A 56,357-nucleotide genomic window follows, 5' to 3' on the forward strand; every position below is an offset into this window, starting at 1 on the left:
CGGAACCAGGGGCTCCGCCGGCCCGCCGACCGGTCGGGCCGACCCCGGCCAACCCGGCCCTGAGCTGCGACGATGCCCCTCCGTCCGGGGTGTTCCCAGCCCTGCGACCACCCCTCGGGACACCCCTGGAGCGGACCCGGACATCAGCTGCCGCGAACAAGTGCGAAGATGTATTTCCGGCACGACTGGGCGCCCCACAAAGGCTTCCGACCCACCGGACCGCGACCGGCCCGGCGATCCACACCCCATTGCATGGAGGACGTGACGTGGCGAACGACGCCAGCACCGTTTTCGACGTAGTCATTCTCGGAGGCGGAAGCGGCGGTTACGCCGCGGCGCTCCGCGGCGCCCAGCTGGGCCTGAGCGTCGCCCTGGTCGAGAAGGGTGAGCTTGGCGGTACCTGCCTGCACCGCGGCTGCATCCCGACCAAGGCCCTGCTGCACGCGGCCGAGATCGCCGACGAGACGAAGGAGGCCGCCGAGTTCGGCGTGCTGGCCACCTTCCAGGGCATCGACATCAACGGCGTCCACAAGTACAAGGACGACGTCATCGCCGGCCTGTACAAGGGTCTGCAGGGCCTGGTGGCGTCCCGCAAGGTCACCTTCGTCCAGGGCGAGGGCAAGCTCTCCTCGCCGACCTCGGTGGACGTCAACGGCCAGCGCATCGAGGGCCGCCACATCGTCCTGGCCACCGGTTCCGTGCCGCGCTCGATCCCGGGCCTGGAGATCGACGGCAACCGCGTCATCTCCTCGGACCACGCCCTCAAGCTCGACCGCATCCCGAAGTCGGCCGTCATCCTCGGCGGCGGCGTGATCGGCGTCGAGTTCGCCTCGGTCTGGAAGTCGTTCGGCGTCGACGTCACCATCGTCGAGGCCCTGCCGCACCTGGTCCCGCTGGAGGACGAGAACTCCTCCAAGCTGCTGGAGCGCGCCTTCCGCAAGCGCGGCATCAAGTTCGAGCTGAAGGCCCGCTTCTCGGGCGTCGAGTACACCGAGACCGGTGTGCGCGTCTCCACCGAGAACGGCAAGCAGATCGACGCCGACCTGCTGCTCGTCGCCATCGGCCGCGGCCCGGTCTCGGCCGGCCTCGGCTACGAGGAGAACGGCGTCGCGATGGACCGCGGCTACGTCCTCGTCGACGAGTACATGCGCACCAACGTGCCGACCATCTCGGCCGTCGGTGACCTCGCCCCGACCCTGCAGCTGGCGCACGTCGGCTTCGCCGAGGGCATCCTGGTCGCCGAGCGCCTGGCCGGCCTCAAGCCGGTGCCGATCGACTACGACGGCGTCCCGCGCGTGACCTACTCCAACCCCGAGGTGGCCTCCGTCGGCATCTCCGAGGCCAAGGCCGTCGAGCTGTACGGCAAGGAGAAGGTCGTCACCCTCAAGTACAACCTGGCCGGCAACGGCAAGAGCAAGATCCTGAAGACCGCCGGCGAGATCAAGCTCGTCCAGGTCAAGGACGGCGCCGTGGTCGGTGTCCACATGGTCGGCGCCCGCATGGGCGAGCAGGTCGGCGAGGCCCAGCTGATCTACAACTGGGAGGCCCTGCCGGCCGAGGTCGCGCAGCTCATCCACGCCCACCCGACCCAGTCCGAGGCCCTCGGCGAGGCGCACCTGGCGCTGGCCGGCAAGCCGCTGCACGCGCACGACTGATCGCGCCCCCCACCCCCCATTCCAGTTCGCAAGACTTGATAGGAGTCGCTGAAACCATGGCGGTCTCAGTAACACTGCCCGCGCTGGGCGAGAGCGTTTCCGAGGGCACCGTCACCCGTTGGCTGAAGGCCGAGGGTGAGCGCGTGGAGGTCGACGAGCCGCTGCTCGAAGTCTCCACCGACAAGGTCGACACCGAGATCCCGGCCCCGGCCTCCGGCATTCTGGCCTCGATCAAGGTCGGCGAGGACGAGACCGTCGAGGTCGGCGCCGAGCTGGCGATCATCGACGACGGCTCGGGCGCCCCGGTCGCCGCGCCGGCCCCGGCCGCCGAGGCCGCCCCGGCCGCCCCGGCCCCGGTCGCGGAGGCTCCGGCCGCCGCCCCGGCCCCGGTCGCCGAGGCCCCGGCGGCCCCCGCCGCCGCTCCGGCCGCCCCGGCCGGCGACGCCACCCCGGTGCTGCTGCCCGCGCTGGGCGAGTCGGTCACCGAGGGCACCGTCACCCGCTGGCTGAAGGCCGAGGGCGACACCGTCGAGGTCGACGAGCCGCTGCTGGAGGTCTCCACCGACAAGGTCGACACCGAGATCCCGTCGCCGGTCGCCGGCACGCTGGTGAAGATCCTGGTCGGCGAGGACGAGACGGCCGAGGTCGGCGCCCAGCTCGCGCTGATCGGTGCCGCCGGTGCCGTCGCCGCCGCCCCGGCCGCGCAGGCCCCGGCCGCCCCGGTCGCGCAGGCTCCGGCCGCCGCGCCGGCTCCGGTCGCCCCGGCCCCGGCTCCGGCTCCGGCTCCGGCCCCGGCCCCCGCCGCTCCGGCCGCCCCGGTGGCCGCCCCGGCTCCGGTGGCCGCCCCCGCTCCGGCTGCCCCGGCTGCTCCGGCTCCGGCGGCCGCTCCGGCCGCCCCGGCCCCGGCCGCTCCGGTGGCCGACGCCGGTGACGCCTACGTCACCCCGCTGGTGCGCAAGCTCGCCTCCGAGCACAACGTCGAGCTGTCCTCCGTCGCCGGCACCGGCGTCGGCGGCCGCATCCGCAAGCAGGACGTCCTGGCCGCCGCCGAGGCCGCCAAGGCCGCCGCCCAGGCCCCGGCCCCGGCCGCCGCCGCTCCGGCCGCCGCCGCGCCGAAGGCCACCGCCGCGCCGTCCGCCCTGCGCGGCCAGACGGTCAAGATGACCCGCATGCGCAAGGTCATCGGCGACAACATGATGAAGGCCCTGCACGAGCAGGCGCAGCTCACCAGCGTGGTCGAGGTGGACGTCACCCGGATCATGTCGCTGCGCGCCAAGGCCAAGGACGGCTTCCTCGCCCGCGAGGGCGTCAAGCTCTCCCCGATGCCGTTCTTCGTCAAGGCCGCCGCCCAGGCGCTGAAGGCCCACGCGGTCATCAACGCCCGGATCAACGACGCCGAGGGCACCATCACCTACTTCGACACCGAGAACATCGGTATCGCGGTGGACTCGGAGAAGGGTCTGATGACCCCGGTCATCAAGGGGGCGGGCGACCTCAACATCGCCGGCATCTCCAAGAAGACCGCCGAGCTGGCCGGCAAGGTGCGCGACAGCAAGATCACCCCGGACGAGCTGTCCGGCGCCACCTTCACCATCAGCAACACCGGTTCGCGCGGCGCGCTGTTCGACACCGTCATCGTGCCGCCGAACCAGGCCGCGATCCTGGGCATCGGCGCCACCGTCAAGCGCCCGGTGGTCATCGAGTCCGACGGCGGCACCGCCATCGGCATCCGTGACATGACCTACCTGTCGCTCTCCTACGACCACCGCCTGGTGGACGGCGCCGACGCCGCCCGCTACCTGGTGGCGGTCAAGGAGATCCTGGAGGCCGGCGAGTTCGAGGTCGAGCTCGGCCTGTAAGGCCCCGGGAGTCCGCTCCGCAGCACCGGAACCCCGCACCGTCCCCGGACGGCGCGGGGTTCCGCGCGTCCGGGACCGGTCACGGGCGCCGGGGCCGGGGCAGGGGCTTCGCGCCGGTGCGGGTTTTTCGCGCGGTTCCGGGTGATTCACCCGTTCTTCGCATGCGCGCATGCGGCCGAACAGGGATGCTGGAGCGGTGATGGACGAGACCGACTTCTGGCTGATCATCGACGAGACCCGGGAGGCCGCCGAGGGCGACCCCGACGAGCAGGCGGACCGCCTGGTGGAGCGGCTCGGCGAGCTGGCCCCGGACGATGTGATCGACTTCGCCCGGCTCTTCGAGGCCCGCTTCCAGCGCGCCTACCGCTACGACCTGTGGGGCGCGGCGTACCTGCTGCTGGGCGGGGCCTCCGAGGACTCCTTCGACTACTTCCGGTGCTGGCTGATCGGCCAGGGCCGGGAGGTCTTCGAGGGCGGCCTGCACGAGCCGGACGACCTGGCCGACCTGCTGCCGGAGTTCGACGAGGAGGAGGACGGCGAGGCCGAGGACCTCGGCTACGCCGCCGACGAGGCGTACGAGCAGCTGACCGGGCTGCCGCTGCCCGAGGTGGGCGGGCGGCAGCCCGCGCGGCCGTCCGGAGCCGCCTTCGACTTCGACGACCCGGACGTCATGGCGAAACGGTTCCCCAAGCTCTGGGAGCGGTACGGGGATTGACGGCGCCCGGCGCGCCGGGCCGCTCAGGTGGTGGAGCCGCCCGCCGCGCCGGTGTCCTGCTTGATGCCCTTGAGGATCTGGTCCAGGGCGGTGGGGTCGGGCGCTCCGGCGGCGTCGTCCACCCCTCCCTCGAAGGCCACGTAGCCGCCGCCCTTGGCCGGGACGGCCGCCATCAGGATGTAGCCCTTGCTGCCGTCCGCCGTCACGATGTGCCAGCGCACCGCGTAGCCGGAGATGCCGGCCACCGTGGTGCTGGACGAGCCGGCGTCGGTGTGCGAGGTGATGTTGGTGAAGATCGCCGCCGCGTAGGCCGGCATCGCCGCCTCGGCCGCCGCGCGGGCGGTGCTGCCGGAGATGGTGTCCTTCTCGATCGAGAACTGGCCGCGGATGCAGTTGCCGCCGCCGGGGCAGGTGTACTGGCCGGTGCCGAGGAAGACCGTCGAGTGCGAGCCCTCGGTGCTCGCCTCCCAGCCCTCGAAGACCGGCACCGTGATGGCGTGCTGCGGGTCCGCCACGGTGTCCTTGACCACCGGGGACGGGCGCGGCGGCGTGGTGGGCGGCGGCGAGACCGGTTTGGTGGTGGTCGGGGCCGGAGTCGTGGCGGTCGGGCTCGGGGTGTCGGTGACGGTGACGGTGGTCACCGGCTTCGGGTCGGCGGACGGGCCGTCGCCGCCGCTGTTGAGCGCGATGGCGGCGACGATGCCGACCACGGCCAGGACCCCGACCCCGATGCCGACGGCCGTGCCGGTCTTGATCCGGTTCGGCCGGGAGGGCGGCGGGTAGGCGGCCGGCGGGTAGCCGTAGCCCGGCGGGTTCTGCGCCGGGTAGCCGTAGCCGGGCTGTCCCTGCTGCGGAGCGCCGTACCCGTAGGAGGGCGGCGCGGACGCGGCGGGCTGGCCGCCGGGGCTCTGCCAGGAGACCTGTGTCGGGGCGTCGGCAATCGGGCCGCCGCCCGCCTGGACGGGGCGCACGTCACTGGTCCAGGCCGTGCCGTCCCACCAGCGCTCATGACCGGCCGTGCCGTCCGCACCCGGAACCGGGTACCACCCGGGAGGCGTCGAGTTGCTCACGGCAAGACCGTACCCGTCCGGGTGACGCTCCAGACAGACCGGGTTTGTCACGACTCTGCACCACCCGTGTACCGGCCCTGACGCCCCGTCAATTCTCGGCCCCGGGTCCGCGGGCCCCGCCGGGATTCAGCCGGCCAGCGGGCGGGCCATCCAGATGTCGTCGACGTACGCACCGTCGATGAGGAACTCCTCGGCGAGCGAGCCCTCCTCCACGAAGCCGCAGCGCGCGTAGAGCGCGCGGGCCGGGGCGTTGTGGCCGAGCACCCGCAGGCTGATCTTCCGGGCGCCCTGGGCCCGGGCCACCCGGCAGGCCTCCTCGACCAGCGCGACGCCGATGCCGCGGCCGCGGGCGGAGGCGTCGACGGCCAGGCCCTGGATCTGGCGCACGTGCTGGTTGCTGAGCAGCGGGGTCGCCGGGACGACCCGGACGTAACCGACGATCCGGCCGTCGAGCAGGGCGAGGTGGAACTGGTCCGGGGTGTGGCGCTCGTCGAACACCCCCGCGTCCTCGGCGGGCCGCTGGCCGACGTCGGCCAGCGGGGTCCAGGTGGCACGGTTGAGGACGGCGAGCTCCTGCTCGTCCTCGGCTCGGGCAGGTCGGATGATCAGATGGTCCGTTTCGCGCATGCGGGGCATGCTAACGAGCGGCGGCGCGGACGCGCACGGAATTACCGCCCCGCCCCGGGACCCGGCGGAGCGGGCGTTCCCGCCCGGACCGGCGTGCGGCTGCGAGGATGGGCGCATGAGAATCGCGGTCACAGGATCCACGGGACTGATCGGCTCGGCCCTCGTCGACTCGCTGCTGGCGGACGGGCACCAGGTGGTGCGGCTGGTCCGGCACCGCTCGAAGACCGGACCGCGGCCGGACGGCACCACCGCCATCGGCTGGAACCCGCTGCTGGGCCAGGTCGACCGGGCCGGGCTGGCCGGCGTCGACGCGGTGGTGCACCTCGCGGGCGCCGGTGTCGGCGACCGCCGCTGGAGCGAGTCCTACAAGCGGGAGATCCGGGAGAGCCGGGTGCTCGGCACCGAGACCCTGGCCGCCGCGCTGGCCGGGCTGGACGAGCCGCCGAAGGTCTTCGTCAGCGCCTCGGCGGTCGGCTACTACGGCCAGACCGGGGACCGGGTGATCGACGAGTCCTCGCCCGCCGGGGACGACTTCCTGGCCGGGGTCTGCACGGAGTGGGAGGCCGCCGCCGGACCGGCCGAACGGGCCGGGATCCGGGTGATCCACCCGCGCACCGGGCTGGTGCTCTCCGCGGCCGGCGGCGCGGGCGCGCGGCTCTTCCCGCTGTTCCGGCTCGGCCTCGGCGGGCGGCTCGGCGACGGCCGGCAGTACTGGAGCTTCATCTCGCTCGCCGACGAGGTCGCCGCGCTGCGCTTCCTGATCGACCGGGAGGACCTCGTCGGTCCGGTCAACCTGACCGCGCCGGAGCCGGTGACCAACGCCGAGCTGACGACCGCGCTCGGGCGGGCGCTGCACCGGCCGACGCCGTTCCCGGTGCCGAGGGCCGTGCTGGAGGCCGTCCTGGGCGAGCTGGCGGTCGAGGTGGTCGGCAGCCACCGGGTGGTGCCGCGCCGGCTGCTGGACGCGGGCTTCCGGTTCGCGCACCCGGACGTCGACTCGGCGGTGCGGGCGGCGCTCTGAGGAGGGGTCGGCGGGGCCGGGCGCGCGGTCGCGCCCGGCCCTTCGCGTAGCCGCGCTACTAGCCGCGCTACGACGTTCACCCTGGCCAGGGGCATATGCCGGGCGGAGGCCGGGCAACCGCCGCGAGGGGCTCCGGCAGGGGGCGCACGGGAGCACGGGACAGGCGCGTTGCACGCCCCCGGTGACCGTGCGCGCCCGCCGGGCGGCATCGCGGCCGGATCGGCGCACAGTCCGTGACGGCGCCCCCACTGGATGCGAGCCCTCCCCTTCCCCGCCCCCGATCCGGCCCGGTGGGACTGTCTGACCGCCGCACTGACGGGGCATCACACCGGTCGGACCGTGTCCCAGCACCCCGCTGCCTGCGCCGGCCCGAAACATCCGGGACCAGGGAGGGAGCCCCCCGTGCCCACGTACGACTTCATCCGCCGCACCCGCCGACAGTCCGATCCGGACGTCGTCGTGGTGGGAGCCGGCCTCGCGGGCCTCGCCGCCGCCCGCGTGCTCACCGGCCGCGGCCTCGCCGTCCAGGTCCTGGAGGCCGCGGACCGCATCGGCGGCCGCGCCGCCTCCCACGAACTGGACGGCTTCCGCCTCGACCACGGCAGCCACCTGCTGAACACCGCCTTCCCCGAGCCGCGCCGCGTGCTCGACCTCGACCGCCTCGACCTGCGCCCGCTCACCCCGGGCGTCCTGGTGCACCACGGCGGGCGCCGGTACCGGGTCGGGGACCCGCAGCTGACCACCGCCCGGCAGGCCGCCGCCCGGGCGCCGCTGGGCAGCCCGCTGGACAAGGCGCGCCTCGGCGGCTGGCTCAACCGGCTCGCCGCCACCCCGCCCGCCCGGCTGACGGCCCGGCCGGAGACCACCGCCGCCCGGGCGCTCGGCGAACGCGGGCTCGCCCCGCGGACCGTCGACGGCCTGCTGCGCCCGCTGCTCGGCGCCCTGCTCAGCGATCCCGCCCTGGGCACCAGCAGCCGGGTCGCCGACCTGGTGCTGCGCTGCTACGCGCGCGGCCGGCTCTGTCTGCCCGCCGGGGGGATCGAGGCCGTGCCGGCCCAGCTGGCCGCCGGCCTTCCCCCCGGCACCGTCCGCCCCGGAGTGCGGGTCACCGCGATCGCGGCGGACGGCGTGGAGACCGCCGGCCACGGGCGGATCGGCGCGCAGGCGGTGGTCGTCGCGACCGACCCCCGCTCCGCGGCGGAGCTGCTGCCCGGACTGCGGTTGCCGGACTTCCACCCCGTCACCACCTTCTACCACGCGGCCGACCGGGCCCCGCTCGGCGAGGCCGCCCTGCTGCTGGACGGCGACCGGCCGGGCGGGCGACCGTCGCTGGTCTCCCACTCGCTGGTGCTCAGCGAGCTGCACCCCTCGTACGCCCCGCCCGGGCAGGCGCTGATCGCCACCACCGTGCTCGGCCGCCGCAGCTTCGACTCCGGCGGGCCCGCCGCGCTGGAGCCCGCCGTGCGCGGACGGCTGGCGGAGCTCTACGGCACCCCGGCCGACGGCTGGCAGTTCCTCAGCGTGCGCCACCTGCCGGACGCGGTGCCGGCCATGCCGCCGCCGCACAACACCCGGCGCCCGGTGCGGCTGCTGGCCGGGCTGTACGTCTGCGGCGACCACCGGGACACCAGCAGCGTGCAGGGGGCGCTGGTCTCCGGACGGCGCGCGGCCGAGGCCGTGGTGCGCGACCTCGGGCTGCCGGCCGCCGCACGGGAGGCGGCGGCGGCCTGACGGCCCGCCACGACGGGGCACGCGGTCCGGCCGCCGGACCGGCGACGGCCGGAGACGGACCGGCGACGGGCCGCGTGCCGCTCTGCCGATGGGACCGCCGCGTCCTGCTCGGCCCCGACGTCCTGGGCCGGGCGCACGCCGACGCCCCGGTCGACGCGCGCTCTCCCCGTTCGGCCTGGCCGTGCCGGTGGTCCTGCCCTGACACGGGACCGGCCTCGCCCGGCCCCGTCCTGTCGGTGCTGCGCGGCTCCGGTGAGCTGCCCACCGGGTTCGGCGCGCTGGTCGTGGCCACCGGCGCGGTCGGTGGGTTCGGCCCGGTCCTCGCCGTGGCCGTGCTGCTCAGCGGCGACACTCCGGCGCGCACCGCCGTCGTCCGGCGGCCTTCGCGGTGATCACCGCCGTCGTGGTGGCCGGTGCCCCCCGCGCCCGCCCGGATGACCGGGCTGATCCGGCGCACCCTGTGCACCCTGCGCACCTCCGGCCGGTTCGCCGTGCGCACCGTGATCCCGCTGCTCGCCGCCCTGGTCGCCGCAGCACTCCGGCCGGAGCCGGACATGCTGCCCGGCGCGCCGGAGGGCATCGGCATCGGCTCCGGCTTCCTCGCCCCGGTGTTCCTTCGTGGTCGGCGGTACGGACCTCGGCCCGGACGCGCTGCTCGCCCCGGTCCTCCTGCTCCTGCTGCCGGCCCTGCGCGGGCCGCCCGCCAGCCCTGCTCGCTCCCCGCCGGGCCGGGGGCGGCGCGACCTGACCGCGCTCGGCCTGTCCGGGGCGGGCCGGCTCGCGGTGGTGCTGTTCGCGCTGACCGCGCAGCGGCTGCACTGGGGCGTCCGGCCGCCGGCCGCCGTCGGGGGCGGCCGGCCGCGGGTGAACGCCGGGAGCCGGTGGTCCTCGGGCCGGTCAGATCACCCCCGCCTGGCGGGCCGTCTCCTCGAACGCGCGGGCGACCGGGCTGCCCCGGTACGGGGTGAGCCGGCGGTGGAAGTCGCGCACGTACTCCAGCGACCGGGCCGACCGCATCTCCCCCGCCGCCCGCAGCGCGTCGGTCGCCATGCCACAGGCCTCGTCGAGGTCGCCCATGCCGAGCCGGGCGGTGGCCAGCACCAGCCGGCAGAAGATCCGGCTGCGGGCGTACGCGGGCGAGCGCAGCCGCAGCGACTTCTCGGCGTGCTGGGCGGCCGTCCGCCACTGCTGGAGGTCCCGGTAGCAGTGCGCGAACTCGTCGGAGAGCTGCGCCTCGTCGAAGAACCGCGCCCAGGACGGCAGGTCGTCCCCGGTCCGGGCGGCCGCCAGCGCCCGTTCGGCCCGCACCAGCGCGGTGGTGCAGGAGCGGACGTCGCCGAGCAGGCCGTGCCCGCGCGCCTCGGCGGCGTGCAGCAGCGCCTGCACGGTCGGCGGCACCGCCGGGCCCACGCCCTGCTGGGCGACCCGGGCCAGCTGGACCGCCTCCCGGCCGTGCCCGAGGTGCACGGCCTGCTGGCTCATCGTCACCAGGACGTAGCCGCCGAGCGCGCGGTCCCCGGCGGCCTGGGAGAGCCGCAGCGCCTGGACGAAGTAGCGCTGGGCCAGACCGTGCGCGGCGATGTCGAAGGACGTCCAGCCGGCCAGCCGGGTGAGGTCGGCGACGGCGCCGAACAGGGCGCGGCCGATCTGCTCGCCGTAGCGGCCGCGCAGCATCGGCTCGGCCTCGCTCTCCAGGTAGCGGACCAGCGCCTGGCGGGCGTGGCCGCCGCCGTAGGCGTGGTCCAGCGCGCGGAAGAGGTCGCCGACGGCGCGGATGGCGGCGATGTCGCCGCGGCCGACGCGCAGCGCGGGGCGCTGCTCGCGGCCGGCGTCGTGGTACGGCGGCTCGACGGCGATCGGCGGGCGGCGGCTCTGGGTGGGCACCCGGGCGCCGAGCGCGGCGGCGCCGGCCTGCGCGGCGGCGCCGGTGCCGGTCCGGGTGCCCGGGGCGGCGGCCGCGGCCGGGCCGCGCGGTCCGGGGCCGGCGGGCGCGCCGGGCGGTCCGGCGGGCAGCGGCGCACCGGCCGCGGGGTCGGGCCGCACCAGGGTGGAGCCGTCCCTGGCGACCCGCTCGTCGGTGCGGCCGATCAGCCAGTCGCGGCTGGGCACCACCAGGCCGGCCGGGGTGAAGGCGATCCGGCGCAGCTCGGACTGCGGCCCGTTGTCCTTGCGCCACATGCTCGCCACGATGTCCACCGCCTCCTGCGGCGTCTCGGCGAACTCCAGGCCGGCGTAGACCGGGGCGCAGGCGTCCAGGCCGAGGTCCTGCGCGGTGAGCCGGCGGCCGAGCCGCCGGGTGAACACCTCGGCGATCAGCGCCGGGGTGGCGCCGCGGGGCTGCTGGCCGCGGAGCCAGCGGGTGACGGAGGTCTTGTCGTAGCGCAGGTCGAGGCCGTGCTCCAGGCCGAGCTGGTCGACCCGGCGGGCCAGGCCGGCGTGCGAGAAGCCGGCCTCCTCGATCAGCGCGGCGAGCTGGAGGTTCTGGGTGGCGCCGGACGGCTGGTGCCGCTCGGGTGCGTGGCGCTCGGGCGGTGCGTGGCGCTCGGGCGGCACGGGCCGGTCGGCGGCCGCGTGCCGGTCGGCGGGTGTGGCCTGCTCGGGCAGCCGCAGGTCGGCGGCGGCGGCCGGGGCGTCGGGGGCGTCCGGAAGGGCCCGGCCGACCGGACCTCGGTGCTGGTCGAGCGGGTCGAGCGGTCCGTACGCCGGGCTGTCGGTTGCAGGCCTTTGGGGCATAGTCAGTCAACACCTCTCGGACGCCGCACCGGCTCCACCAGCGGTTCGGCTGCCTGTGGCGACGCCCCCTGTCGGGAATCGGCGTGAATGTAGCGAGCATTCGGGCGCTATGGGTGGTTCTGACCGAGCAATCCTCCGAACGGGTGAAGCATCCGCGCCCATTGTGGGGAAGACACCTCAGGGTGGGTTTGGCTTCGAGGGCGTCCGCCGGCCGACGGCCGCGCCGACGGCGCGATGGCGGGCAACACCACAGTTCAGCGGGGTGCTGTGGGGGGTCGCCACACAGCAGAGCGACCCCCGGATCGCCGCCCCTCCCGACCGCGGACAGCACGCCGACCCACCGGCCCCACCGCCCCCGCCGGCCCCCCGGTCCGGTCCGACGGCGCCCGGACGACCGCCGGCCGCATGGCTCCCACCCCCATGCCCGTACCTACGGATGTGGCGGCCGGTCACATAGTGCCGATCCCTCGCGCTTCCTACCGTGTGCCAACACCCTCCCCCGAGCCTGGAAGTGATGAGCCATGACGGCCACCGCCCCGGACCCATCGGACCGCGCGAGCAGGAGCTCGCTGCCCCGCGTCGTGGCAGCGAGTCTGATCGGTACCACCATCGAGTGGTACGACTACTTCCTCTACGGAACGGCCGCGGCGCTGGTGTTCGGGAAGCTGTTCTTCCCGACCAGCGATCCGCTCACCGGGACGCTGCTGTCCTTCCTCACCTATGCGATCGGCTTCGCGGCGCGGCCGCTCGGCGCCCTGGTGTTCGGCCACTTCGGGGACCGGGTGGGGCGCAAGCGGCTGCTCGTGGTGAGCCTGCTGCTGATGGGCGGGTCGACCACGCTGATCGGCTGCCTGCCGACGTACGACTCGATCGGGGTGGCCGCCCCGGTGCTGCTGACCACGCTGCGGCTGGTGCAGGGGTTCGCGCTCGGCGGGGAGTGGGGCGGCGCCGTGCTGCTGGTGTCGGAGCACGGGGACGCCCGGCGGCGCGGCTTCTGGGCATCCTGGCCGCAGGGCGGTGCACCGGCCGGCAATCTGCTGGCGGCCGGAGTGCTGTCGCTGATGACGAGCCTGCAGTCGGACGCGGCGTTCCTGGCCTGGGGGTGGCGGGTGCCGTTCCTGCTGTCCGCGGTGCTGGTCGGGGTCGGGATGTGGATCCGGCTGGCGGTGGACGAGTCGCCGCTGTTCAAGGAGGCGCTGGCCCGGGCGGAGCGGCGCGGGAAGGCCGAGCAGCCGCCGCTGGTGGGGGTGTTGCGGCACCACTGGCGGGAGGTGCTGGTCGCGATGGGCGCCCGGATGGCGGAGAACATCTCCTACTACGTGATGACCACCTTCGTCCTGGCCTACGCCGTCTCGCACGTGCACCTCCCCAAGCAGACCGCGCTGAACGCCGTCCTGATCGCCTCGGCCGTCCAGTTCGCGCTGATCCCGCTCTTCGGCGCGCTCTCCGACCGGGTCGGGCGCAAGCCGGTGTACCTGGTGGGCGCGGTCGGCGTCGGGGTGTGGGCGTTCGTCTTCTTCGGGATGATCGACACCGCGTCGTTCGGGTCGCTGGTGCTCGCGGTGACCGTCGGACTGGTCTTCCACAGCGCGATGTACGCCCCCCAGGCCGCCTTCTTCTCCGAGCTGTTCGCCACCCGGTTGCGCTACTCCGGCGCCTCGATCGGGGCCCAGTTCGCCTCGGTGGCGGCCGGCGCCCCCGCCCCGCTGATCGCCACCGCGCTGCTGAAGGACTACGGCAGCTCCACCCCGATCTCGGTGTACGTGGCGATCGCGGCGGCCGTCACGGTGCTGGCGGTGCTCTGCGCGCGGGAGACCCGCGGGCACGACCTGGCGGAGGCGGAGGAGGCACCGGAGCAGGCATCGGAGCAGACGCCGGGGCAGACGCCGGAGCAGCGCGCGGACGCGGAGCGGGGCGCGGGAGCGGCGGCACCGGCGGCCGGGAAGGCGGCCACCGCCTGACGGGGCGTCCGGCGGCCGCGCGCACCACCGCGTGCGCGCCGGCCGCCGACGACCGGCCGGGCCGAGCAGCTACGATCTCGCTTCCCTCCCCGGAGCACGTACACCCCCTGTCGATGGGCGGCCACGCCATGAACGACCTCCCCACCAGCTCGGCGCCCGCGCTCCGCCGCCTGCTGGACCTGCTCGCCTCCGGTGCCGCCACCGAGGACTTCGCCGACGTGCTCGCCGACGCCCGCCGGCAGGGCGCGCCGGCCGCCGTGCTGAGCGAGATCGACGACGCCACCTGGCAGGCGCTGCGGGTCCACCGCACGATGCGCCAGCACCGGCGCCGGGAGGCCGAGCTGACGGCGCTGTTCGACACCGCCGGCGACCTCGCCGCCTCCCGGGACCTCGACGCCGTGCTGCAGGCGATCGTCCGCCGGGCCCGGATGCTGCTCGGCACCGACACCGCCTATCTGACCCTCCCGGACGAGGGCGCCGGCGACACCTACATGCGGGTCACCGACGGCTCGGTCTCGGTGCTCTTCCAGACCCTGCGGCTCAGCCTCGGCGACGGCCTCGGCGGCCTGGTCGCGCAGACCGCCCGCCCGTACGCCACCCCCGACTACCGCGCCGACGAGCGGTTCCACCACACCGGCACCATCGACGCGGGCGTGCTCGACGAGGGCCTGGTGGCGATCATCGGCGTCCCGCTGCTGCTCGGCGGGCGGGTGATCGGCGTGCTGTTCGCCGCCGACCGCTCGCCGCGCGCGTTCTCCCCCGACGAGGTCGCGCTGCTCTGCTCGCTGGCCGCGCATGCCGCGATCGCGCTGGACACCGCCAGGTCGCTCGCCGACACCCGGGCCGCGCTCGCCGAGCTGAACAGCGCCAACGAGCTGATCCGCGCCCACTCCGCCGCCGTCCAGCGCGCCGAACAGGGCCACGACCGGCTCACCGACCTGGTGCTGCGCGGGGCCGAGGTGCCGGACGTCGCCGCGGCGGTGGCCGCCCTGCTCGGCGGCGAGATAGCCGTTCTGGACGCCGAGGGCGAGCCGCTCGCCGGACGGGCCGGCGCGCCGGGCACCGGGCTGGCCGAGGCGGCGGCCGCGTCCCGGGCCGAGGGGCGCGCGGTGCGCCACGGCGGGGCCTGGGTCTGCGCGGTGCTGGCCGGGCAGGAGCAGCTCGGCACCCTGGTGCTGCGCGGCCGCCCCGACCTCGACGACGCCGACCGCCGGCTGTTCGAGCGGGCCGGTGTGGTGACCGCGCTGCTCCTGCTGCTGCGGCGCTCGGTCGCCGAGGCCGAGAACCGGGTGCGCGGCGAGCTGCTGGCCGACCTGCTCACCGCCCCCGACCGGGACCCGGCCGGGCTGACCGCGCGCGGCCGCCGGCTGGGCGTGGACCTCGGCCGCCCGCACCTGGTGCTGGTCGCGGAACCGGGCGACGCCCGGGACAGCGGCGCCCGCTCCCGGCTGGCGGGCGCCGCCGGGCGGTACCTGTTCGGCTCGCGGGGCATCAGCGCGGAGCACGGCGAGGCGGTGGTGCTGCTGGTCCCGGACGAGGACGGCGCCCAGGGCGCCGAGGGCGCGGACGACCCCGGGGACGGCGCGCAGCGGGCGGCCGGACGGGCCGCCGAGCGGCTGGCCCGGCTGGCCGGATTCCCGGTCACGGTCGGCGCCGGCCGTCCCGCCGCCGGACCGGTGGCGCTGGCCGCCGCGTACGCCGAGGGGCTGCGCTGCGTCCGGGCGCTGCGGGTGCTCGGCCGGTCCGGCGAGGGCGCCTCGGCACGGGCGCTCGGCTTCCTGGGGGTGCTGCTCGGCGACGGCCACGACGTGGCGGGCTTCGTCCGCGGGACGCTGGGCCCGCTGCTGGAGTACGACGCCCGGCGCGGCACCGAGCTGGTCCGCACCCTGCGCGCGTACTTCGACTGCGGCGGCAGCCTGACCCGGGCCAAGGACGAGCTCCACGTCCACGTGAACACCGTGGTGCAGCGGCTGGACCGGGTCGAGGTGCTGCTCGGCCGGGACTGGAACGGCCCGGAGCGCTCCCTGGAGCTCCAGCTGGCGCTGCGGCTCCAGCTGCTGTCCGGTTCGTGACGCCCCGGGCGTACAGTGGCGAGGTTGGTCTCGAACGCCTGGCAAGGAGCAGCGGTGAGCGAGAACGTGCGGTTCATACGCATGGGCATCGGTGAGGGCGCCGTCCCGTACCAGGAGGCCTGGGAGGAGCAGCAGCGGCTGCACGCCCTGCGGGTCGCGGACGAGATCCCGGACACCGTGCTGCTGCTGGAGCACCAGCCCGTGTACACCATGGGCAAGCGCACCAACCCCGCCGACCTTCCCCTGGACGGCACCCCCGTGGTGGAGGTCAACCGGGGCGGCGAGATCACCTGGCACGGCCCCGGCCAGCTGGTCGGCTACCCGATCGTCAAGCTGCCGGACCCGATCGACGTGATCGCGTACGTGCGGCGGCTGGAGGAGGCGCTGATCCGGGCCGCCGGGGCGTTCGGCGTGGAGACCACCCGGGTCGAGGGCCGCAGCGGCGTCTGGGTGCTGGGCCGGTCCATCCCGGACGCGGTGGTGGACCCGGACCAGGTGGTCGACATCGGCAAGCTCACCCTGCGGATGGGCCTGCCGCTGGGCATCGATCCGCGGCTGGCCGGGCCCGAGTACGCGCCGTCCAACGCCGGGCAGCGCGGCGACGACCGCAAGCTGGCCGCGATCGGCGTCCGGGTCGCGCGCGGGGTGACCATGCACGGCTTCGCGCTGAACTGCGACCCGGACATGACCTGGTTCGACAAGATCGTGCCCTGCGGCATCCGGGACGCCGGGGTCGCCTCGCTGGCCGGCGAGCTGGGCCGGGACCTCACCGTCTCCGAGGCGCTGCCGCTGGTCGAGAAGCACCTGGCCGAGGTGCTCGCCGAGCTCCCGGAGCCGGCCCCCGGCCGCTGAGGCCCGCCGCCCCGGACGGATCCCGGGAATCTACCCACCGGTAGCCCTGTTGCCCTGCGATTGCGGGGCCGCAGCCCCGACCAAGGCCGTACAAGCACAGGCGTACCCTGGGGGTACCCCGTCTAGTTCTAGGAGTCGCACGTGTCCGCTGTCGCACCCGACGGCAGGAAGCTTCTCCGCCTGGAGGTCCGCAACAGCGAGACCCCCATCGAGCGGAAGCCCGAGTGGATCAAGACCCGCGCGAAGATGGGCCCGGAGTACAACGCCCTCCAGTCGCTGGTGAAGAAGGAGGGGCTGCACACGGTCTGCCAGGAGGCCGGCTGCCCCAACATCTTCGAATGCTGGGAGGACCGCGAGGCGACCTTCCTCATCGGCGGCGACCAGTGCACCCGCCGCTGCGACTTCTGCCAGATCGACACCGGCAAGCCCGCCGAGTTCGACCGGGACGAGCCGCGCCGCGTCGCCGAGTCCATCGTCACCATGGACCTGAACTACGCCACCATCACCGGTGTCGCCCGTGACGACCTGCCGGACGGCGGCGCCTGGCTGTACGCCGAGACCGTGCGCCAGGTGCACGCGATGACCGCCGGCCGCGAGGGCGGCCGCACCGGCGTCGAGCTGCTGATCCCGGACTTCAACGCGGTGCCGGAGCAGCTGGCCGAGGTCTTCTCGTCCCGCCCCGAGGTACTGGCGCACAACGTCGAGACGGTGCCGCGGATCTTCAAGCGGATCCGCCCCGCCTTCCGCTACGAGCGCTCGCTGGACGTCATCACCCAGGCGCGCGCCGCCGGGCTGGTCACCAAGTCCAACCTGATCCTGGGCATGGGCGAGACCCGCGAGGAGGTCAGCCAGGCGCTGGCCGACCTGGTCGGCGCCGGCTGCGAGCTGATCACCATCACCCAGTACCTGCGCCCCTCGCTGCGCCACCACCCGGTGGAGCGGTGGGTCAAGCCGCAGGAGTTCGTCGAGCTGCAGGAGGAGGCCGAGGAGCTCGGCTTCGCCGGTGTGATGTCCGGTCCGCTGGTCCGCTCGTCGTACCGCGCCGGGCGGCTGTACCGGCAGGCGCTGGAGCGCCGCGAGCAGGCCTCGGTCTGAGCGCGGGCCGCGCGGCCGCGGGTGCGCGCACCTGAGCGGCTTCGAGCGCGTTGAACGCGTTCGGCGCATTCGAGCCATGCGGAAGGGCGGAGCCTCGGCTCCGCCCTTCCGCGTTCACTCCGCTTTGACTGCCAGGTCACGGACTGGTAACACGGGGTGGTGATGATGGACTCGTCGCGATTGTTCGATTCTTCTCAGCCACGGCCGCGGCCGCGAGGGGAGCTGTTCGGCATGGAGATGCGGATCCGGTCGGTGGGCGTCGCGCTGCGGTTCGCCGAGAGCGTCCTGCTGTCCGGCGGACAGCGACGGGCCCGGCACAACGCCTGGGCGGCGGTGTGCGAGAACCGCCGCCACGCGGCCGACCGCCGGCACGACGCGCAGGCCCCGGGGGCGGCGAACGGTCCCGCGAGCGGCCCTGCGACCGGGCCGTCGACGGGCCGGCCGGCGGGCCGGCCGGGGCGCCGGCAGCCGCTTCCGTAGGGGCACACGGGTCACGGTTCGGGGCGAACGGGCACCCGGGCTTGGATATCCCGTACCCACGCCACGTACCATGAGCGTTATGGCGAGGGAAACATCCGAGAACCCCGGGCGGCTGAAGCAGATCCGCCTGGCGTACACCATGACCAAGAAGGTCGACACCAAGATCGGCCTGATCATCGCCGGCGTCGGCCTGCTGACCTTCGGCGTGTTCCTCGCCATCGGCTTCGCGATCGAGCACCCCGTCTACCTGGGCATCCTGGGCTTCATCGTGGCCTTCCTGGCCATGGCGATCGTCTTCGGGCGCCGGGCCGAGCGCGCCGCGTTCGGGCAGATGGAGGGGCAGCCGGGCGCCGTCGCGGCGGTGCTGAACAACATCCGGCGCGGCTGGAGTGCCAACTCCACCCCGGTGGCCGTGACCCGCAGCCAGGACGCGGTCTACCGCGCCGTGGGCCGGGCCGGCATCGCGCTGATCGGTGAGGGCAACCCGAACCGGGTCCGCCAGCTGCTCGCGTCGGAGAAGAAGAAGATGGCCCGGGTCGTCGGCGACGTGCCGGTGCACGACATCGTGGTGGGCAACGGCGAGGGCGAGGTCCCGCTCAAGAAGCTGCAGATCCACCTGATGCGTCTGCCGCGCGCCATCACGCCCGCCCAGGTCACCGAGACCAACGACCGCCTGCGCGCGCTGGGCGACCTGCTCTCCAAGGCGCCCATCCCCAAGGGCCCGATGCCCAAGGGCGCCCGGATGCCCAAGGGCGGCCAGGTCCGCTGAGCCCCTCCCCCGTCGACAGCACGAGAACGGCCCCGCCGCGGAAGCTCCGCGGCGGGGCCGTTCGACGTTCTCCGGCTCGACGTTCGCTCCGGCCCTGCCGTGCGCCCCGGCGCGCCGGGCGTCCGCTCAGATCCGGACCTCGACCGTGCCGACCGCCTTGTCGTGCAGCCCCCGGGTGTCCCGGTCCCAGACCAGCGCCGGCACCAGCAGGCAGAGCAGCAGGGTGCGCAGCATCACCTGGGGGATGGTCGCCCGGCTGCCGTCCAGGCGGACGACCCGCAGCCCGAACAGCCGCTTGCCGACGGTCGTCCCGGTGGTGGCGAGCAGCAGCACGGTGACGGCGAAGAACAGCGGGGTGGTCCACATGTTCGCCGAGGACGCCGAGCCCTTGCCGATCAGCCCGTAGGCGACGAGGGCGACCAGCCAGCCGTCGACGAACAGCGCGCCCATCCGGCGGCCGGGGCCTGCGATCGAGCCGGGGCCCTCCTTGGGCAGTCCGAGGCGCTCACCGCGGTACCCGAAGTCGGCACCCATCTTCTCGGCGGCCGCCTTCGGGCCGTCGATCCACGATCCCAACGCTTCTCTGGTGTCCACGAATCCACACTAACCGGGCGAACGCCGGGGACGGCCACCGCCTCCCCCGCCGGGCCCGCCACCGGAGAGTGAATCGGCCCTCACCGGCTTTCCGCTCCTCCCACTGGTGGTCTAGTCCACTACAGCGACTCCACCTGGCGCGGCGGGGCGTTTTGTCCAGCCCCGTACGGCTTTGCCGCCCGCCCGGCGAGGGCGGTTAACATTCAGGAAACGAGTGGGTCACCGGCCGGAAACGGCCCGTTCCTAGGGTGAGCCCCATTCGCAACACCGAGGAGGATGGATGTTCAACAACGCCGCCGAAGTGAAGCAGTTCATCCAGGACAACGACGTGAAGTTCGTCGACGTCCGCTTCTGCGACCTGCCGGGCGTCTTGCAGCACTTCTCCGTACCCGCGGCGACGTTCGACCCGTCCGAGGTCCTGATGTTCGACGGTTCGTCGATCCGCGGCTTCCAGGCCATCCACGAGTCCGACATGGCCCTGGTCCCCGACCTCGCCACCGCCCGGCTCGACCCGTTCCGCCAGGAGAAGCACCTCAATATCAACTTCTTCATCCAGGACCCGGTGACCGGCGAGGCCTACAGCCGCGACCCGCGCAACGTCGCCAAGAAGGCCGAGGCCTACCTCGCCTCCTCCGGCATCGCGGACACCGCGTTCTTCGGCCCCGAGGCCGAGTTCTACGTCTTCGACTCGGTCCGGTTCGACACCAGCGCCAACGCCTCCTACTACCACATCGACTCCGAGGCCGGCGCCTGGAACAGCGGCTCCACCGAGGGCGACGTCCGCGGCTACAAGGTCAAGTACAAGGGCGGCTACTTCCCCGTCCCGCCGGTCGACCACTTCGCCGACCTGCGCGCGGAGATGTCCCTGGAGCTGGCCCGGGCCGGCCTGGAGGTCGAGCGCCAGCACCACGAGGTCGGCACGGCCGGCCAGGCGGAGATCAACTACCGGTTCAACACCCTGCTGCACGCCGCCGACGACCTGATGCTGTTCAAGTACATCATCAAGAACGTCGCCTGGCGCAACGGCAAGACGGCCACCTTCATGCCGAAGCCGATCTTCGGCGACAACGGCTCGGGCATGCACGTCCACCAGTCGCTGTGGACCGAGGGCTCGCCGCTCTTCTACGACGAGCAGGGCTACGCGGGCCTCTCCGACACGGCCCGCTACTACATCGGCGGCCTGCTCAAGCACGCCCCGTCGCTGCTCGCCTTCACCAACCCCTCGGTGAACTCCTACCACCGCCTGGTCCCCGGCTTCGAGGCCCCGGTCAACCTGGTCTACTCCCAGCGCAACCGCTCCGCCGCGATCCGCATCCCCATCACCGGCTCCAACGCCAAGGCCAAGCGCATCGAGTTCCGCGCCCCCGACCCCTCCTCCAACCCGTACCTGGCCTTCGCCGCCATGCTGATGGCGGGCCTGGACGGCATCAAGAACAAGATCGAGCCCCTGGAGCCGGTCGACAAGGACCTCTACGAACTGGCCCCCGAGGACCACGCCAACGTCCCCCAGGTCCCGTCCTCCCTCCCCGCCGTCCTGGAAGCCCTCGAAGCCGACCACGAGTACCTGCTCGCCGGCAACGTCTTCACCCCGGACCTCATCGAGACCTGGATCGACTTCAAGCGCACCCAGGAGATCGCCCCCATCGCCCTCCGCCCCCACCCGCACGAGTTCGAGCTCTACTACGACCTGTAGAGGGGCCTGGTCGTACCTGCGGGAACGCAGGCCGGCCTCTCGCCGCTTCCGCCGGCCGGCACCCCGCCGACCGGCGGAAGCGGCGTTCCGTCTCCCTGCCGCGGCTGCTGGTTCACGGTCGCGGACGGATCCGCCGGGCCCGGGTGCGGGGCGGGCCCGGCGAAACCCGGTGGCCGGTGTGGCGTCCGGGCCGCCAGACTCGGCGCATGGCAACGAGGAGCGGGGCGGCGCCCAAGGTCACGCCGACGGTGTACGTGTCGGTGGACGTCGAGGCGGACGGTCCGATCCCCGGCCCCTACTCGATGGTGAGCTTCGGCGCGGTGGTCGCCGGGTGGCACGACGCGGACGGCTTCCGGCCGTCGCCCCCGGACGGCCGGGCGCCGGGCTTCTACCAGGAGCTGCGGCCCGTCTCCGACACGTGGGTGCCCGAGGCACTGGCCGTCTCGGGGCTGGACCGCGCGGCACTGCTCGCCGACGGCACCGATCCGGCGCTCGCCATGGGCCGGTTCACCCGCTGGCTGGACCAGGTGCGCACCGGACCGGACGGACGGCGGTACCGGCCGGTGATGGTGGGCTATCCCGCCGTCTACGACTGGCAGTTCCTCCACTGGTACCTGGTCCGGTTCACCGGCTCCAGCCCCTTCGGCCACTCGGGCTGCCTGGACATCAAGACGCTGTACGCGGCGCGCGCGGGCGTGCCGTTCGCCGGGATCGGCAAGCGCTCCATGCCGGCGGAACTGCTCCCCGGCCTCCCCCACACCCACCACGCCCTCGACGACGCCCGGGAGCAGGCCGTGCTGTTCGCCAACCTGATGGCGTGGGACGGGCTCGCGACGGTCAGCGGATCGTGACGGGCAGGGTCTCGTAGCCGCGCAGGACGAGGCGGTCGCGGCGGACGGGGACGCCGCCGGGAGCCAGCCGTGGGAAGCGGTCGAGGAGCGCGGGGACGGCGATGCCGGCCTCCAGGCGGGCGAGTTGGCTGCCGAGGCAGAAGTGCGCGCCGCCGCCGAAGCTGAGCGGCTGGCTGTCGGTGCGGGTGGGGTCGAAGCGGTCCGGGCAGGGGTAGCGGGCCGGGTCGTGGTTGGCGGCGCCCAGCAGGGCGAACACCACGGTGCCGGTCGGGGTCGGCAGACCGGCCACCGCGAGTCCGGGGGCGGTGGCGACCCGGGAGGTCACCTGGACCGGCGAGTCGTAGCGCAGCACCTCGTCGGTGAAGAGCGAGGGGTCGAGCGCGCCGGTGCGCAGGCCCTCGGCGGCCTCCGGGTGGCGGAACAGCAGGGCGAGGCCGTTGCCGAGGAGGTTGGTGGTGGTCTCGAAGCCGGCCACCAGGAGCAGGACGAGGTTGCTCAGCAGTTCCTCGCCGGAGATCCGGTCCGGGGACTCTGCGGCGATCCGGGCCAGGTCGCTGACCAGGTCCCCGGTCGGACGGGCCAGCCGCTCGGCGGTCAACTCCTCGAAGTAGGCGGCGAGTTCCACGGCCGCGGTGTCGGCGGCGGCCAGCTCGCCGAAGTCCTGGATGAGTTCCAGGGCGATGGTGAGGTCCGAGGCGAGGCCGCGGAAGCGGTCGCGGTCGGCGGCGGGAACCCCGAGCAGCTCGCAGATCACCTCGACCGGGAGGCGGAAGGCGAAGGCGTCCATGAAGTCCACCGGCGAGCCGTCGGCACCGCGGCCGGCCAGTTCGTCGAGCAGCCGGACCACCGTGGCCTCGATCGCCGGCCGCAGGGCGGCCACCCGGCGGGCGTTGAAGGCCGAGGCGATGAGCGAGCGGACCCGGCCGTGGTCGGGCGCGTTGCGCTGGAGGATCGAGCGCCCGAACAGCCCGATGGAGGGGTGGGCGAGCAGTTCCGCCTGGTCGGCGGCGAGGGCGTGGGGGTCCTCCAGCGCGAAGGCGGGGTCGCGCAGCACCTGGTTGACGGCGGCGTGGCCGACCACCAGGACCGCCCCGGGCCCGGCCGGAGCGGCCGGGCCGAGCTCGTGCGCCCGCGCGTACAGCGGATAGGGGTCGAACCGCCCCTCGGTGGTCATGAGCTGCTCGATGATCGACGCGCCGTCCATCCGGCCATCCCCTCCGTGGATCCGACTCCCGGACTGACAACTGTTGGTGGACGGAAGGGAGTTCCCGGGGAGCGGCGGACCGGCGCGCAGCGGGCGACCGTGGCCCGGCCGCAGCGGCGCACGGCGAGGACGCCGGGGCCGGGTGGCGACGGTCGGTAGGGTGGTGGGATGGAGATCTGGATCAACCCGCGTTGCGGGAAGTGCCGTAGCGCGCTGAAGGAACTGGAGGGCGCGGGCCTCACGTACACCGTGCGGCGTTACCTGGAGGACCCGCCGAGCGTCGCCGAGCTGGAGCAGGTGCTGGAGCGGCTGGGCCTGGAGCCGTGGGACATCGCCCGGACCGACGAGCAGGCGGCCAAGGACCTCGGCATGAAGCAGTGGGGCCGGGAGGCGGGCGACCGGGCGCGCTGGCTCGCGGCGATGGCCGAGCACCCGATCCTGATCCAGCGCCCGATCATCACCGCGGACGACGGGCACGCGGTGGTCGCCCGCACCCCCGAGGCGCTCAAGTCCGTCCTGTCGTAGGTCCAGGCCTGCCGGGGTCAAGGCCTGCCGGGGTTCCGGCCCGACGGGGTGCCGGCCCCGGCGGCGTCCGCGTCAGCGGCGTTCGAAGTGCTGCACCGGCTCGCCCGGGCGCCAGGAGCTGATCCGCACCGCGTCGCCCTCGACGGTGGTCAGCACGACCTGCTCCAGCTCCAGCCGGAAGGCCTGGTACGGGCCGGGCGGCGGCTCGGGCAGCTCGGCCTCGTAGGCGGCGCGGTCCGCCGCGTCGGTGAGTTCGACGGCCCGGCCGGACACCTTGGCGTCGCCGTCGGCCAGCGTCTCGTCACTCGGATTGCTGTGCAGCGCGAAGCGGGGGTCGCGGCGGAGGTCCTGCGCCTTGACCGCGCCGTCCATCGACCCGAGCATCAGGTCGGCCCCGAGGAACTCCACCTCGGTGCCGCTCACCCGGGGCGAGCCGTCCTTGCGGAGGGTCGCCAGGACGTGGTGTCTGTTGGCCTCGAAGCGGGCCCGCACGACGGGGGCCAGGTCCGGTGCCTCGTGCTCGAAGTCCTGCCAGGTGACCATGGCATCAGTGTGGCACCGGGCACCGACAGCCGCTGTCCGGTGCCGGTGCCCGGTGCCACACTGGTCCGGTGACCCCCAGCACCAGCACCACCACCTACATCGCCTTCCTGCGGGCCGTGAACGTCGGCGGCCGGACGGTGAAGATGGAGCGCCTGCGCGCGCTGTTCGGCGAGCTTGGTCTGGAGCGCGTCGGCTCCTACATCCAGAGCGGCAACGTCTTCTTCACCGCCGGAGCCACCGATGCGGCGGGCCGGGCCGCGCTGACCCGGCGGATCGAGCGCCACCTGGAGGAGCAGCTGGGCTACCCGGTGCCGGTGCTGCTGCGCACGGCGGACGAGGTCCAGGCGGTGCTGGACGCCGAGCCCTTCGCGGGCGTCGAGGTCACCCCGGACGTACGGCTCACGGTGAACTTCCTCTCCGAGCCGCTGCCCGCCGACTTCCCGCTCCCGTACACCTCGCCGAAGGGCGACTACGAGGTGATCGGCGCCGACTCCGGTACCGCATACGTCGTGGTGCACCTCAAGGACGGCAAGTGGGTCACCAGCGGTGCGCTCTTCGGGAAGTCCTACCGGGGCTCGGTGACCTCGCGGTTCCTGCACACCACGGCCAAGATCCTGGCCGCCGCACGGAAGGCCTGACCTCCCGGGAACCGGCCTCCCCGGGCAGGCCCGAGCGCCCGCACTGCACGCCTACGCGGCCCTGCTCGACCGTTCGATCGCCCGGATCGCGCGGGCGGCGGCCGGCGGCCGGACCTTCGACCGTGCGCCGATCGTGCGCTGCGCCGGCGCCGGAACCGGACGACCGCCGGACCGGCCGGGGGCACGGCGGGGAGTTCCACCCGGTGAGGGGGCCGCTGACGGAGACGGCCGTGCACGGGTACGGCCTCTCCTGCTGCCGGCTGCTGCGGCTGGAGGTGGAACCGTCGGGCAGGCGGCTGCGCGCGGCCCTGGACGTCCCGGTCCCGCGCCGGCCCGGGCCGCCCGAGGGGGACCGGCCGGCGCCGAGGATCCTCCTGGCGCTGGACGAGGTGCCGGCGGCCGGGTTCGAGGCGGGAGCGGGCACCTGAGCGAGGCGGGGACGGCGGCCACGGCCGCCGCCGCGGCACCGGCGCCCCGGCGGTTCCCCTGGTCCGGCCTGGTCGGGGGACGGACGCCGGGCCCGCCGTCCACCGCCGCCGTCCGCGAAGGCGGATGGCAGTGGCCGGCGGCGGTCCTCGTGCACCGCGCGATGCTGGACATCCGGGCGACGCGGCACGCCGGACGGGTCTCCCGGCCCGCGATCCTGGAACTCTGCCGGGATCGTCGAGGGGCGCCGGAACGGAGGCTGCCCGCGGCCGCACGGCAGGGCGAGCCGGGCGGCCGCACCCCGGTCGAGCGGTGGGCGGCACGGCGGTGACCCCTGGGCGGGCTGGTTCGCGGAGCGGCTCGGTGCCCGGAGCCCACCCGGCCGCACCGGGGGGTGGGCCGAGCACCTGGCCGGCCGGCTGCGGGCGGTGCCGCGGCCCGCCGCCCGTCCGGGGCGCGCCCCGGACGGGCGGCGGTGCGGCTGCTGCTGGTCCGCTTCGCCGGTCCCGGCCACGGCCCGGACGAGCCCGCCTCCGCGGTCGTCCACCTCGCGGTGCCGCCGCCCGGTGGGGCCGGACCGCGGGGGCCGGCCGTGGAGCGGGCCGGGCGGTTGGAAGAGCGGCTTCCGGCCCGGCTCCGCGGCGTTCGGCACGCCGGGGGCGGTACGGGCGCACGCCGGGCGGCCGGCGGTGGGCGCCGGCTTCGCGCTGCAGCGGCGGCCCGCGGAACCTGGACAGCCCGGCGGGGAGCGGCCGAGAATCGGTCCATGATGTCGCGTGAGAACCGGACCCGGGTGGTCCGGCCGTCCGAGGCCGAGCGGGAACGGGCGCTCGGGGTGCTGCGGGAGGGTGCGGGGAACGGCCGGCTGTCGCACGACACCTTTCTCGGGCGGCTGGACCTCGTGCTCCACGCGGGCAGCCGCGCCGAACTGAACGCGGTGATGGCGGACCTCCCGGCCGGGAACCCGGTGGGGCGCTTCGTGCTGCGCACGGTCGGCCGGGTCTCCTCGTTCGGGGTACGGCTGGGCGCGGCCTGGCGCACGGAGCGGCTGCCCGGCCTGAGCCTCCCGCAGGCCGGGGCCGGACAGTTGACGATAGGCCGGATCCCCGGGTCGGGACTGCGGCTGAACGACGCGTCCGTCTCCCGGCAGCACGCCGAGCTGCGCCGGGAGGGCGACGGCTGGGTGCTGTACGACCTCGGGTCGACCAACGGCACCCATGTGAACGGCTACCGGATCGTCGGCGGGGTGCGGGTCCGGCCGGGCGACCAGGTGCGGTTCGGCAACCTGGAGTTCCGGCTCGCCCCGGCGTGACCGGCCGCCGACGGGGCGGGCGCCGGGCGGGCGCACGGGCGGCTGCGACGGCGGGCCGGATTGTCAGTGGCGGGTGCTTGGATGCGGGCATGGACCAGGACACCGTGCACAGCACCCTTGCCGCCGAGGTACTGCGGGACGCCGAGGAGCGGGCCCGTGAACTGATCCGGTGCGGCTTCCAGGAGCCGGACGAGATAGCCGAGTCCCTGGTCGAGGACCTCGACGACCAGGGACTGACGGTGGAGGAGGCGGAGCGGATCGTCGCTCCGCTGTGGCGGGAGCGTCTGCAGGAGCAGGCCGCCTGGCCGGAGACGACCGACGTCGACCGGCTGGGGGCCGCCTTCGACGCCCTGGAGGACCGGGGCATCGTCGCCGCGATGGACTTCACCTGCTGCGCGAACTGCGGTTACGCCGAGATCGGGGGCGAGGCCGCCCCGGACTCGCGCGGGTTCGTGTTCTTCCATCAGCAGGACACCGAACGGGCCGCCGAGGGCGGTGCGTTGATGCTGCGGTACGGCGGGTTCCAGGTGGCGGACGAGCCGACGGAAGCGGCCGTGCGGCGGACGGCCGAGGTCGGGCGGGAGGTCGCCGCGGCGCTGGCGGCGGCCGGGCTTCCGGTGGAGTGGGACGGCTCGCCGGAGGCGGCGATCGCGGTCACGCCGATCACCTGGCTCAACCGCCTGCCGGAGTAGCCCCCGCACGCCCTGCCGCGCCCTCCCGCGCCGGACCGGTCCGGCGCGGGTGGGTCCGGCGCGGGAAGGGCCGGTCAGCGGACGACGCGGAGTTCGGCGGTGTGGTCGTGCGCGTTCGCGTGGCGCAGGGTGACCGTCGCGGAGCCGATGACGGTCGCGGCCCCCTCGGTCAGGGTCTTGGTCTCGTCGCCGAGCTTGACCTCGGCCGTGGTGTCGGTGATCCGGCCGACGGTCAGGTTGAGGGTCCTGTCGCCCCCGAACACCTCGGCGCTGTACGTGGAGTCGGCGCTGTCGGTGCGGACGGCGACGTCGCAGCTGTTGTCGTCGAGGCAGAGGGCGACGCCGCCCTTGCAGGCGGTGAGCCCGGCGCCGAGGAGCAGGACGGCGCCGGCCGCGAGCGCGGCCGAGCGGACGGCCGGCCCCCGGCGGCGGCCGGGACGCGGGCGGGATCGGCGGGTGGTCGGGCGGGGCGTCGGATGACGGTCCTGGTGCGGGGCGGTGGGCGCACTGGTCATGGCTCCGACGGTAGGCGCGCGCCGACAGCCGTACATCGGCCCACGGCGGTACCCGGCCCCTGGCCCGCCCCGGACACCCCGGGCCGCCGATCCGGCCCGCGCCCCGAGGGGTGAACCCCTAGGGGACGGCCGGAGTTGACGGCGCGTCCCGCGAGGCGCCGATCCCGGCGACGACGATCGCCAGGCCGCGTTCGAAGCGCTGGTCGAAGTCGCCGAAGAGCTCCCGGCTCGCCGCGGCGGCGAGGGCGTGCTCGGGCTCGATGCCGGCGGCCCGGCGGTCCGGGTCGTAGCCGGGCGCCCGCTCCCCCGGCACCGGGTGGACGGCCTGCTCCTCGATCACGAAGCCGGTGGTGAACGCGTACGCGGTGGTGAAGGCCAGGACGGCGTCGGCGAGTTCGAAGCCCGCCCGGTCGAACACGGCCAGCAGGGCGTGCTGCCGCCCGGCGTGGCCGGAGTCGGTGAGCCGGGTGCCGCTGAAGACCTTGGCGCCGTCCCGGTAGCCGAGCAGCGCGGCGCGCAGGGCGCGGCAGGTGCCGGTGAGCGCCTCCCGCCAGTCGTCCGCAACGGCGGGCGATCCGGCGGACATCCGGCGGAGCATCTCGGTGGCCATCTCGTCGAGCAGCGCCTGCTTGTTGGCGAAGTGCCAGTACAGCGCGGGGGCCTTGACGTCCAGCTCGGTGGCGATCCGGCGCAGGGTGAGCCCGTCCAGCCCGGTCTCGTCGAGCAGCCGCAGCGCGGTGTCGACCACCTGCGCGCGGTCCAGCTTCGGCGGCATCCCGAGCCTCCCTCCAGGCGGCTGCTGTCATCCCGGTCCCGAGGGCCGGCATTGACAATTTAACACCGTTAAGCCGATGCTTCTGCACGTCCGCCACTTAACAACGTTAAGGAGAGTGTGCGATGGCGCACGCCCAGAACCGGAGCGGGACCGGCCTCCCGAGCGGGACCGACGTGCTGATCGTCGGCGCCGGACCGACCGGCCTGACCCTTGCCTGCGACCTGGCCCGGCGCGGGGTGTCCGCACTGCTGGTCGAGCAGGCCCCGACGCTGTTCCCCGGCTCACGCGGCAAGGGCCTCCAGCCCCGTACCCAGGAGGTCTTCGAGGACCTCGGCCTGCTCGCCGCCGTGCACGCCGCCGGCCGCCCCTACCCGCCCATGGTGAACTGGGAGAACGGCGAGCAGCAGGGCGAGTGGGAGCTCGTCGGACGCCCGCAGCCGGACCCGACCGTGCCGTTCCCGGCGGTCTGGATGCTCCCCCAGTGGCGCACCCAGGAGCTGCTGCACGACCGGCTGCGCGAGCTCGGCGGCGAGGTGGCCTTCGGTACCGCGCTGAGCGGCCTGGACCAGTACCCCGACCGGGTCGAGGCCCGGCTGACCGGCCCCGACGGCACCGGGCACACCGTCGCCGCCCGCTATCTGGTCGCCGCCGACGGCGGCCGTTCCACCGTCCGCAGGGCGGTGGGCATCCCGATGGCGGGCGAGCAGGTCGACCCGCACCCCGCGCTGGTCGCCGATGTCGAGATCGACGGCCTGGACCGCGACCACTGGCACTGCTGGCCGAAGGCCCCCGGTGGCGCGCTGCTGCTCTGCCCGCTCCCGGGCACCACCGCCTTCCAGCTGTTCGCCCGGTTCGACGCGGCCGGGGACGGCGCACCGGGGACCCCCACCGCGGGCGACGGCACCACGGACGGCGGCCCGGCGGACGGCGGCCCGGAGGAGCCCGACACCTCCGCCCGGGCCGTGCGGCGCACGGTGGCGGCCCGCACCCACCTGCCGGAGTCCGCGGTCGGCACCGTGCACTGGGCGTCCGGCTTCCGGCCGCGCGCGGCGCTGGCCGAGCGGTTCCGCGAGGGCCGGGTCTTCCTGGCCGGCGACGCCGCGCACATCCACTCCCCGGCCGGCGGCCAGGGCCTCAACACCAGCGTCCAGGACGCCTACAACCTGGGCTGGAAGCTCGGCCAGGTGCTGCGGCACGGCGCCGACGAGGCATTGCTGGACAGCTACGAGCAGGAGCGCCTGCCCGTCGCCGCCGAGGTGCTGGAGATCTCCACCCGGCTGCACCGCGCGGGCGGGGTCCGGGCCGGCGGGCTGCGGCGCGGCCCGCGCACCGAGCAGCTCGGGCTCGGCTACGAGGACGGCCCGCTGACCGTCGAGGCGCGCCCCGGCCTGCCCGAGGACGCGCTGCGGGCCGGCGAACGCGCACCCGACGCCCCGCTGGACGCCGACGGGCCGGACGGTGCGCCGGTGACCGCCGCGGCGGGGCGCCGGCTGTTCGGCCTGTTCCGCGGCCCGCACATCACCGTGCTCGCGATCGGCCGCCCCCTGCCACCACTGCCCGCCGGGGTACGCGGGCACCGCATCGACGGCGGCATCGCCGAGCGGACGTACGGACAGGGCCTGTTCGTCGTCCGACCGGACGGCTACCTGGGCCTGGCCACCCACGACCCGTCCCACCTGCCGGGCTACCTGGCACGGCTCGGCCTGCGCTGAACGCCGCCCCCGGCCCCGCCCCACCGGGCGCACACCGGGGCACATGCCGAACGCCCATGCCGAACGCCCATGCCCCACGGGTATGCCATGCGGGTATGCCACGCGCGTAGATCAACGGCCGCGAAAAGCCCCCGCGCTCACTCGCCGGCCGTGTCCCACGACCCGGGAGCGCCCCACAGGGGCGCCGTGCACCGCTGGTAGGTGGCCTGCCAGTGCGGCCAGTGCCGGGCCACCAGGTCGTCGCAGTCGGCGAGCAGCCGCTCGACCACCGCCGGCTCGACGCCGTCCAGCAGCCAGGCGAGCGCGTCCGGGCTGCCCGGCCCGTCGGCCGAGCGCAGCACGTCCAGCAGCTCGGGCAGGCTGCCCACCCGCGAGTTCTCGGCGAAGACCCGCTCCATCCGCGGCAGCAGCTGGCGCTCCTCGACCCGCAGATGGGTCTCCAGCCGGGCCGCCAGGTCCTCGATGGCGTAGGCGACCGGCCAGACCGAACCGGTGTCCCGGCTAGCGATCCGGACCAGGGTGGTCACCCGGGTGAACGAGTGGTCGAGGTTGTGGTGGTCCGACTCCAGCCAGTTCAGCAGCAGCCGCAGCTCCGGCGCGAACCGGCGCACGATCGGCCAGATCCGGGTGTCCTGCTGCTCGTGGTGGCAGGTCAGCATGGCGGTGACGAAGGTCCAGTGGCGCAGCAGCGCGGCGCCCTTCTCGTCCTCGCCGGGCTGCAGCAGCCGCAACGCGTTGGGCAGCCTGGCGAGGTCCCGGCGGAGCGCGGCGTGCACCAGCCGCAACCCGGCGAAGCGCATGACCTGCGGTTCCTCGTCGGCGGTGCGCTCGTGCACGGGGCCGCCCTGGGCGGGCACGACCGCCGGGGCCGGGGACGCTACGGACAGCAGGTGGCTGGGCATGGCACTCTTTTCACGCTCGGGCAAGGGCTTGGCTCGACCTGGCAGAACTGGCGGGCTGGCTCTCCCACCACAGTGATGAGAGGACATCAGAGGCGAATCAATGTCCGATTGACGTGCAGCTCAGCGGCTGTTCGACCGGTTCCGGCGGGCGCCCCGGCGAACGCGACGCAACATTCCGCCGCACCCGTCCCGTGTAACAGGGCGAGGGTGCGCCACCTGTCGCACCGGGGAAGCCGACGAGGACAGCGAGGCCGGATGTCACCGGATCAGGAGCGGACGTTCGACGAGTTCGTCGCGGGCCGGTACGCCGCGCTGCGCCGCACCGGGTATCTGCTCTGCGGCGACTGGCACCTCGCCGAGGACCTCGTGCAGACCACCCTGGTGAAGCTGTACGCCCGCTGGCCGCGGCTGCGCGAGCCGGAGACGGCGTACGGCTACGCCCGGACGACGCTGGTCCGCGCCTACGTCGACACCCGGCGCCGGCGTGCCTCGCAGGAGGTGGCCTCGCCGGACCCCGGCGTCCTCCTGGAGGACGGCCGCGGCGGCGGGCGGCGGACCGGCTCGCAGGCCGACCCGGAGCGGCGGCTGGCGCTGCTGGCGGCGCTGGCGCGGGTCAGCCCGGCCTACCGGGCGGTGCTGGTGCTGCGGTTCTGGGAGGACCAGTCGATCGAGTCGACGGCGGCCGCCCTGCGGCAGAGCACCGGCGCGGTGAAGTCCGCGACCAACCGGGGCCTGGCCCAGCTGCGGACGATCCTCGGCGACTCGGTGCACGAGATCGCCGCGGGCTGACCGGGCACCACGGACCGAGCGACCACCACGGGCTGACGAGGAGAGGGAGGGCCATGGGCCAGGAGGACCGGGATCTGGGCGCCGAGCAGATGGGCGCGCTGTTCCGCACGGTGCTGGACCAGCAGGAGCCGGCCGTGCCGCCGGTGGGACCGCAGGTGAAGCGGGCCGGCGCGCGGCTGCGGCTGCGGCGGCGCGTGCTGACCGTGACGGCGGCGGCGGTCGCGGTGGCGGCGGTCGCCACGGCCGGCGTCGCGGTGACCGGCCGCTCCGGGCCCGGGGCCCCGGCGGCGGCGCCGACCACCCCGGCCTCCGCGACCACCCCGGCCGCCCCGCCCACTCCCACGGTCCCGCCCGCGCCGGACGCCCCGACCTCCGCGACCTCCGCGACCGCCCCGACCGCCGCGACCTCCCAGGAGCTCGTCGCCGAGGACTGGCGGCTCAACGCCGCGGGCCACGCCGACCTGCTGCGGTTCCTGCGCGACCACCCGCTGCCGGGCGTCACCGGGGTGGAGGAGGGCGCGAGCTCCCGCGACTTCACGATGCAGCGCGCCGGCGACGGCCGGATCAGGTTCATGCGGGAGTTCAACGGCCCCGCCCGCAGCCCCTCCGACCGGAAGACGCCCTGCGCCCCGAAGCTGCCGAGCGGCGAGCCGGCGGACCCCTTCGGCACCGACTGCCTCACCGTGCCGCTCCCCGACGGCGCCCTGGCGTGGGTCCTGCACCCGGTGCACCGCGGGCAGCCGATGTCCGTCTGGATCCGGCTCGTCACGGCCCAGGGCCGGATGCTGACCCTGAGCCTCGACTCCGCCCCGGTGAACGGCGTCTACACCACCCCGCCGCTGGAGGCGGTGCGGGACTTCGCGATGACGCCCGGGTTCGTCCGGGCGGTCGACGAGGGCTGGCGGGACTCGGCGGTCCGCTGAGCCCGCCCGGCCCCCGGGCTCAGTCGCCCTGCGGGCCCGCGAGGTTCCTGCTGAGCCACTGCAGGGTGTCCGGGATCATCTTCTTGAAGTCGCTGGTCAGGTGCTTCCCGCCGGGCTGCTCGTAGTACTCGACGGTGAGCGGCGGCGCGGCCTTCGCGACCCAGGCCTTGACCAGCCTCATCTCGTACGCGTTGCCGCCGCCGGCGGTAGCCAGGATCCGCACGTCGGCCTTGCCCTGGGCGACCAGCAGGTCGGGGCTGTTGGCCTGGCGCTCGGCCTCGTGGCCCTTCCAGAGCGGCGAGTCGGGGTTGAAGTAGCCGTCGATGGGGACGGCGGCCTTGAAGGTGTCCGGGTACTGGAGGGCGAGCTTGGCGCTGCAGAACGCGCCGGTGGAGGCGCCCATCAGGCCCCAGCCGTCGCGCCCCTTCACGGTGCGGAAGTTGGCGCGGACGAAGTCGGGGATGTCCTCGGCCATCCAGGTGCCCATCTTGGGCTGGCCCGGGATGTCCGCGCACTCCAGGGCCTTGGCCTCGTTGGAGTCGAGGTTCTGCACCGGCATGATCATGATGAACGGATGCGCCTTGCCCTGCTTGGCGAGGTCGGCGTCGACCTCCTGGATCGGCAGCTGGTTGTCGGTCCAGGTGTTGTAGCCAGCGCTCTGGCCGCCCGCGTACAGGGTGAGCACCGGGAAGCCGGTCCGCGCGTACTTGGGGTCGTTGTACTCCGGCGGGAGCCAGACCCAGACCTTGCCGGTGACCCCGGACTTGGGGCCGGTCAGCGTGGTCATCATGATCTGCCCGGCGGCGGTGTCCCTGGCCTTGCTGAACGCGGCCTGCGGGCCGGTGGGCATCAGCACCTTGCCGCTCGGCGCGGGCGGCGCGGTCGCGGACGGCGCGCCCGTGGCCGCCGTCGGGCTCGCACCCGCGGCCGAACTCGAACCCGCGGCCGGGGACCCGGGCGCGGACGACGACGCCGAGCCCGCCGTGCCACCGGCACCGCCGGCGACCGCCGCCGCAGCGGTGGCGCCCTTCACCGCGTCCCCCGGCTTCCCCGCCGTCCCGCCGCCCGTGCTCCCGCAGGCCGCCAGCGCGGCGGCCAGGGTGAGGACGGTGGCGCCGGTCAGCACGGCGCGGGAACGGGAGGACTGCGGCTGCACGGTGAGAACTCTCCGACCGGTGTCGCGCCCGCTCCCTCGGAGCCGGGCGGTGGCCCCCGGGTGGGGCCGGACAGGCCCGGGGCGCGGCTGTCTGCGAGACCCCCGGGAGGCTGCGCGCCGCCCTCACGAGGGGCGCGCCGCCCTGCGATCTTATGACGTGGACCGCCCCGCCCCGGTTGCGCATTGGCCAGCACCGGTCCAATGTTTGCTCCCGATCGGGTAAAGCCCGCCGGGCACCCCTCCCGACCGGCGGGGACCCTCCCCCGCCACTCGGCGGGTCCGGTCCCGGGCTGGCCGCGGGAGTCCGGCGCTGACATCGTTGGGCGGATCGTGCAGTCCGTCCGAGCCCGCAGTCCCCGGCCGAGGAGCCCGTCATGCTGGAACGCGTCGCCGTCGTCACCGGAGCCGGAAGCGGGATCGGGCGGGCGGTGGCGGTGGAACTCGCCGCCGGCGGGTGGCGGCCGGTGCTCGCCGGGCGGCGCGCGGCGGCGTTGCGGGAGACCGGACGGCTGAGCGGCGCCGGGGCGGTCGTGGTGCCGACCGACGTCACGGACCCCCGGGCCGTGGACGCGCTGTTCGCGGCCGCCGTGGAGCGCTTCGGGCGGGTGGACCTGCTGTTCAACAACGCCGGGGCGTCCGGCCCCGCGGGCACGGTGGACGAACTCGACGTCGACGAGTGGCGGGCGGTGGTCGACGTCAACCTCACCGGCGCCTTCCTGTGCGCCCGCGCCGCGTTCCGGCAGATGCGGGCGCAGCAGCCGCAGGGTGGCCGCATCATCAACAACGGGTCGCTCTCCGCACACGCCCCGCGTCCGCGCTCGGCCGCCTACACGGCGACCAAGCACGCCGTCACGGGGCTGACCAAGTCGCTCTCGCTCGACGGCCGTCCGTACCGGATCGCCTGCGGGCAGATCGACATCGGCAACGCCGCCACCGAGATGACCGCCGCGATGAGCAGCGGTGTGCCCCAGGCGGACGGGCGGGTCGCGGTGGAGCCGACGATGGACGTCGCCGACGTGGCGCGCACGGTGCGGCACATGGCGGAGCTGCCGCTGGAGGCCAATGTGCAGTTCGCGACGGTGATGGCGAGCGCGATGCCGTACATCGGCCGGGGCTGACCGGCGACGGGGAGGGGCCCCTCCCCGTCGCCGGAGACGTAGACGTTCTGCCCCGTCACCGTGGTCGCGACACAGGGCCCGGCGGTCGCACCCGCCGGGCCCTGCCCCTGTCTCACCTGGTTCCCGCCGGGTCGACCGGCGCCGGGTCAGCTCGTGGCGATCGAGGTGTCGTCGATGACGAAGCTGGTCTGCAGCGAGGCGTCCTCGACGCCGGTGAACTTGAGGGTCACCGACTGGCCCGCGTAGGCCGAGAGGTCGAAGGTCCGCAGCTGGTAGCCGGCGGCCGCGTCGACGTTCGAGTAGGTCTTCAGCGTGGTGCCGTTGACCTGGACCGTCAGCTTGTCGTACGCGGTGGTGCCGGACTCACCGGTGTCGATGTGCAGGTAGAAGCTCAGCGTCGCCTTGCAGCCGGCCGGGACGGAGACCGTCTGGGACAGCGTGTCGGTGTGGGTCGAGCCGTAGCCGTTCAGCCAGGCCTTCCACGAACCGCCGTGCGCGGCCTGCGAGGACGAGTTGTCGACCACGCCGCTGGAGGCGGTCCACGGCGAGGCCGTGCCCGTCTCGAAGCCCGCGTTGCCCAGCAGCTGCGCCGGGGTGCAGCTGGTGTTGGGGTCGGTGACCGCCCAGGTGAAGCTGGTGGTCCCGGTCTTGCCCGCCGAGTCCTTGGCCGTCACGGTGACGCTGGAGTTGCCGATGGTGGTCGGGGTGCCGGTGATCACGCCGGTGGAGGCGTTGATCGACAGCCCGGCCGGAAGACCGGTGGCCGAGTAGGTCAGCGCGCCGGTGCCGCCGTTCGCCTGGATCGCCAGGTTGACCGCGGTGCCGGCCTTGGTGCTCTGGTTGCCCGGGTTGGTGACGGTGACGCCGCCCGGGTTCGGGGGCACGGTACCGACGTTGACGCCCGCCCAGGCGGTGCCGACCGCGATCACCTCGGGGCTGCCCGCGCCGTAGAGGTCCTTGGCGGCGTTCTCCGTCGCGGTGCGCGCCGCGGCGTAGTTGGTGGTGGAGGTCATGTACGAGGTCAGCGCCTTGTACCAGATCTGCAGCGCCTTGTCCCGGCCGATGCCGGTGACGGTGACGTTGTTGGCGGTCGGGCTGTTGTAGCTGACGCCGTTGATCACCTTGGCGCCGCTGCCCTCGGCCAGCAGGTAGAAGAAGTGGTTGGCGACACCGGACGAGTAGTGCACGTCCAGGTTGCCGACGCCCGAGTACCACGAGTCGGCCGAGCGGCCGTCCTTGGAGGGCTTGTCCATGTAGCGCAGCGGCGTGCCGTTGCCGTTGATGTCGATGAGCTCGCCGACCAGGTAGTCCGGGTTGTCCTTCGGCAGGTTGGCGTAGAACTCGACCGCGTTGCCGAAGATGTCCGAGGTGGCCTCGTTCAGACCGCCGGACTCGCCGGAGTAGTTGAGGTTGGCGGTGGCGGAGGTGACGCCGTGGCTCATCTCGTGGCCGGCCACGTCCAGCTCGGTCAGCGGGTGGGTGTCGCCGCTGCCGTCGCCGTAGGTCATGCAGAAGCAGCTGTCGTCCCAGAAGGCGTTGACGTAGCCGGTGTCGTAGTGGACCCGGCTGAAGGCGCCGACGCCGTCGTTGCGGATGCCGCTGCGGCCGAAGGTGTTCTTGTAGAAGTCCCAGGTGGCGGCGGCGCCGTACTGGGCGTCGACGGCGGCGGACTCGCCGTTGCTGGCCTGGCCGTTGCCCCAGGTGTCGGTGGTCTTGCTGTACAGCGTGCCGTTGCCGGACGTGCCGTGGTTCATGTTGGTGGTGTACTGACCGCCGCGGGTGCCGTCCTTGAGCTGGTAGGTGGACCCGCTCTGGGTGGTGGTCAGCGGCACGGTGCCGACGAAGACGCCGGTGCCGGTGCCGGTCTTGATGCCCTCGGCCTTGTTCAGCACCGCGCCGGTGGCGGCGTCGGTGACCACGTGCAGGCGGCTCGGGGTGCCGTCCGACTCCTTGCCGGAGACGACGGTCTCCCAGGCGAGCTTCGGGGTCCCGTCGGCGGCCCAGACGACCAGGCGCGGGGCGGTGTCGAGCACGGAGCCCGACTCGGAGGCCAGCGCGGCCTCCTGGGCCTTCGGCGCCGCGAGCTTCGGCGTGGTGGTGACGCCGCTCAGCACGGCCTCGCTGGCCTTGGTCACGCCCGTGGTGGCTCCGGTGGCGTCCTGGTGGACGATCAGGTCGCCGCCGAGCACCGGCAGGCCGGCGTAGGTGCGCTCGTAGCGCAGGTGGCGGGCACCGTTGGCGTCCTGGACGACGTCCTTGGTGACCAGCTTCTCGTCGCCGGTCAGGCCCAGGGCCTGGGCGAGGCCGGCGGTCTGCTGGTTCGCGGAGGCGATCAGCTCGGCCCGGCCGGCCTGCTGCGCGGCGACGGCCGCCGGCGCGTCAGGGGTGACCGCCTGCGCGATGACGGGGATGCCGGTCACCAGCAGCGCGGTGGTTGCGGCCATGACAACCGCGGCCTTCCGGGCATGGGCGTAACGGGACATGCGGACTCCTTTTCCGACCGCCACGGGGTTCGCGGCGGTGGAGAGAACCTGGCCGCAGGGTTGCGGCTCAGTGGGGGCCCCCGCCGCCGATACGCGGCGCGGGTGCGGTTGCGGAGCGAGGTGGTCGGGCGTTTTCCGGCAGGGGACGCACTGTTCCTCACCTGGGACAGCTGCACCGGGGGGTGGGGCCCCCTCGTCTGCAGCCGGAGGAATCGTGGCAGCAAACGAGCCGTTAATGACAGATGCATGCCATGGATTGGCCGATTAGCTACCGGCCCGTAGATCCGCCGGGGAGGCGGCGGTGTTACGGCGGCAAGAACTACTGGAGATCGTTTTCACCACTGCCGAAAAGGTTTGATCACCTCCGGCGGGCACTGACCAGCGCTCAGGGCCCACCCCCGGCCCGAACGGCGGCGGACAGCGCCGGACGGGCGCGGCACGTCACCTTTCCGGCCGTGCCATGGTCGGTTTTCGGACAACTCCATTCATTGAATGGAACCGGAAGCGGCTTGAAACGGTCCGAGCCCCCCACCGCGGGTGGCGGGCGCGCCCCCGTCCGCTGCCCCCCACCCCGATTGCGCCGCCCGGCCCTCCCGGCATGACAATGGGACGTATGTCCGTCCCACCGGTCCGCACCAGACCCGATCGCACCCCCTCACCCGGTGGGAGCCACCCCCTACCTCTCAAGGGGGACAGCCGGTGAAGAATCCACTTCCGGAGGATGAGCGGACGGCTACGGGACGTCTGGCAGACTTCTCGTCCATGGGGGAACCGACCGAGAGCCAGCAGAACGGCGGCCGCATGCCCGACGGAGCCACCCGCGCCGCCCGGACCCGTACCTCCGTCCTGCGCGACCGTGTCCGCGACCAGCGCCGCTCGCCGGCGCGCCCGCGGATCTGGTTCGAGCTGGCGCTGATCGGTCTCAGCTACTGGGTCTACTCGCTGGTGCGCAACGCCGTCCCCGAGCAGGAATCGGTGGCGCAGAAGCACGCCGGCTGGATCTGGGACCTCGAACACTCCCTCGGCATCGCCGTCGAGCGCTCGGTCAACCACGCGGTCGACGGCGTCGGCTGGCTGATCACCGGGATGAACTACTACTACGCGACGCTGCACTTCATCGTGACCATCGGCGTCCTGGTCTGGCTCTACCGCCGGCACCCCGGCCGCTACGTCGCGGTCCGCACGGTGCTGTTCGTCACCACGGCGATCGCACTGGTCGGCTTCTACTTCTTCCCGCTGGCGCCGCCCCGGCTGATGACCGACGGCGGCTTCATCGACACCGTGAAGACCCACGGCACCTGGGGCTCGATGGCCTCCGGCCCGGCCACCCACGTCTCCAACCAGTTCGCCGCGATGCCCTCGATGCACATCGGCTGGTCGACGTGGTGCGGTCTGACCATCTTCTTCCTGGCCCGCCGGACCTGGGTCCGGGTGCTCGGCCTGCTCTACCCGGTGGCCACCCTGGTCGTGATCGTCGCGACCGCCAACCACTTCTGGATGGACGCCGTCGGCGGCCTGCTCTGCCTGCTGGTGGGCTTCCTGGCCGCCCGCTGGCTCTACCACTCCTGGGTCTACCGCCTCCCCCAGGTGCCCGCCCGGGAGGCGGAGCCGGCCGAGCCGGTCACCGTCCCGGAACAGTGGAGCGAACCCGCGGTGACCACGGCGCGGCGGTAGCGCCCGCAGGACCCGCACGTGCACGCACCTCACGGCGGAGGGGCCCCGGATCACCGGGGCCCCTCCGCCGTTCCCCGCTCCGCCGGCCCTTCACCTCACCCGTGGAACAGCCGCTCCACCCCTTCATCTCACCCGTAGAACAGCCGCTCCACCACCGACCGGGCCCGCCGGGTGGTGCGCCGGTAGTCGTCCACCAGCTCCCCGCTGTGCCCGGCCCCGTACCCCAGGTAGCGGGCGACCCCCGCCAGCTCACGGGCGTCCGCGGGGAAGGAGTCCCCCGGCCGGCCGCGCACCAGCATCACCGCCGAGCGCACCCGGGAGGCCAGCACCCAGGCCGCGTCCAGCACCTCCGCGTCCTCCGCCCCGACCAGCCCGGCCCCGGCCGCCGCCGCCAGCGCCGCCCTGGTCCGGGTGGTGCGCAGCCCCGGCAGCCCGTGCCCGTGCTGCAGCTGGAGCAGCTGGACGGTCCACTCGACGTCCGCCAGCCCGCCCCGGCCGATCTTGGTGTGGGTGGTCGGGTCGGCGCCGCGCGGCAGCCGCTCCGCCTCGATCCGGGCCTTGATCCGGCGGATCTCCAGCAGGTCCCGCTCCGGGACCCCGGTGCCCGGGTAGCGCAGCGGGTCGATCAGCTGCCGGAACCGCTCCCCCAGCTCGGGGTCGCCCGCCACCGGTTCGGCGCGCAGCAGCGCCTGGCTCTCCCAGGCGTGCGACCAGCGCCGGTAGTACGCCGCGTACGAGGCGAGCGAGCGCACCAGCGGGCCGTTGCGCCCCTCCGGCCGCAGGTCGGCGTCCACCTCCAGCGGCGGCTCGGTGGAGGGCGCGGCCAGCAGGGCGCGCAGTTCCAGGCAGACCGCCTGGGCGGCCCGGGCGGCGTCCTCCTCCAGCGAGCCGAGCAGCGGCTCGTGGACGAAGAGCACGTCCGCGTCCGAGCCGTAGCCCAGCTCGTGCCCGCCGAACCGGCCCATCGCGATCACCGCGATCCGGGTCGGCAGCGCGCCGTTGCGCTCCTCCCAGCCCGCCACGCAGGCCCGCAGCGCGCCCTGCAGGGTGGCGGCGTTCAGCGCGGTGAGCGCCTCGCCGGCGGCGTCCAGCGCCTGCGCCGGATCCTCGCCGAGCCGCCCGAGCACATCGGCGGCGGCGGTGCGGAACAGCTCGCGGCGGCGCACCGCGCGGACGGCGGCCACCGCGGCGGCAGTGGAGTCGGCCCGGCCGGCGGCGGCCAGCACCTCCCGCTCCACGGCGGCCCGCCCGCGCGGCACCAGGCCCTGCGGGTCGCCGAGCACGGCGACCGCCTCGGGCGCCCGCAGCAGCAGGTCGGGGGCGAGCCGCCCGGCCGACAGCACCCGGGCCAGCTGTTCGGCGGCGGCGCTCTCGTCGCGCAGCAGCCGCAGGTACCAGGGGGTGCGGCCGAGCGCGTCGGAGACCTGGCGGAAGTTGAGCAGCCCCGCGTCCGGGTCGGCGGAGTCGGCGAACCAGCCGAGCATCACCGGCAGCAGGGTGCGCTGGATGGCGGCCTTGCGGCTGACCCCGGAGGCCAGCGCGGTGAGGTGGCGCAGCGCCGCGGCGGGATCGGCGTAGCCGAGCGCCTCCAGCCGGGCCCGGGCCGCCTCCGGGCGCAGGCCGGCCGCGCCGGGCGGCAGTTCGGCGACGGCATCCAGCAGCGGCCGGTAGAACAGCTTCTCGTGCAGCCGCCGCACCTCGACCGCGTGCCGGCGCCACTCCCGCTGGAGCGCGGCAACCGGGTCGGCCCGGGTGTCGTCGTTGATCAGGGGGGCGAGCGAGCGGGCGAGCCGGCGCAGGTCCTCCTGGCCGGTGGGCATCAGATGGGTGCGGCGCAGCCGGTGCAGCTGGATCCGGTGCTCCAGCGAGCGCAGGAACCGGTAGGCGGCATCCAGCGAGGCGGCGTCGGCGCGCCCCACGTACCCGCCTCGGGAGAGCGCCGCCAGTGCCTCCAGGGTGTTGCCGCTGCGCAGCGCCTCGTCGGTGCGGCCGTGCACCAGCTGGAGCAGCTGGACGGAGAACTCGACGTCACGCAGCCCGCCGGGGCCGAGCTTGAGCTGGCGGTCCAGCTCGGTGGCGGGGATCGAGTCGACCACCCGGCGGCGCATCTGCTGCACGTCGGCGACGAAGTTCTCCCGGGCGGCGGCCTGCCAGACCATCGGCGCCAGCGCGGCGGTGTACGCCTCGCCGAGCTCCTGGTCGCCGGCCACCGGGCGGGCCTTGAGCAGCGCCTGGAACTCCCAGGTCTTGGCCCAGCGCTGGTAGTACGCGAGGTGGCTGGCCAGGGTGCGGACCAGCGGGCCGTTGCGGCCCTCGGGGCGCAGATTGGCGTCGACCGGCCAGATGGTGCCCTCGCCGGTGGTGTCCGCGCACAGCCGGGTGAGCGCGGCGGCCAGCCGGGTGGCGGCCCTGAGCGCCTCCTGCTCGTCGACGCCCTCGCGCGGTTCGGCCACGTAGATGACGTCGACGTCGGAGACGTAGTTGAGCTCGCGGCCGCCGCACTTGCCCATGCCGATGACGGCGAGCCGGCAGGCCGCGGCGGCCTGCGGGTCCTCGGCGGCGGCCAGGTCGAGGGCGGTCTGCAGGGTGGCGCCGGCCAGGTCGGCGAGTTCGGCGGCGGTCTGGGCGAGGTCGGTGGTGCCGGTGAGGTCGCGGGCGGCGATGGCCAGCAGGCAGCGGCGGTAGGCGACGCGCAGCGCGTCGGCCGGGCGTCCGGCGGGGTCGGCGGCGATGCCCTCGGCGAGCGCGCGGCGGAAGTCCTCCGGGCCGGGGTGCATGTCGCGCAGCTCGAAGGTGACCAGCACGTGCCAGTCGCGCGGGTGCCGGGCCAGGTGGTCGGCGAAGGCGGTGGAGGCGCCGAGCACGCCGAGCAGCCGGTCGCGCAGCGGTTTGGAGGCGGTCAGGGTGTCCCGCAGGGTCTGCCGGTCGACCGGATCGGCCGCCTCCAGCAGCCGGGAGAGGCCGAGCAGCGCGAGGTCGGGGTCGGCGGTGGCGGCGAGCGCGTCGAGCAGCAGCGGGTCCGCGGCCAGCCCGTCCAGGGCCGGTTCGGCGAGCAGCCGCAGCGCCTGCCCCGGATCGGTGAACCCGCGCCGCACCAGCCTGATCTCCGGCCGGCTGACCCGGCTTCCGGCCCGCTGTTCGTCCACCGCCATCGGCCTCTCCGTCCGTCCGCTCCAGCAGGGTACGCGCCCGCGGCCCGCCCCACTCGCGAGACGCACACGACCGACGGGCGGTGCGCCGTCTCGCGCACCGCCCGTCGGTCATCCGCTCGTCCTGTCCGCTCACGCGCTCACCCGGCGCCCCGCGGGCCGGGCCCGGTCACGCGGACCGGCGGCCCCGGCCGATCCGCACGGCCGCGGCGCCCGCCGCGACCAGCGCCGCCGAGAGGCCGAGCAGGGCCGGCGACGCGCCGCTGCCCGTCTCGGCCAGCTCCTCGTGGTGACCGCCGTACTCCTGCCCGTGGTGACCGCCGTGCTCCTCGCCGTGGCCGCCGCCCTGGCCGCCCTCGTGGCCGCCCTGGCCGTGGTGGCCGGAGTGGGACGGCTTGTAGGACGCCCGCTCCTTCTCGCCGTACTTGGCCTTGTTGAGGTTGGTGAGGCTGTTGTTCTGCGAGGCCGACTGGCTGTTGTTCGCCGTGTTGCTCGCGGTGTTGCTGGCCGAGTTCTGCGCGGAGTTGTGCACCGTGTTCTGCGAGGTGTTGTTCGCGCTGCTGATGGCGGCGTTGTTCGCGCTGTTGTCGTTGTGGATGTGGTTCTGCACGATGACCGTCACGTTGACGTGCTGCTCCTGGGCCTGCTCGCCGCTCTGGGACTGGCCCTGCACCTGCTCCTGGGCCTGCTCCTGGGCCTGGGCCTGCTCCTCGGCCTGGGCCTGGTGGCCGCCGTTGCCCCCGTTCCCGCCGTTCCCGCCGTTGCCCCCGTTCCCGCCGTGACCCTCGTGGCCCTCGTGGTCACCGTGGTGGCAGGGGCAGGCGGGCTCCTCGTGGCAGTGCTTGCCGGTGGGGGCCGGCGCTTCGAGCAGCTCCTCGACGGCACCGGGCACCGACGGCCGGGGCGCGGGCCGGCCCCGGTCCGCCTCGTCCTGGCCGACCACCGCCTCGTCCTGGCCGACCGCCGCCTCCGCCGGCCGGGACGCCTCGCCCTGCCCGGTGGCGGCCGCCGCCCCGACGCCGTCGGTCCAGAAGGAGTGACTGGCCGTCGCCTCGCCCGGGAGGGCACCGCGGTTGTCGAAGGTCCAGCTGTGGACGACGCTGTCACGGCTCTCCGCGGCCTGGCGGAGAAGCCCGTCGACCCATTCACCCTGGGCCTCCGCCGATTCGGCGCCGACACGGTGGTCCACGGAGGACGAGGCGTAGGCCGCGGAGGCGGTACCCCACACGAGGGCGGCCGAGGTCAGTCCGGACAGAGCCAGGGTGGTGATTCGAGTACGCATGACACTCCAGGGTGATCCGCAAAACGGATCTTCTGAATACGCCCCTTCACCGCCCCGCGACGGCTCGCACCGCTGCAGAGTAACCGCAATGGCCTAACGGATTACCGTGCGCGGGGGACACCCCCCGCACGGCCCCCACCGGTTGACGCGCCGTCAGAGCACCTGGAGGTTCTTGCGCAGCTCGAACGGGGTGACCTCGGAGCGGTACTCCTCCCACTCCTGCTTCTTGTTGCGCAGGAACTGATGCCACTCCCCCAGAGCATCACTCAGCCACTGATCAGCCATCGCGGAGCGGCCGCTGGTGAGTCCCGGTGGTCGTCGTAGGTCAACCCTGTACGGCCCAAAGACGGCCCAGCCCCGCTCCTGGCCAAGACAGTCAGCGACGGAGTAAAAGTTGTCGCGTCGATGGCCGCTGGCCGCGACCTGCGCCGCCGAGGCCCGCAGCACGGCTGCCGACACCCAACAAACACCTCAGAGTGCGCATGCAGCGAACAAGCTGGTTCATCTGCGAGCCTGGCACGCGCACGGCTCACAGAGTAGCCTGCTGCTTATGTCCGCTCTCTCGCCCTTGAACCGAGCCTTCCAGCAGATCCCGAAACGCGCGGAGAAGCAAGAAGGACCACAACTCCATGAGACATTCGTAGACTCAGGCGTTGTGGATGTTATCCATACTGTGGATCATCAGGTCATCTATGGCCGTCGCGGCACTGGCAAGACCCACGCTCTTAGCTATCTAGGATCTGAAGCGGCGGCTAATGGCGATTTGGCCATGTACATCGACCTTCGGACGATCGGCTCGGCCAACGGATTGTTTGACCCGGATTCCGCTCCCATCACAGAGCGGGCAGCGCGGTTGCTGGTAGACCTGCTTGGTCAGTTCCATGACTCGTTGCTCAACGCAGTGGTAGACGATGACTCCCTCATGGACGATGGCCGCTTCGTCGAGAAGGCGGACCAGCTCATCGCCGCACTTACCTCTGTTCGAGTCCAGGGCGAGGTAGAGCGAACAGAGGAATCGGAAGTCAAGGCGGGAGTCAAGGCGGGGGCCTCGGTCGACGCAGGCGCAGCACTCAAGAGTGTGCAGCTGGGCGTAAAGATCGCCAATGAGACATCATCTGAAGATCGCGGCCTGAACCGAGAAACCCGCAAGGGTGCAGAGCGGATCAGCCTAAACTTCAGCGACGTTGCTCGGGCGCTTCGCGAGCTGGGGGCCACACTTTCCAGCCGGAGAGTTTGGATTCTTCTTGACGAGTGGAGCAGCGTTCCCCGAGATCTCCAGCCATACCTAGCCCAGTTTTTGGCCCGATGCGTACTCCCAGTCCACAAGTTCACGGTGAAGATTGCCGCCATTGAGCAACAGTCCAACTTTAGGGCCCAGGTTGATGGCGTTACGATCGGAATGGAGCTTGGAGCAGATATCGGTGCGCACGTAAATCTCGACGACTTTCTCGTGTTCGAAGGAAACGAAGACCGCGCGCGCTCCTTCTTTCAAGGCTTGTTCATTAAGCACCTCACAGCTGTTGCCGCAACTACCACAAACTCCCCGCTTTCTCAGCTTTTGACGCCCGGAATAAATCTAGCCACTACGGCCTTTACGGACAGGCGCTCATTTGATGAGCTGATCCGGGCCGCCGAAGGCGTCCCCCGAGATGCCCTCTATATTGCAGCCAGGGCTGCCATGAAAGCCGGCCAGGGAAAAATTGCCGTCCAAATGGTCAGGGACGCCACGCGCGACTGGTACCACGGCGACAAGATGACTGGCCTGTCCAGTCTGGCTCAGGCCCGTCGACTGCTGGAATGGATCGTCACGGAAGTAATCAGGCGCAAACGCGCACGAGCATTCTTGGTCAATTACGCGGATGCTCGCGACGAGCTATTGCTTGCTTTGTTTGATGCCCGCGCGCTTCACATTTTGCGCCGCGGGTACTCTGCACAGGATAGACCGGGTGAGCGATTTGACATCTGGGGTATTGACTATGGCGCATATGTCGACCTGACGCAGACACAGAGCGCCCCTTCGGGCTTCCTTCCCATCTTCGAGGAAAATGACGAAGAGGGATATGTGGGGATCGATGTGCCAATGCAAGATCACCGCGCGATTCGTCGAGCTATTCTTGACCTTCAGGAGTTCTACCAGGCCGAGGGCCAGTCTGCGTCCTAGGGTGGCGCAGCGGATTTTGGCCGCAATTTTTTCTGGCCTGAGGTTGAGCGCGGCTGGGCACCGAAAGCCGTTGCCACTCGGTCAGGCCTCTAGAGCCTGGCCGAGTGGCCCCGTTCTCGCTCGCCACGGGGACCGGTCCCGGTCAGTGGGTAGACGGCAGAGCCACCTACCCCAGCCACACCAGGGTTCTGGGCTCGGTCCCTCTCTACCGCCTGGCCACCAGCGCGGCCTTGGACGCCGTCAGAACTGGATGCAGACTGGTGCGTCGGCGAGCGACCGGGACGTTCTGACGTGCCCTATGCCCTTGGAGAAGATTCAGCCCGCTCCGGAGCCAGAACCCAGTGTAGGGAACTGCCAGCCGCGGGTTACCGACCCAGAGGCTGGCAACTGCGCTCCGCGATCGTTCATCCTGGCTAGGTATCTGACCCGAGAAAGGAGCGGCTAGTGCCGGAGCGTAGCCCGCGCGGTACCTACCTACGGATCGCCGACGTAATCGAGACCGAGATCAGCAGGAACTCCGCAGTGACGTCGCTTCCTTCCGAAGGTCAACTGATGGAGACCCACCGCGTTGGCCGTACCACGGTTCGTCGCGCCCTGGAGTCCCTTGCGGCGAAGGGCCTCATCACGTCACGGCCCTGAGCCGGGTGGGTCGTTGTGGGCGCCGAACGCAAGCCGCCGGTGCTCGACCAGCTCCTCGGGCTGGTGCGGACGCTCGATGTCGGAGCCGACTTCCCCTCAGAGAAGGAGCTCACCGAAGCGACCGGCGCCGCGCGGGGCACTGTCCGACGGGCCCTCGCCCAACTGAAGGGCACCGGCGTTCTCGAAGTGCGCCATGGGAAGGGCCGGCGCGTCCGCGCTCTTCCCTCTGAGCACTCCTGACCAGAATCTTCAAGGGGCAGATACAACGACCTTCCCCGCCGCTGGTCCCACTCGAAGGGGGTGGCCAGCAAGGCGCGCACCCTCGCCGGCATCCTCGGCCCGGACGCCGAGCTGCTGGAGGCCGCCGCCGTCCTGCACGACGTCGGCTACTCGCCGCGGATCGTCGACACTGGATTCCACCTGCTCGACGGCGCGCGGTTCCTGCGTGCGGAGAACATCGACGAGCGCGTCGTGCGGCTGGTCGCCCACCACTCGTGCGCGCTGCTCGAAGCGGAGGAGCGCGGCCTGCGGCAAGAGCCGGAGGCGGAATTCTCGCTGGAGGAGCCGCACCTGGTGGACGCGCTGATCTACTGCGACATGACGACGACGCCGGACGGCACGCCGACAACGACTCCCGACCAGATCGCGGAGATCGTGGGCCGGTAAGGGCCCGACAACATCGTCGGCCGGTTCATCCGACGGGCCGAGCCGAAGATCGACGCGGCCGCTCGCCGGGTCGACAGCCAGCTGATTCAGGCCCGCGCCATGGCCTAACCGATGTGCGGCTGCACCCGGGTGGCGTCCAAGCCATGCGTGATCCGCAGCCACATAGACGGGTGAATGTCCAGGTCGCCGAGGTCCGCCGGGTCCACCCAACGGACCTCTTTCGACTCCGAACTTGTCCGCAGCGCGCCGCCGACAGGCAGGGCCCTAAAGCAGATGGAGAACTGCTGCCGGACCTCCCCGTCGTCGTACGCGATAACGTGCGCCGGGTCCGTGTACAGGCCCACGACGGAGTCGACCTCGACGTCGATTCCCGTCTCCTCGCGCACCTCACGAACCACCGTGTTCGCGACGGATTCCCCGATGTCGTGCCCGCCGCCGGGGAGCGCCCAGAGGCACAGCGACCCCGGGTTCACGCTGCGGGTCTACACGCACCTGATGCCGAGCAGCGACGGCCGGACCCGCCGGGCCGTCGACAGGCTCTACGAAACGCTCGGATGGGCCGCCGATCCGATGCCTGACGGCCCACAGGCGGCCCAGGAGGACTGAAGCGGGCCCCGGGGCGTCGGCTGCACGCCGCCGACCCGGGGCCCATGCTCAGGCTGGAACCGCCCTGACCTGCGACTACAGCACCTGGAGGTTCTTGCGCAGCTCGAACGGGGTGACCTCGGAGCGGTACTCCTCCCACTCCTGCTTCTTGTTGCGCAGGAAGAAGTCGAAGACGTGCTCGCCGAGGGTCTCGGCGACGAGCTCGCTGCGCTGCATGAGGTCGATGGCCTCGCCGAGGTTCTGCGGCATCGGCTGGATGCCGAGGGCGCGGCGTTCGGCGTCGGTGAGGGCCCAGACGTCGTCGTCGGCGCCGGGCGGGAGCTCGTAGCCCTCCTCGATGCCCTTGAGGCCGGCGGCCAGGGTGACGGCGTAGGCGAGGTAGGGGTTGCAGCCGGTGTCGAGGGAGCGGACCTCGACGCGGGTGGAGCCCTGCTTGCCCGGCTTGTACATCGGGACGCGGATCAGCGCGGAGCGGTTGTTGTGGCCCCAGCAGATGTAGGACGGGGCCTCGCCGCCGGCGCCGGCGGTGCGCTGGGAGCCGCCCCAGATCCGCTTGTAGGAGTTCACCCACTGATTGGTGACGGCGGCGGTCTCGGCGGCGTGGCGCAGCAGGCCGGCGATGAAGGAGCGGCCGACCTTGGAGAGCTGGTACTCGGCGCCGGACTCGTGGAAGGCGTTGCGGTCGCCCTCGAACAGCGAGAGGTGGGTGTGCATGCCCGAGCCGGGGTGGTCGGAGAACGGCTTGGGCATGAAGCTCGCGTGGACGCCCTGCTCCAGCGCGACCTCCTTCATCACCAGCCGGAAGGTCATGATGTTGTCGGCGGTGGAGAGCGCGTCGGCGTACCGCAGGTCGATCTCCTGCTGGCCGGGGGCGCCCTCGTGGTGGGAGAACTCCACCGAGATGCCCATCGACTCCAGCATGGTGATCGCCTGGCGGCGGAAGTCGTGGCCCACTCCGCGCGGGGTGTGGTCGAAGTAGCCGGACTGGTCGGCGGGGATCGGCGGGGTGCCGTCGCCGGGCAGGTTCTTCAGCAGGAAGAACTCGATCTCGGGGTGGGTGTAGAAGGTGAAGCCCTGGGCGGAGGCCTTCTCCAGGGTGCGCTTCAGCACGAACCGCGGGTCGGCGTACGAGGGCGAGCCGTCCGGCATCAGGATGTCGCAGAACATCCGGGCGGTGCCCGGGGTCTCCGAGCGCCACGGCAGGATCTGGAAGGTGGTCGGGTCCGGCTTGGCGATCATGTCGGACTCGTAGACCCGGGCGAAGCCCTCGATCGCCGAGCCGTCGAAGCCGATGCCCTCCTCGAAGGCCTGCTCCAGTTCGGCCGGCGCCACCGCCACCGACTTCAGGAACCCCAGGACATCGGTGAACCACAGCCGGACGAACCGGATGTCACGCTCTTCGAGCGTCCGAAGCACGAACTCCTGCTGCTTGCCCATGGGGACAGTCTCACCTCTGCTCTTTACGTCCGTGTTACGCCCGGAACCCACCCGGAGGCGGCCCTCCCCATCATGGCGGATCACCGCGCCCGGGGGCAGCGGCGACCCCGGCCGAGACATTGCGTCAGATCGACGATTAGACTCGGTTCCATGCCCAATCTCCGTCTCGCCCTCTGCCAGACCGACCCGTGGGTCGGTGACCTCGCACGCAACAGCGATGAGGTGATCCACTGGACCAAGCGGGCCGCCGAGGCCGGTGCCCAGCTGGTCGCGTTCCCCGAGATGGCCCTGACCGGGTACCCGGTCGAGGACCTCGCGCTGCGCCGTTCCTTCGTCGAGGCGTCGCGGGCCGGGCTGGTCGAGCTGGCCGCCCGGCTCGCCGCGGAGGGACTCGGCGAGGTGCCCGTCGTGGTGGGCTACCTCGGCCGCTCCGAGCAGGCCTCGCCGCGGTTCGGCCGGCCGGCCGGCTCGCCGCAGAACTGCGCCGCCGTGCTGTTCCGGGGCGAGGTGGTCACCCGGTTCGCCAAGCACCACCTGCCGAACTACGGCGTGTTCGACGAGTACCGCTGGTTCGTCCCCGGTGACCAGCTGCCGGTGCTGCGGCTGCACGGGGTGGACGTCGCGCTGGCGATCTGCGAGGACATCTGGCAGGACGGCGGCCGGGTGACGGCCGCCCGCGAGGCCGGGGCCGGCCTGCTGCTGGTGATCAACGGTTCGCCGTACGAGCGGAACAAGGACGACGCCCGGCTGGAGCTGGTCCGCCGCCGGTCCGCCGAGGCGGGCTGCACGCTCGCGTACGTGAACATGGTCGGCGGCCAGGACGAGCTGGTCTTCGACGGCGACTCGATCGTGGTCGCCCCGGACGGCGAGGTGCTGGCCCGCTCGCCGCAGTTCGAGGAGCACCTGCTGGTGCTGGACCTCGACCTGCCGGCCGCGAGCAGCGACCACACCGACGGGCTGCTGCTGGCCGACGGCCTGCACCTGGTCCGCGCCGAGCTGGGCGGCGAGCCGGCCCCGGCGCCCGCCGCGCCGGTCCGCGCCGAGGTGGCGCCGCGGCTGAGCGACGAGGCGGAGATCTGGTCCGCGCTGGTCTCCGGCACCCGGGCCTACGTCCGCAAGAACGGCTTCCGCTCGGTGCTGATCGGCCTGTCCGGCGGCATCGACTCGGCCCTGGTGGCCGCCCTCGCGGTGGACGCGCTGGGCGCCGGGAACGTGCACTGCGTCTCGATGCCGAGCCGCTACTCCTCGCAGCACTCCCGGGACGACGCGGCCGAGCTGGCCCGCCGCACCGGGCTGAACTTCCGCACCGTGCCGATCGCCCCGATGTTCGACGCCTACATGGCGGCCACCGAGCTGACCGGCCTGGCCGAGGAGAACCTGCAGTCCCGGCTGCGCGGCACCCTGCTGATGGCGATCTCCAACCAGGAGGGGCACATCGTGCTCGCGCCCGGCAACAAGAGCGAGCTCGCGGTCGGCTACTCCACCCTGTACGGCGACTCGGTCGGCGCGTTCGGCCCGATCAAGGACGTCTACAAGTCGCTGATCTTCCGGCTGGCGCGCTGGCGCAACGAGGAGGCCGAGCGGCTCGGCGAAGTCCCGCCGATCCCGGAGAACACCATCTCCAAGCCGCCGTCCGCCGAGCTGCGGCCGGACCAGAAGGACACCGACTCGCTGCCCGACTACGACCTGCTGGACACCGTCCTGGACCTGTACGTCGAGGGCGACCAGGGCCGGGACGCGATCGTGGCGGCGGGCTTCGACCCGGCCGTGGTGGACCGGGTGGTGCGGCTGGTGGACACCGCCGAGTACAAGCGGCGGCAGTACCCGCCGGGCCCGAAGATCTCGGTCAAGGGCTTCGGCCGGGACCGCCGGCTGCCGATCACCAACCGGTGGCGCCAGGGCTGAGCGGGGACCTCAGTAGCGGTAGGTGGCGGCCACCGCGAGGTGGTCGCTGCCGTCCCGCTCCAGGGTCCGCGAGTCGGTGGGCGTCAGCCCGCCCTTGCTCATGATCTGGTCGATCCGGGCCATCGGGAACGAGGCCGGCCAGCTGAAGCCGAAGCCGTCGCCGGCCGCGCCCTGGGCCGAGCGCATCTGCGAGGTGACCGGCGCCAGGCTGCGGTCGTTCATGGTGCCGTTGAGGTCGCCGAGCAGCAGCACCTTCTTCACCGGCTCGGCCTGGATCGCGTCGCCGAGCGCCTGGGCGCTGACGTCCCGCTGGTTGACGGTGAAACCGCCCTCGGCCCGGAGCCGGACCGACGGCAGGTGCGCGACGTACACCGCGAGCGGGCCCTGCGGGGTGCTGACCTCGGCCCGGAACGCCCTGGTCCAGCCCATCTTGATGTCCACCACCCGGACGTCGCCGATCGGGTACTTGGACCAGAGCCCGACGGTGCCCTCGACGGCGTGGTACGGGTAGCTGCCGGCCAGCCCGGACTCGTAGGCGCGCAGCGGCCGGCCGGCCAGCTCCTGGAGCGCGACGATCTGCGCCCCGGACTCCTCCAGCATCCGGACGGTGCCCTGCGGGTCGGCGTTGAGGGCGGCCACGTTGTGGCTGACCACCGTGAAGTCGCCGGCGCCGCCGCTCTTGTCGGTGAGCAGGCCGCCGAACATGTTGGTCCAGATCACCGTCGGCACCAGCAGTGCGAGCAGCGCGGTGGCGGAGCGGCGCAGCAGGGCGGGGACGAGCAGCACCGGCACGGCCAGGCCCACCCAGGGCAGGAAGGTCTCCAGCAGGCTGCCGAGGTTGCCGGTGCTGTTGGGCACCTCGGAGTGGAAGGCCATCAGGGCACCGGTGAGCAGGGCCAGGACGGCGAGCACCAGACCGCGCCGCCAGGCGGTGGCGCCGCGGGCGTCCCGGCCCCAGCGCCGCACCCCGAGGAGTCCGGCCGCGGGGCGCCGGCCGGATCCCGGGTCGCCGGCCTCCGCCGTGACCACCCGGTCCGCCCTGTCCGCCTGCGCCATGCCGTGGCTCCCGTCGTTCGCGCCGTCCGCCCGCCCGCGGCCCGTCCGGAGCGGGCCTCCGCCGGGTGGCGGGAGGGCGTGCCGGACTGGTGCGGGTTTGGCCGGATTCCCGGCTCAGCCTATGCCGGGACAGACGTCCGGCCGGTGGACCGGGGTTCCGGCGTGGCCCGGTTGGTGAGCCAGGCCACGTGCGCGGGGGCGGCGGTCGCGCGGCGGGCCGGGGGCGGTCAGGCGGGCACGGGCGGGCGCAGGGCGGGGCCGGCCAGGCCCATGAGCAGCGCGTCGACCATCCGCTCGGCGAGTTCGGGGTCGTCCAGGTCGGAGTCGTCCCACAGGATGCTGCGGGCCAGGATCGGGCCGATCAGCAGGTCGGCGAGCAGTTCCTCGTCGAGGTCGGCGCGCAGCTCGCCCCCGGCGACGCCCCGGCGGATGACCTCGTGGGCGGCCTCCCGGCGCGGCACGATCACCCGTTCGCGGTAGGCGGCGTGCAGTTCGGGCCAGCCGTGCATCTGGCCGAGCGCCGCCTTGAGCACCCAGCGGGAGCGCTTGGCGAGCCCGCGCAGCCGCATGTACTCGATCATTGCGACGAGGTCGCCGCGGATCGAGCCGGTGGACTCGGGCAGCGGCTCCTCCATCCTGCTGACCATGTCGACCAGCAGGGCCTCCTTGTTGGGCCAGCGCCGGTAGATGGTGGCCTTGCCCACGCCGGCGCCGGTGGCGATGCCCTCGATGGTCAGCTCGGACAGGCTGGTGCCGGCCGCCATCTGCTCCTCGACGGCGGCGAAGATCGCCTGCTCGGCGGCCTCGCTGCGGGGCCTGCCCCGGCGCGGGCCGGTGCAGGGCGGCGGCGCGGCCGTCGGCTCGGTCTTCATCTCACATCTCCCGGTGGTGGGGCTCCCGCCCGGCGCAGGGGCGGGGGACGCACGCGCTCGTGGGCCCTGGCGCCGGCGGGTTCCCGGTGCCAGGGCCCCATTCTCGCTCAGCGCGACCCCGGGGCGGACGTGCCCGGCCCGGGAGCGCGGACCGATCGTCGCAGGTCGGACGTCCGCGGGCCAGGTGCCGGCGGCTCAGGCGTCCGCGGCCGCCGCGCTGCGGACCGTCGTGTCCGGCGCGTCCGCCTGCTTCGCGCCGGCCGGACCACCCGGACCACCGGGACCGCCGGGGGCGCCCGCCGGGACCTTGCCCGGCAGCAGGAACCAGGCCAGCAGCGCGCCGACCAGGGTGATCCCGGCGGAGAGCGCGGCCACCACGTGCATGGCGTGGATGAAGGAGTCGTTGGCCGGGCCGATCAGCTCCGTGCCCCGGTCGCCCAGCCGGGCGGCGACCGCCAGGGTGGCCTCCAGCGACTCCCCCGCCTTGTCCCGCAGCTCGGCGCTGGGCAGCCGGTCGAGCTTGTCGGAGATCCCGTCGCGGTAGACGGTGGAGAGCACCGCCCCGAGGACGGCGACCCCGAGCGAGCCGCCGACCTGGCGGAAGGTGTTGTTGACCGCCGAGCCGGCGCCCGCCTTCTCACGGGGCAGCGAGCCCATGATCGCGACGGTGATCGGCGGCATGACGTGCGCCATGCCGACGCCCATCAGCAGGCCGAGCACGACCAGCACCCAGATCGGGGTGGTGGCGCCCAGCAGCAGGTAGCCGAGGAAGCCGGCCGCGATGAACAGCATGCCGACGGCGCAGGTGGCGCGGACGCCGAAGCGGTCGACCACCAGCCGGGCGCGCGGGGCGAACACCAGCTGGGCGGCGGCCAGCGGCAGCATCAGCACCCCGGCCTCCAGCGCGCTGTAGCCGCGCACGCTCTGGGTGTAGAAGACGCCGAAGAACGAGACGCCCATCAGCGCGAAGAAGACCACGCCGATCACCACCACCGAGGCGCTGAACACCTTGTTGCGGAACCAGTTGACGTCCAGCGCGGGGTGCGCGGCGCGGCGCTCGTGGAGCACGAAGGCGGCCAGCGCCAGCAGGCCCACCAGCACCGGGCCCCAGGCCTCGACGGCGGTGAAGTCGGCCAGCTCGCCGCCCTTGATGATGCCGTAGATCAGCGCCACCAGGCCGACGATGGACAGCAGCACGCCGACCGGGTCCATCCGGCCCGGGTCGGGGTCCTTGGACTCGGGGACCAGCACCGCCATGGCGATCAGGGCCACGACCACGATCGGCACGTTGACCAGGAAGACCGAGCCCCACCAGAAGTGCTCGATCAGCAGGCCGCCGGTGATCGGGCCGATCGCGATGGCCAGGCCGACGGCGCCGGCCCAGATGCCGATCGCCTTGGGCTGCTCGGAGCGCTCGAAGACGTTCATGATGATGGCGAGCGTGGCCGGCATGGCCAGCGCACCGCCGACGCCCATCAGCGCGCGGTAGCCGATCAGCTCGCCCGGCGTACTGGCGAGCGCGGAGAGCAGCGAGGCGACGCCGAAGACGGCCATGCCGGCCAGCAGCGCCCGCTTCCGGCCGAAGCGGTCGCCGAGCAGGCCGGAGGTGAACAGCAGTCCGGCGAAGACCAGGGTGTAGGAGTTGATCGACCATTCCAGGTCGCTCTGGCTGGCGCCGATGCCGGTGGGCGCCGGGGACGCGATGGTCTTCATCGCGACGTTGAGGATCGAGTTGTCGAGGACGACGACGAGCAGGGCGAGCACCAGGGTGCACAGGATCGCCCAGCGTCGGCGGTGGATGGCTTCCGGCACCCGGGGTGGCGGGGCTGCGGTGGTCATGGATTCTTCCCGTCGTGGTACGGCGTGACACTGGCGGGCATTTCGATCCGCGATCGTCTCGTAACCCCCCTCGGCCAGCGTAGCGAGCTTTTCGATACGAGACGAATCCGTATCGTAAAGCCGCGGCAAAGACTCACCGGCGCCCCGGGGCGGGCCTTCGCAAGCGGAGTGACTCCCGCCCCTTTTGCGCCCGCGCCGGGCCGTGCAAGCATGGAGGTGATCCGGGGACGCCGCACGGCGCCACGAGACGACAACCCTTCAGGAGCCTGTTCGATGAACGCTTCTTCGCCCTCGCCTGCCCAGAACCGGGCGACGACGACCGCCACCCTCTACGGTGGGGTCACCAACCGCCGCGTCACCGTCCGCGACCTCGCCGCCGCCAAGCAGCGCGGTGAGAAGTGGTCGATGCTGACCGCCTACGACGCCCTCACCGCGGGCGTCTTCGACGAGGCCGGCACCCCCGTCCTGCTGGTCGGCGACTCCGCCGGCAACTGCCACCTCGGCTACGAGACCACCGTGCCGGTGACCATGGATCAGATGGTGATGCTCGCCGCCGCCGTCGTCCGCGGCACCGAGCGGGCCATGATCGTCGCCGACCTGCCGTTCGGCTCGTACCAGGAGTCCCCGGCCCAGGCGATGCGCAACGCGGCCCGGCTGATGAAGGAGGCCGGGGTCGGCGCGGTCAAGCTGGAGGGCGGGGAGCGCAGCGCCCGCTCGATCGAGCTGCTGGTCGAGGCCGGCGTCCCGGTGATGGCCCACATCGGCCTCACCCCGCAGTCCGTGCACGCCTTCGGCGGCTACCCCGTCCAGGGCCGCGGCGACGAGGCCGCGCACCAGCTGCTGCGCGACGCCAAGGCGGTGCAGCAGGCCGGCGCCTTCGCGGTGGTGCTGGAGGCGGTGCCCGCCGAGCTGGCCCGGCAGGTCACCGAGCAGCTCGCCGTCCCCACCGTCGGCATCGGCGCCGGCGCGGACTGCGACGCCCAGGTGCTGGTCTGGACCGACTTCGCCGGGATGACCGCGGGCCGGGTGCCCAAGTTCGTCAAGCAGTACGCCAACCTGCGGGCCGTCCTCGGCGACGCCGCCCGCGCCTCGGCGGTGGCGGGGCGGGGCGGCGCCCGCCCGGCGCGGGACCCCCCCTCCCCCTCACCCCCCCCGCCCGGGGGGCCCGCCCCCGGCGGGGCCCGCACCCCGGTGACAGCGGCGTGACAGCGGGCCGACAGCGCCCCGCCGGCCCGGCGCCGCACCGGAACGGCCCCTGACAGCGGGCTGACAGCCGGGGCGGACAGCCTTGGGGCATGACACGAATCTCCACCGCCCCGAACGACCGGGGGCCCGCCGCGGGGAACGCCGTCGAGGTCCACGGCATCGTCAAGCACTTCGGCGAGACCAAGGCCCTCGACGGGGTCGACCTCACCGTCCGCGAGGGGACCGTCCTCGGTGTGCTCGGCCCCAACGGGGCCGGCAAGACCACCCTGGTCCGCGTCCTGTCCACGCTGATCAAGCCCGACGCCGGCACCGCCTTCGTCGGCGGCTACGACGTGCTGCGCCAGCCCAAGCAGCTGCGCCGCACCATCGGCCTC

At 73.4% G+C, this 56,357-nt stretch carries 48 protein-coding genes and 2 pseudogenes (1 of these 50 cut by a window edge); 31 read left to right on the plus strand and 19 right to left on the minus strand.

Features of this window, described 5'->3' with window-relative positions:
• Positions 1-248: 248 nt before the first annotated feature.
• From lpdA to ACF1AK_RS01615, 3 genes are all read left to right on the plus strand, one after another.
• Positions 249-1,655 carry a dihydrolipoyl dehydrogenase gene (lpdA, locus tag ACF1AK_RS01605; protein ID WP_391496755.1) on the plus strand — a complete coding sequence of 469 codons (1,407 nt, stop codon included), beginning with the start codon at positions 249-251 and terminating at the stop codon, positions 1,653-1,655.
• A 56-nt stretch (positions 1,656-1,711) separates the two neighbouring features.
• Positions 1,712-3,514 (plus strand): 2-oxoglutarate dehydrogenase, E2 component, dihydrolipoamide succinyltransferase, encoded by a 1,803-nt coding sequence (gene sucB, locus ACF1AK_RS01610; RefSeq protein ID WP_391496756.1) that lies wholly within the window; start codon positions 1,712-1,714, stop codon positions 3,512-3,514.
• Positions 3,515-3,713: 199 nt separating this feature from the next.
• On the plus strand, positions 3,714-4,229 hold the full coding sequence (locus ACF1AK_RS01615) for a DUF4240 domain-containing protein (RefSeq protein WP_391496757.1): 516 nt from the start codon (positions 3,714-3,716) through the stop codon (positions 4,227-4,229).
• A 23-nt stretch (positions 4,230-4,252) separates the two neighbouring features.
• On the opposite strand, the gene ACF1AK_RS01620 is transcribed toward ACF1AK_RS01615, so the two are convergent.
• Both ACF1AK_RS01620 and ACF1AK_RS01625 read right to left on the minus strand, forming a co-directional pair.
• Positions 4,253-5,299 (minus strand): DUF2510 domain-containing protein, encoded by a 1,047-nt coding sequence (locus tag ACF1AK_RS01620; protein ID WP_391496758.1) that lies wholly within the window; start codon positions 5,297-5,299, stop codon positions 4,253-4,255.
• Between the two features lie 126 nt (positions 5,300-5,425).
• Positions 5,426-5,926 (minus strand): GNAT family N-acetyltransferase, encoded by a 501-nt coding sequence (locus ACF1AK_RS01625; RefSeq protein WP_391496759.1) that lies wholly within the window; start codon positions 5,924-5,926, stop codon positions 5,426-5,428.
• A gap of 115 nt (positions 5,927-6,041) precedes the next feature.
• Between ACF1AK_RS01625 and ACF1AK_RS01630 the strand changes: the two genes are divergently transcribed.
• From ACF1AK_RS01630 to ACF1AK_RS01640, 3 genes are all read left to right on the plus strand, one after another.
• Positions 6,042-6,947, plus strand: coding sequence for a TIGR01777 family oxidoreductase (locus ACF1AK_RS01630; RefSeq protein ID WP_391496760.1), 906 nt, complete (start codon positions 6,042-6,044; stop codon positions 6,945-6,947).
• A 402-nt stretch (positions 6,948-7,349) separates the two neighbouring features.
• A complete protein-coding gene (locus tag ACF1AK_RS01635; RefSeq protein ID WP_391496761.1) occupies positions 7,350-8,678 on the plus strand; it encodes an NAD(P)/FAD-dependent oxidoreductase in 1,329 nt (442 codons plus the stop codon).
• A gap of 74 nt (positions 8,679-8,752) precedes the next feature.
• Positions 8,753-9,070, plus strand: a complete 318-nt coding sequence (locus tag ACF1AK_RS01640; RefSeq protein ID WP_391496762.1) for a hypothetical protein — start codon at positions 8,753-8,755, stop codon at positions 9,068-9,070.
• A 505-nt stretch (positions 9,071-9,575) separates the two neighbouring features.
• Here the strand turns inward: ACF1AK_RS01640 and ACF1AK_RS01645 are convergent.
• Complete coding sequence (locus tag ACF1AK_RS01645) at positions 9,576-11,411, minus strand: regulator (RefSeq protein ID WP_391496763.1); 1,836 nt, start codon at positions 11,409-11,411, stop codon at positions 9,576-9,578.
• Between the two features lie 521 nt (positions 11,412-11,932).
• Between ACF1AK_RS01645 and ACF1AK_RS01650 the strand changes: the two genes are divergently transcribed.
• The 6 genes from ACF1AK_RS01650 (at position 11,933) to ACF1AK_RS01675 (ending at position 18,640) form a co-directional block, all read left to right on the plus strand.
• A complete protein-coding gene (locus ACF1AK_RS01650; RefSeq protein ID WP_391496764.1) occupies positions 11,933-13,372 on the plus strand; it encodes an MFS transporter in 1,440 nt (479 codons plus the stop codon).
• A gap of 128 nt (positions 13,373-13,500) precedes the next feature.
• Entirely contained in the window at positions 13,501-15,444 is a 1,944-nt protein-coding gene (locus tag ACF1AK_RS01655; RefSeq protein ID WP_391497337.1) for a helix-turn-helix domain-containing protein, read from the plus strand.
• 81 nt (positions 15,445-15,525) lie between these two features.
• Positions 15,526-16,296, plus strand: coding sequence for a lipoyl(octanoyl) transferase LipB (lipB, locus tag ACF1AK_RS01660; protein ID WP_391497338.1), 771 nt, complete (start codon positions 15,526-15,528; stop codon positions 16,294-16,296).
• A 141-nt stretch (positions 16,297-16,437) separates the two neighbouring features.
• On the plus strand, positions 16,438-17,391 hold the full coding sequence (lipA, locus tag ACF1AK_RS01665; RefSeq protein ID WP_344333782.1) for a lipoyl synthase: 954 nt from the start codon (positions 16,438-16,440) through the stop codon (positions 17,389-17,391).
• A 231-nt stretch (positions 17,392-17,622) separates the two neighbouring features.
• Positions 17,623-17,871, plus strand: coding sequence for a hypothetical protein (locus ACF1AK_RS01670; protein WP_391496765.1), 249 nt, complete (start codon positions 17,623-17,625; stop codon positions 17,869-17,871).
• Between the two features lie 79 nt (positions 17,872-17,950).
• Entirely contained in the window at positions 17,951-18,640 is a 690-nt protein-coding gene (locus tag ACF1AK_RS01675; protein WP_380296774.1) for a DUF4191 domain-containing protein, read from the plus strand.
• Positions 18,641-18,766: 126 nt separating this feature from the next.
• Here the strand turns inward: ACF1AK_RS01675 and ACF1AK_RS01680 are convergent, their stop codons facing one another.
• Positions 18,767-19,234: an RDD family protein gene (locus tag ACF1AK_RS01680; RefSeq protein ID WP_380296773.1), complete on the minus strand. Its 468-nt coding sequence runs from the start codon at positions 19,232-19,234 to the stop codon at positions 18,767-18,769.
• A 280-nt stretch (positions 19,235-19,514) separates the two neighbouring features.
• Between ACF1AK_RS01680 and glnA the strand changes: the two genes are divergently transcribed.
• Positions 19,515-20,927 carry a type I glutamate--ammonia ligase gene (glnA, locus tag ACF1AK_RS01685; RefSeq protein WP_391496766.1) on the plus strand — a complete coding sequence of 471 codons (1,413 nt, stop codon included), beginning with the start codon at positions 19,515-19,517 and terminating at the stop codon, positions 20,925-20,927.
• 206 nt (positions 20,928-21,133) lie between these two features.
• Positions 21,134-21,778, plus strand: coding sequence for an exonuclease (locus ACF1AK_RS01690; RefSeq protein ID WP_391496767.1), 645 nt, complete (start codon positions 21,134-21,136; stop codon positions 21,776-21,778).
• Here the strand turns inward: ACF1AK_RS01690 and ACF1AK_RS01695 are convergent.
• Complete coding sequence (locus ACF1AK_RS01695; RefSeq protein WP_391496768.1) at positions 21,765-22,982, minus strand: cytochrome P450; 1,218 nt, start codon at positions 22,980-22,982, stop codon at positions 21,765-21,767. The two genes, ACF1AK_RS01690 and ACF1AK_RS01695, sit on opposite strands and share 14 nt — an antisense overlap.
• Positions 22,983-23,150: 168 nt before the next feature.
• Between ACF1AK_RS01695 and ACF1AK_RS01700 the strand changes: the two genes are divergently transcribed.
• Entirely contained in the window at positions 23,151-23,507 is a 357-nt protein-coding gene (locus tag ACF1AK_RS01700; RefSeq protein WP_391496769.1) for an arsenate reductase family protein, read from the plus strand.
• 72 nt (positions 23,508-23,579) lie between these two features.
• Here ACF1AK_RS01700 and ACF1AK_RS01705 read toward each other — a convergent pair whose 3' ends face one another.
• Positions 23,580-24,050, minus strand: a complete 471-nt coding sequence (locus ACF1AK_RS01705) for a pyridoxamine 5'-phosphate oxidase family protein (protein WP_391496770.1) — start codon at positions 24,048-24,050, stop codon at positions 23,580-23,582.
• 68 nt (positions 24,051-24,118) lie between these two features.
• On the opposite strand from ACF1AK_RS01705, the gene ACF1AK_RS01710 reads away from it, so the two are divergent.
• From ACF1AK_RS01710 to ACF1AK_RS01725, 4 genes are all read left to right on the plus strand, one after another.
• Positions 24,119-24,688: a DUF1697 domain-containing protein gene (locus ACF1AK_RS01710; protein WP_391496771.1), complete on the plus strand. Its 570-nt coding sequence runs from the start codon at positions 24,119-24,121 to the stop codon at positions 24,686-24,688.
• A 230-nt stretch (positions 24,689-24,918) separates the two neighbouring features.
• A complete protein-coding gene (locus ACF1AK_RS01715; RefSeq protein ID WP_391496772.1) occupies positions 24,919-25,116 on the plus strand; it encodes a hypothetical protein in 198 nt (65 codons plus the stop codon).
• Positions 25,117-25,880: 764 nt separating this feature from the next.
• A complete protein-coding gene (locus tag ACF1AK_RS01720; RefSeq protein WP_391496773.1) occupies positions 25,881-26,426 on the plus strand; it encodes an FHA domain-containing protein in 546 nt (181 codons plus the stop codon).
• Positions 26,427-26,515: 89 nt separating this feature from the next.
• Positions 26,516-27,118 (plus strand): DUF6891 domain-containing protein, encoded by a 603-nt coding sequence (locus ACF1AK_RS01725; RefSeq protein ID WP_391496774.1) that lies wholly within the window; start codon positions 26,516-26,518, stop codon positions 27,116-27,118.
• A gap of 74 nt (positions 27,119-27,192) precedes the next feature.
• On the opposite strand, the gene ACF1AK_RS01730 is transcribed toward ACF1AK_RS01725, so the two are convergent.
• Entirely contained in the window at positions 27,193-27,633 is a 441-nt protein-coding gene (locus ACF1AK_RS01730) for a hypothetical protein (protein ID WP_391496775.1), read from the minus strand.
• A 118-nt stretch (positions 27,634-27,751) separates the two neighbouring features.
• Positions 27,752-28,408 (minus strand): TetR/AcrR family transcriptional regulator C-terminal domain-containing protein, encoded by a 657-nt coding sequence (locus ACF1AK_RS01735; RefSeq protein ID WP_391496776.1) that lies wholly within the window; start codon positions 28,406-28,408, stop codon positions 27,752-27,754.
• Positions 28,409-28,530: 122 nt separating this feature from the next.
• On the opposite strand from ACF1AK_RS01735, the gene ACF1AK_RS01740 reads away from it, so the two are divergent.
• A complete protein-coding gene (locus ACF1AK_RS01740) occupies positions 28,531-30,120 on the plus strand; it encodes an FAD-dependent monooxygenase (protein WP_391496777.1) in 1,590 nt (529 codons plus the stop codon).
• 137 nt (positions 30,121-30,257) lie between these two features.
• Here ACF1AK_RS01740 and ACF1AK_RS01745 read toward each other — a convergent pair whose 3' ends face one another.
• Positions 30,258-31,022 carry a hemerythrin domain-containing protein gene (locus ACF1AK_RS01745; protein ID WP_391496778.1) on the minus strand — a complete coding sequence of 255 codons (765 nt, stop codon included), beginning with the start codon at positions 31,020-31,022 and terminating at the stop codon, positions 30,258-30,260.
• 255 nt (positions 31,023-31,277) lie between these two features.
• On the opposite strand from ACF1AK_RS01745, the gene ACF1AK_RS01750 reads away from it, so the two are divergent.
• Both ACF1AK_RS01750 and ACF1AK_RS01755 read left to right on the plus strand, forming a co-directional pair.
• Positions 31,278-31,811 carry a sigma-70 family RNA polymerase sigma factor gene (locus ACF1AK_RS01750; RefSeq protein ID WP_391496779.1) on the plus strand — a complete coding sequence of 178 codons (534 nt, stop codon included), beginning with the start codon at positions 31,278-31,280 and terminating at the stop codon, positions 31,809-31,811.
• A 53-nt stretch (positions 31,812-31,864) separates the two neighbouring features.
• Positions 31,865-32,734: a hypothetical protein gene (locus tag ACF1AK_RS01755; RefSeq protein WP_391496780.1), complete on the plus strand. Its 870-nt coding sequence runs from the start codon at positions 31,865-31,867 to the stop codon at positions 32,732-32,734.
• 19 nt (positions 32,735-32,753) lie between these two features.
• On the opposite strand, the gene ACF1AK_RS01760 is transcribed toward ACF1AK_RS01755, so the two are convergent.
• Positions 32,754-33,890 (minus strand): alpha/beta hydrolase, encoded by a 1,137-nt coding sequence (locus ACF1AK_RS01760; protein ID WP_391496781.1) that lies wholly within the window; start codon positions 33,888-33,890, stop codon positions 32,754-32,756.
• 374 nt (positions 33,891-34,264) lie between these two features.
• Between ACF1AK_RS01760 and ACF1AK_RS01765 the strand changes: the two genes are divergently transcribed.
• Complete coding sequence (locus ACF1AK_RS01765; protein WP_391496782.1) at positions 34,265-35,008, plus strand: SDR family oxidoreductase; 744 nt, start codon at positions 34,265-34,267, stop codon at positions 35,006-35,008.
• Positions 35,009-35,154: 146 nt separating this feature from the next.
• On the opposite strand, the gene ACF1AK_RS01770 is transcribed toward ACF1AK_RS01765, so the two are convergent.
• A complete protein-coding gene (locus tag ACF1AK_RS01770) occupies positions 35,155-37,491 on the minus strand; it encodes a M4 family metallopeptidase (protein ID WP_391496783.1) in 2,337 nt (778 codons plus the stop codon).
• 762 nt (positions 37,492-38,253) lie between these two features.
• On the opposite strand from ACF1AK_RS01770, the gene ACF1AK_RS01775 reads away from it, so the two are divergent.
• Complete coding sequence (locus tag ACF1AK_RS01775) at positions 38,254-39,165, plus strand: phosphatase PAP2 family protein (RefSeq protein WP_391496784.1); 912 nt, start codon at positions 38,254-38,256, stop codon at positions 39,163-39,165.
• Positions 39,166-39,293: 128 nt separating this feature from the next.
• Here the strand turns inward: ACF1AK_RS01775 and ACF1AK_RS01780 are convergent, their stop codons facing one another.
• The 3 genes and pseudogenes from ACF1AK_RS01780 to ACF1AK_RS01790 all read right to left on the minus strand — a co-directional run.
• Positions 39,294-42,317, minus strand: a complete 3,024-nt coding sequence (locus ACF1AK_RS01780) for a bifunctional [glutamine synthetase] adenylyltransferase/[glutamine synthetase]-adenylyl-L-tyrosine phosphorylase (protein ID WP_391496785.1) — start codon at positions 42,315-42,317, stop codon at positions 39,294-39,296.
• Positions 42,318-42,483: 166 nt separating this feature from the next.
• Positions 42,484-43,596 (minus strand): hypothetical protein, encoded by a 1,113-nt coding sequence (locus ACF1AK_RS01785; RefSeq protein WP_391496786.1) that lies wholly within the window; start codon positions 43,594-43,596, stop codon positions 42,484-42,486.
• A gap of 153 nt (positions 43,597-43,749) precedes the next feature.
• Positions 43,750-43,836: pseudogene (locus ACF1AK_RS01790) on the minus strand (glutamine synthetase); the annotation flags it as partial.
• Positions 43,837-44,146: 310 nt separating this feature from the next.
• Here ACF1AK_RS01790 and ACF1AK_RS01795 point away from each other — a divergent pair.
• The 4 genes and pseudogenes from ACF1AK_RS01795 to ACF1AK_RS01810 form a co-directional block, all read left to right on the plus strand.
• Complete coding sequence (locus tag ACF1AK_RS01795; protein ID WP_391496787.1) at positions 44,147-45,757, plus strand: hypothetical protein; 1,611 nt, start codon at positions 44,147-44,149, stop codon at positions 45,755-45,757.
• A gap of 444 nt (positions 45,758-46,201) precedes the next feature.
• Positions 46,202-46,396, plus strand: coding sequence for a GntR family transcriptional regulator (locus ACF1AK_RS01800; protein ID WP_391496788.1), 195 nt, complete (start codon positions 46,202-46,204; stop codon positions 46,394-46,396).
• Positions 46,397-46,411: 15 nt separating this feature from the next.
• Complete coding sequence (locus tag ACF1AK_RS01805) at positions 46,412-46,636, plus strand: GntR family transcriptional regulator (protein WP_391496789.1); 225 nt, start codon at positions 46,412-46,414, stop codon at positions 46,634-46,636.
• 30 nt (positions 46,637-46,666) lie between these two features.
• Positions 46,667-47,170: pseudogene (locus ACF1AK_RS01810) on the plus strand (HD domain-containing protein); the annotation flags it as partial.
• Here the strand turns inward: ACF1AK_RS01810 and ACF1AK_RS01815 are convergent.
• Together ACF1AK_RS01815 and ACF1AK_RS01820 are read right to left on the minus strand one after the other, a co-directional pair.
• On the minus strand, positions 47,167-47,535 hold the full coding sequence (locus ACF1AK_RS01815; RefSeq protein WP_391496790.1) for an NUDIX hydrolase: 369 nt from the start codon (positions 47,533-47,535) through the stop codon (positions 47,167-47,169). The pseudogene ACF1AK_RS01810 and the gene ACF1AK_RS01815 overlap by 4 nt on opposite strands.
• Before the next feature lie 208 nt (positions 47,536-47,743).
• Positions 47,744-49,105: a glutamine synthetase family protein gene (locus ACF1AK_RS01820; protein WP_376150213.1), complete on the minus strand. Its 1,362-nt coding sequence runs from the start codon at positions 49,103-49,105 to the stop codon at positions 47,744-47,746.
• Positions 49,106-49,255: 150 nt separating this feature from the next.
• Here ACF1AK_RS01820 and ACF1AK_RS01825 point away from each other — a divergent pair, with 150 nt between their 5' ends.
• Positions 49,256-51,010, plus strand: coding sequence for an NAD+ synthase (locus ACF1AK_RS01825; RefSeq protein ID WP_391496791.1), 1,755 nt, complete (start codon positions 49,256-49,258; stop codon positions 51,008-51,010).
• Between the two features lie 9 nt (positions 51,011-51,019).
• On the opposite strand, the gene ACF1AK_RS01830 is transcribed toward ACF1AK_RS01825, so the two are convergent.
• The 3 genes from ACF1AK_RS01830 to ACF1AK_RS01840 all read right to left on the minus strand — a co-directional run bounded on the left by ACF1AK_RS01830 (position 51,020) and on the right by ACF1AK_RS01840 (position 54,777).
• Entirely contained in the window at positions 51,020-52,066 is a 1,047-nt protein-coding gene (locus ACF1AK_RS01830; protein WP_391496792.1) for an endonuclease/exonuclease/phosphatase family protein, read from the minus strand.
• Positions 52,067-52,293: 227 nt separating this feature from the next.
• Positions 52,294-52,938: a TetR/AcrR family transcriptional regulator gene (locus ACF1AK_RS01835; protein ID WP_391496793.1), complete on the minus strand. Its 645-nt coding sequence runs from the start codon at positions 52,936-52,938 to the stop codon at positions 52,294-52,296.
• A 195-nt stretch (positions 52,939-53,133) separates the two neighbouring features.
• Positions 53,134-54,777 carry an MFS transporter gene (locus tag ACF1AK_RS01840; protein WP_391496794.1) on the minus strand — a complete coding sequence of 548 codons (1,644 nt, stop codon included), beginning with the start codon at positions 54,775-54,777 and terminating at the stop codon, positions 53,134-53,136.
• A gap of 273 nt (positions 54,778-55,050) precedes the next feature.
• Here ACF1AK_RS01840 and panB point away from each other — a divergent pair, with 273 nt between their 5' ends.
• Positions 55,051-55,983: a 3-methyl-2-oxobutanoate hydroxymethyltransferase gene (gene panB, locus ACF1AK_RS01845; protein WP_391496795.1), complete on the plus strand. Its 933-nt coding sequence runs from the start codon at positions 55,051-55,053 to the stop codon at positions 55,981-55,983.
• Positions 55,984-56,072: 89 nt separating this feature from the next.
• Positions 56,073-56,357, plus strand: partial view of an ATP-binding cassette domain-containing protein gene (locus ACF1AK_RS01850; protein ID WP_391496796.1) — the 5' end (the start) only. The gene runs 762 nt beyond the window's last position; the window shows 285 of its 1,047 coding nt (coding positions 1-285); the start codon lies at positions 56,073-56,075; its stop codon lies beyond the right edge, outside the window.

It is taken from the genome of Kitasatospora sp. NPDC015120, assembly GCF_043080305.1.
In the GTDB taxonomy this organism is placed as follows: domain Bacteria; phylum Actinomycetota; class Actinomycetes; order Streptomycetales; family Streptomycetaceae; genus Kitasatospora.

Coding starts and splice junctions, on each gene's coding strand:
- ACF1AK_RS01690 (WP_391496767.1), top strand. CDS start 21,134: ATGGCAACGAGGAGCGGGGCGGCGCCCAAGGTCACGCCGACGGTGTAC.
- ACF1AK_RS01650 (WP_391496764.1), top strand. CDS start 11,933: ATGACGGCCACCGCCCCGGACCCATCGGACCGCGCGAGCAGGAGCTCG.
- ACF1AK_RS01795 (WP_391496787.1), top strand. CDS start 44,147: ATGTCCGCTCTCTCGCCCTTGAACCGAGCCTTCCAGCAGATCCCGAAA.
- ACF1AK_RS01775 (WP_391496784.1), top strand. CDS start 38,254: ATGGGGGAACCGACCGAGAGCCAGCAGAACGGCGGCCGCATGCCCGAC.
- ACF1AK_RS01770 (WP_391496783.1), bottom strand. CDS start 37,491: ATGTCCCGTTACGCCCATGCCCGGAAGGCCGCGGTTGTCATGGCCGCA.
- ACF1AK_RS01830 (WP_391496792.1), bottom strand. CDS start 52,066: ATGGCGCAGGCGGACAGGGCGGACCGGGTGGTCACGGCGGAGGCCGGC.
- ACF1AK_RS01785 (WP_391496786.1), bottom strand. CDS start 43,596: ATGCGTACTCGAATCACCACCCTGGCTCTGTCCGGACTGACCTCGGCC.
- sucB (WP_391496756.1), top strand. CDS start 1,712: ATGGCGGTCTCAGTAACACTGCCCGCGCTGGGCGAGAGCGTTTCCGAG.
- ACF1AK_RS01740 (WP_391496777.1), top strand. CDS start 28,531: ATGGCGCACGCCCAGAACCGGAGCGGGACCGGCCTCCCGAGCGGGACC.
- ACF1AK_RS01615 (WP_391496757.1), top strand. CDS start 3,714: ATGGACGAGACCGACTTCTGGCTGATCATCGACGAGACCCGGGAGGCC.
- ACF1AK_RS01655 (WP_391497337.1), top strand. CDS start 13,501: ATGAACGACCTCCCCACCAGCTCGGCGCCCGCGCTCCGCCGCCTGCTG.
- ACF1AK_RS01840 (WP_391496794.1), bottom strand. CDS start 54,777: ATGACCACCGCAGCCCCGCCACCCCGGGTGCCGGAAGCCATCCACCGC.
- ACF1AK_RS01745 (WP_391496778.1), bottom strand. CDS start 31,022: ATGCCCAGCCACCTGCTGTCCGTAGCGTCCCCGGCCCCGGCGGTCGTG.
- ACF1AK_RS01675 (WP_380296774.1), top strand. CDS start 17,951: ATGGCGAGGGAAACATCCGAGAACCCCGGGCGGCTGAAGCAGATCCGC.
- panB (WP_391496795.1), top strand. CDS start 55,051: ATGAACGCTTCTTCGCCCTCGCCTGCCCAGAACCGGGCGACGACGACC.
- ACF1AK_RS01735 (WP_391496776.1), bottom strand. CDS start 28,408: ATGCCGCCGAAGCTGGACCGCGCGCAGGTGGTCGACACCGCGCTGCGG.
- ACF1AK_RS01705 (WP_391496770.1), bottom strand. CDS start 24,050: ATGGTCACCTGGCAGGACTTCGAGCACGAGGCACCGGACCTGGCCCCC.
- ACF1AK_RS01780 (WP_391496785.1), bottom strand. CDS start 42,317: ATGGCGGTGGACGAACAGCGGGCCGGAAGCCGGGTCAGCCGGCCGGAG.
- ACF1AK_RS01730 (WP_391496775.1), bottom strand. CDS start 27,633: ATGACCAGTGCGCCCACCGCCCCGCACCAGGACCGTCATCCGACGCCC.
- ACF1AK_RS01750 (WP_391496779.1), top strand. CDS start 31,278: ATGTCACCGGATCAGGAGCGGACGTTCGACGAGTTCGTCGCGGGCCGG.
- glnA (WP_391496766.1), top strand. CDS start 19,515: ATGTTCAACAACGCCGCCGAAGTGAAGCAGTTCATCCAGGACAACGAC.
- ACF1AK_RS01835 (WP_391496793.1), bottom strand. CDS start 52,938: ATGAAGACCGAGCCGACGGCCGCGCCGCCGCCCTGCACCGGCCCGCGC.
- ACF1AK_RS01695 (WP_391496768.1), bottom strand. CDS start 22,982: ATGGACGGCGCGTCGATCATCGAGCAGCTCATGACCACCGAGGGGCGG.
- ACF1AK_RS01765 (WP_391496782.1), top strand. CDS start 34,265: ATGCTGGAACGCGTCGCCGTCGTCACCGGAGCCGGAAGCGGGATCGGG.
- ACF1AK_RS01670 (WP_391496765.1), top strand. CDS start 17,623: ATGGAGATGCGGATCCGGTCGGTGGGCGTCGCGCTGCGGTTCGCCGAG.
- ACF1AK_RS01755 (WP_391496780.1), top strand. CDS start 31,865: ATGGGCCAGGAGGACCGGGATCTGGGCGCCGAGCAGATGGGCGCGCTG.
- ACF1AK_RS01825 (WP_391496791.1), top strand. CDS start 49,256: ATGCCCAATCTCCGTCTCGCCCTCTGCCAGACCGACCCGTGGGTCGGT.
- ACF1AK_RS01630 (WP_391496760.1), top strand. CDS start 6,042: ATGAGAATCGCGGTCACAGGATCCACGGGACTGATCGGCTCGGCCCTC.
- ACF1AK_RS01720 (WP_391496773.1), top strand. CDS start 25,881: ATGATGTCGCGTGAGAACCGGACCCGGGTGGTCCGGCCGTCCGAGGCC.
- ACF1AK_RS01725 (WP_391496774.1), top strand. CDS start 26,516: ATGGACCAGGACACCGTGCACAGCACCCTTGCCGCCGAGGTACTGCGG.
- ACF1AK_RS01820 (WP_376150213.1), bottom strand. CDS start 49,105: ATGGGCAAGCAGCAGGAGTTCGTGCTTCGGACGCTCGAAGAGCGTGAC.
- ACF1AK_RS01645 (WP_391496763.1), bottom strand. CDS start 11,411: ATGCCCCAAAGGCCTGCAACCGACAGCCCGGCGTACGGACCGCTCGAC.
- ACF1AK_RS01625 (WP_391496759.1), bottom strand. CDS start 5,926: ATGCGCGAAACGGACCATCTGATCATCCGACCTGCCCGAGCCGAGGAC.
- lipB (WP_391497338.1), top strand. CDS start 15,526: ATGGGCATCGGTGAGGGCGCCGTCCCGTACCAGGAGGCCTGGGAGGAG.
- ACF1AK_RS01700 (WP_391496769.1), top strand. CDS start 23,151: ATGGAGATCTGGATCAACCCGCGTTGCGGGAAGTGCCGTAGCGCGCTG.